At 47.6% G+C, this 57671-nt stretch carries 66 protein-coding genes and 5 pseudogenes (1 of these 71 running past the window's edge); 19 read left to right on the top strand and 52 right to left on the bottom strand.

Going from position 1 to position 57671, the window contains the following annotated elements:
* The 42 genes and pseudogenes from RS881_RS22350 to RS881_RS22145 all read right to left on the bottom strand — a co-directional run.
* Positions 1-723, bottom strand: the 5' portion of a protein-coding gene (locus RS881_RS22350) for a RagB/SusD family nutrient uptake outer membrane protein (RefSeq protein WP_315823112.1). It extends 279 nt beyond the left edge of the window; 723 of the gene's 1002 nt are visible here — the first part of the coding sequence; the start codon lies at positions 721-723; its stop codon lies beyond the left edge, outside the window.
* 11 nt (positions 724-734) lie between these two features.
* Positions 735-944, bottom strand: a complete 210-nt coding sequence (locus RS881_RS22345) for a hypothetical protein (protein ID WP_315823111.1) — start codon at positions 942-944, stop codon at positions 735-737.
* A gap of 5 nt (positions 945-949) precedes the next feature.
* Positions 950-2539, bottom strand: a complete 1590-nt coding sequence (locus RS881_RS22340; protein ID WP_315823110.1) for a TonB-dependent receptor domain-containing protein — start codon at positions 2537-2539, stop codon at positions 950-952.
* Positions 2508-3359, bottom strand: coding sequence for a TonB-dependent receptor plug domain-containing protein (locus RS881_RS22335; RefSeq protein WP_315823109.1), 852 nt, complete (start codon positions 3357-3359; stop codon positions 2508-2510). Before RS881_RS22335 ends, RS881_RS22340 begins: the two co-directional genes overlap by 32 nt.
* A gap of 8 nt (positions 3360-3367) precedes the next feature.
* A complete protein-coding gene (locus RS881_RS22330) occupies positions 3368-3604 on the bottom strand; it encodes a hypothetical protein (protein WP_315823108.1) in 237 nt (78 codons plus the stop codon).
* Positions 3561-3680: a peptidase associated/transthyretin-like domain-containing protein gene (locus RS881_RS22325; protein ID WP_315823107.1), complete on the bottom strand. Its 120-nt coding sequence runs from the start codon at positions 3678-3680 to the stop codon at positions 3561-3563. The genes RS881_RS22330 and RS881_RS22325 overlap by 44 nt, the downstream gene beginning before the upstream one ends.
* Positions 3681-4306: 626 nt before the next feature.
* Positions 4307-5662 (bottom strand): hypothetical protein, encoded by a 1356-nt coding sequence (locus tag RS881_RS22320; RefSeq protein WP_315823106.1) that lies wholly within the window; start codon positions 5660-5662, stop codon positions 4307-4309.
* Positions 5663-5700: 38 nt separating this feature from the next.
* Complete coding sequence (locus RS881_RS22315) at positions 5701-6048, bottom strand: hypothetical protein (RefSeq protein ID WP_315823105.1); 348 nt, start codon at positions 6046-6048, stop codon at positions 5701-5703.
* Between the two features lie 213 nt (positions 6049-6261).
* Positions 6262-7119, bottom strand: a complete 858-nt coding sequence (locus RS881_RS22310) for a hypothetical protein (RefSeq protein ID WP_315823104.1) — start codon at positions 7117-7119, stop codon at positions 6262-6264.
* Complete coding sequence (locus tag RS881_RS22305; protein ID WP_315823103.1) at positions 7098-7418, bottom strand: hypothetical protein; 321 nt, start codon at positions 7416-7418, stop codon at positions 7098-7100. The genes RS881_RS22310 and RS881_RS22305 overlap by 22 nt, the downstream gene beginning before the upstream one ends.
* A gap of 23 nt (positions 7419-7441) precedes the next feature.
* Positions 7442-8077 carry a hypothetical protein gene (locus RS881_RS22300; protein WP_315823102.1) on the bottom strand — a complete coding sequence of 212 codons (636 nt, stop codon included), beginning with the start codon at positions 8075-8077 and terminating at the stop codon, positions 7442-7444.
* The gene (locus RS881_RS22295; RefSeq protein ID WP_315823101.1) at positions 8026-8811 is read right to left on the bottom strand and encodes a hypothetical protein; all 786 of its coding nucleotides are present in this window, start codon (positions 8809-8811) and stop codon (positions 8026-8028) included. Before RS881_RS22295 ends, RS881_RS22300 begins: the two co-directional genes overlap by 52 nt.
* 140 nt (positions 8812-8951) lie before the next feature.
* Positions 8952-9308 (bottom strand): hypothetical protein, encoded by a 357-nt coding sequence (locus RS881_RS22290; protein ID WP_315823100.1) that lies wholly within the window; start codon positions 9306-9308, stop codon positions 8952-8954.
* Positions 9309-9319: 11 nt separating this feature from the next.
* Positions 9320-9730: a hypothetical protein gene (locus RS881_RS22285; protein WP_315823099.1), complete on the bottom strand. Its 411-nt coding sequence runs from the start codon at positions 9728-9730 to the stop codon at positions 9320-9322.
* A complete protein-coding gene (locus RS881_RS22280) occupies positions 9724-9978 on the bottom strand; it encodes a hypothetical protein (protein WP_315823098.1) in 255 nt (84 codons plus the stop codon). Before RS881_RS22280 ends, RS881_RS22285 begins: the two co-directional genes overlap by 7 nt.
* 23 nt (positions 9979-10001) lie before the next feature.
* Positions 10002-10421 carry a hypothetical protein gene (locus tag RS881_RS22275; RefSeq protein WP_315823097.1) on the bottom strand — a complete coding sequence of 140 codons (420 nt, stop codon included), beginning with the start codon at positions 10419-10421 and terminating at the stop codon, positions 10002-10004.
* Positions 10415-10615, bottom strand: coding sequence for a hypothetical protein (locus RS881_RS22270; protein WP_315823096.1), 201 nt, complete (start codon positions 10613-10615; stop codon positions 10415-10417). The genes RS881_RS22275 and RS881_RS22270 overlap by 7 nt, the downstream gene beginning before the upstream one ends.
* Complete coding sequence (locus RS881_RS22265; RefSeq protein ID WP_315823095.1) at positions 10612-11604, bottom strand: hypothetical protein; 993 nt, start codon at positions 11602-11604, stop codon at positions 10612-10614. Before RS881_RS22265 ends, RS881_RS22270 begins: the two co-directional genes overlap by 4 nt.
* Positions 11605-11615: 11 nt before the next feature.
* Positions 11616-12137 (bottom strand): hypothetical protein, encoded by a 522-nt coding sequence (locus tag RS881_RS22260; RefSeq protein ID WP_315823094.1) that lies wholly within the window; start codon positions 12135-12137, stop codon positions 11616-11618.
* The gene (locus tag RS881_RS22255) at positions 12134-13120 is read right to left on the bottom strand and encodes a DUF6603 domain-containing protein (protein ID WP_315824575.1); all 987 of its coding nucleotides are present in this window, start codon (positions 13118-13120) and stop codon (positions 12134-12136) included. The genes RS881_RS22260 and RS881_RS22255 overlap by 4 nt, the downstream gene beginning before the upstream one ends.
* A gap of 35 nt (positions 13121-13155) precedes the next feature.
* Positions 13156-13545 (bottom strand): DUF6603 domain-containing protein, encoded by a 390-nt coding sequence (locus RS881_RS22250; RefSeq protein ID WP_315823093.1) that lies wholly within the window; start codon positions 13543-13545, stop codon positions 13156-13158.
* Positions 13546-13562: 17 nt separating this feature from the next.
* The gene (locus RS881_RS22245) at positions 13563-14972 is read right to left on the bottom strand and encodes a hypothetical protein (protein WP_315823092.1); all 1410 of its coding nucleotides are present in this window, start codon (positions 14970-14972) and stop codon (positions 13563-13565) included.
* Positions 14963-15907, bottom strand: a complete 945-nt coding sequence (locus RS881_RS22240) for a hypothetical protein (protein WP_315823091.1) — start codon at positions 15905-15907, stop codon at positions 14963-14965. The genes RS881_RS22245 and RS881_RS22240 overlap by 10 nt, the downstream gene beginning before the upstream one ends.
* Positions 15908-16152: 245 nt before the next feature.
* Positions 16153-17028 (bottom strand): hypothetical protein, encoded by an 876-nt coding sequence (locus RS881_RS22235; protein ID WP_315823090.1) that lies wholly within the window; start codon positions 17026-17028, stop codon positions 16153-16155.
* A gap of 113 nt (positions 17029-17141) precedes the next feature.
* Entirely contained in the window at positions 17142-18101 is a 960-nt protein-coding gene (locus RS881_RS22230; protein WP_315823089.1) for a ComEC/Rec2 family competence protein, read from the bottom strand.
* Between the two features lie 692 nt (positions 18102-18793).
* A complete protein-coding gene (locus tag RS881_RS22225; RefSeq protein WP_315823088.1) occupies positions 18794-18997 on the bottom strand; it encodes a hypothetical protein in 204 nt (67 codons plus the stop codon).
* Positions 18998-19110: 113 nt separating this feature from the next.
* Entirely contained in the window at positions 19111-19671 is a 561-nt protein-coding gene (locus RS881_RS22220) for a hypothetical protein (RefSeq protein WP_315823087.1), read from the bottom strand.
* A gap of 152 nt (positions 19672-19823) precedes the next feature.
* Positions 19824-20230, bottom strand: a pseudogene (locus tag RS881_RS22215) (FKBP-type peptidyl-prolyl cis-trans isomerase).
* Positions 20231-20346: 116 nt separating this feature from the next.
* Positions 20347-20808 (bottom strand): T9SS type A sorting domain-containing protein, encoded by a 462-nt coding sequence (locus tag RS881_RS22210; RefSeq protein WP_425476388.1) that lies wholly within the window; start codon positions 20806-20808, stop codon positions 20347-20349.
* Between the two features lie 32 nt (positions 20809-20840).
* Positions 20841-21617 carry a CBM96 family carbohydrate-binding protein gene (locus tag RS881_RS22205; protein ID WP_315824573.1) on the bottom strand — a complete coding sequence of 259 codons (777 nt, stop codon included), beginning with the start codon at positions 21615-21617 and terminating at the stop codon, positions 20841-20843.
* 159 nt (positions 21618-21776) lie between these two features.
* Positions 21777-22438 (bottom strand): annotated as a pseudogene (locus RS881_RS22200) (glycoside hydrolase family 5 protein); the annotation flags it as partial.
* Between the two features lie 280 nt (positions 22439-22718).
* Positions 22719-24002 (bottom strand): discoidin domain-containing protein, encoded by a 1284-nt coding sequence (locus tag RS881_RS22195; protein ID WP_315823086.1) that lies wholly within the window; start codon positions 24000-24002, stop codon positions 22719-22721.
* A gap of 324 nt (positions 24003-24326) precedes the next feature.
* The gene (locus tag RS881_RS22190; RefSeq protein ID WP_315823085.1) at positions 24327-25850 is read right to left on the bottom strand and encodes a CBM96 family carbohydrate-binding protein; all 1524 of its coding nucleotides are present in this window, start codon (positions 25848-25850) and stop codon (positions 24327-24329) included.
* Positions 25832-26917 (bottom strand): polysaccharide lyase 6 family protein, encoded by a 1086-nt coding sequence (locus RS881_RS22185; RefSeq protein WP_315823084.1) that lies wholly within the window; start codon positions 26915-26917, stop codon positions 25832-25834. Before RS881_RS22185 ends, RS881_RS22190 begins: the two co-directional genes overlap by 19 nt.
* A 167-nt stretch (positions 26918-27084) precedes the next feature.
* Positions 27085-30042: a CBM96 family carbohydrate-binding protein gene (locus RS881_RS22180; RefSeq protein ID WP_315823083.1), complete on the bottom strand. Its 2958-nt coding sequence runs from the start codon at positions 30040-30042 to the stop codon at positions 27085-27087.
* A 17-nt stretch (positions 30043-30059) separates the two neighbouring features.
* Entirely contained in the window at positions 30060-30986 is a 927-nt protein-coding gene (locus tag RS881_RS22175) for a PQQ-dependent sugar dehydrogenase (RefSeq protein WP_315823082.1), read from the bottom strand.
* A 238-nt stretch (positions 30987-31224) separates the two neighbouring features.
* A complete protein-coding gene (locus RS881_RS22170) occupies positions 31225-32343 on the bottom strand; it encodes a CBM96 family carbohydrate-binding protein (RefSeq protein ID WP_315824572.1) in 1119 nt (372 codons plus the stop codon).
* Positions 32328-32879, bottom strand: coding sequence for an Ig-like domain-containing protein (locus tag RS881_RS22165; protein ID WP_315824571.1), 552 nt, complete (start codon positions 32877-32879; stop codon positions 32328-32330). The genes RS881_RS22170 and RS881_RS22165 overlap by 16 nt, the downstream gene beginning before the upstream one ends.
* A gap of 239 nt (positions 32880-33118) precedes the next feature.
* Positions 33119-33553, bottom strand: a complete 435-nt coding sequence (locus RS881_RS22160; RefSeq protein WP_315823081.1) for a hypothetical protein — start codon at positions 33551-33553, stop codon at positions 33119-33121.
* A gap of 463 nt (positions 33554-34016) precedes the next feature.
* On the bottom strand, positions 34017-34607 hold the full coding sequence (locus RS881_RS22155) for a 3-oxoacyl-ACP synthase III family protein (RefSeq protein ID WP_315823080.1): 591 nt from the start codon (positions 34605-34607) through the stop codon (positions 34017-34019).
* Positions 34604-34882, bottom strand: coding sequence for a hypothetical protein (locus RS881_RS22150; protein WP_315823079.1), 279 nt, complete (start codon positions 34880-34882; stop codon positions 34604-34606). The genes RS881_RS22155 and RS881_RS22150 overlap by 4 nt, the downstream gene beginning before the upstream one ends.
* Before the next feature lie 326 nt (positions 34883-35208).
* Complete coding sequence (locus RS881_RS22145; protein ID WP_315823078.1) at positions 35209-35478, bottom strand: short-chain dehydrogenase; 270 nt, start codon at positions 35476-35478, stop codon at positions 35209-35211.
* Between the two features lie 300 nt (positions 35479-35778).
* Between RS881_RS22145 and RS881_RS22140 the strand changes: the two genes are divergently transcribed.
* The 12 genes and pseudogenes from RS881_RS22140 to RS881_RS22080 all read left to right on the top strand — a co-directional run bounded on the left by RS881_RS22140 (position 35779) and on the right by RS881_RS22080 (position 42882).
* Positions 35779-36021 (top strand): RNA recognition motif domain-containing protein, encoded by a 243-nt coding sequence (locus tag RS881_RS22140; protein WP_315823077.1) that lies wholly within the window; start codon positions 35779-35781, stop codon positions 36019-36021.
* Between the two features lie 175 nt (positions 36022-36196).
* Positions 36197-37009, top strand: a complete 813-nt coding sequence (locus RS881_RS22135) for a response regulator (RefSeq protein ID WP_315823076.1) — start codon at positions 36197-36199, stop codon at positions 37007-37009.
* Positions 36987-37556: a sensor histidine kinase gene (locus tag RS881_RS22130; protein ID WP_315823075.1), complete on the top strand. Its 570-nt coding sequence runs from the start codon at positions 36987-36989 to the stop codon at positions 37554-37556. The genes RS881_RS22135 and RS881_RS22130 overlap by 23 nt, the downstream gene beginning before the upstream one ends.
* Complete coding sequence (locus RS881_RS22125) at positions 37540-37770, top strand: sensor histidine kinase (RefSeq protein WP_315824570.1); 231 nt, start codon at positions 37540-37542, stop codon at positions 37768-37770. The genes RS881_RS22130 and RS881_RS22125 overlap by 17 nt, the downstream gene beginning before the upstream one ends.
* Positions 37771-37860: 90 nt before the next feature.
* Entirely contained in the window at positions 37861-38376 is a 516-nt protein-coding gene (locus tag RS881_RS22120) for a CHASE3 domain-containing protein (protein ID WP_315823074.1), read from the top strand.
* A complete protein-coding gene (locus RS881_RS22115) occupies positions 38298-39515 on the top strand; it encodes a GAF domain-containing protein (protein ID WP_315823073.1) in 1218 nt (405 codons plus the stop codon). Before RS881_RS22120 ends, RS881_RS22115 begins: the two co-directional genes overlap by 79 nt.
* A pseudogene (locus tag RS881_RS22110) lies at positions 39461-39940 on the top strand (sensor histidine kinase); the annotation flags it as partial. The gene RS881_RS22115 and the pseudogene RS881_RS22110, both read left to right, overlap by 55 nt.
* A 188-nt stretch (positions 39941-40128) precedes the next feature.
* Entirely contained in the window at positions 40129-40470 is a 342-nt protein-coding gene (locus RS881_RS22105; RefSeq protein WP_315825061.1) for a hypothetical protein, read from the top strand.
* Positions 40431-41474: a response regulator gene (locus tag RS881_RS22100; protein WP_315823072.1), complete on the top strand. Its 1044-nt coding sequence runs from the start codon at positions 40431-40433 to the stop codon at positions 41472-41474. The genes RS881_RS22105 and RS881_RS22100 overlap by 40 nt, the downstream gene beginning before the upstream one ends.
* A 25-nt stretch (positions 41475-41499) precedes the next feature.
* Positions 41500-41667: a hypothetical protein gene (locus tag RS881_RS22095; RefSeq protein ID WP_315823071.1), complete on the top strand. Its 168-nt coding sequence runs from the start codon at positions 41500-41502 to the stop codon at positions 41665-41667.
* Positions 41668-41726: 59 nt separating this feature from the next.
* Positions 41727-42320: a CheR family methyltransferase gene (locus tag RS881_RS22090; protein ID WP_315823070.1), complete on the top strand. Its 594-nt coding sequence runs from the start codon at positions 41727-41729 to the stop codon at positions 42318-42320.
* Positions 42302-42882, top strand: a pseudogene (locus RS881_RS22080) (chemotaxis protein CheB). The gene RS881_RS22090 and the pseudogene RS881_RS22080 overlap by 19 nt, the downstream one beginning before the upstream one ends.
* Positions 42883-43043: 161 nt before the next feature.
* Here RS881_RS22080 and RS881_RS22075 read toward each other — a convergent pair.
* The 6 genes from RS881_RS22075 to RS881_RS22055 form a co-directional block, all read right to left on the bottom strand.
* Positions 43044-43379 (bottom strand): hypothetical protein, encoded by a 336-nt coding sequence (locus RS881_RS22075; RefSeq protein ID WP_315823068.1) that lies wholly within the window; start codon positions 43377-43379, stop codon positions 43044-43046.
* 63 nt (positions 43380-43442) lie between these two features.
* Complete coding sequence (locus RS881_RS22070) at positions 43443-43721, bottom strand: DNA alkylation repair protein (RefSeq protein WP_315823067.1); 279 nt, start codon at positions 43719-43721, stop codon at positions 43443-43445.
* A 458-nt stretch (positions 43722-44179) separates the two neighbouring features.
* On the bottom strand, positions 44180-44887 hold the full coding sequence (locus RS881_RS22065) for a response regulator transcription factor (RefSeq protein WP_315823066.1): 708 nt from the start codon (positions 44885-44887) through the stop codon (positions 44180-44182).
* A 17-nt stretch (positions 44888-44904) separates the two neighbouring features.
* On the bottom strand, positions 44905-45051 hold the full coding sequence (locus RS881_RS59840; protein ID WP_350340163.1) for an ATP-binding protein: 147 nt from the start codon (positions 45049-45051) through the stop codon (positions 44905-44907).
* Complete coding sequence (locus RS881_RS22060; protein WP_315823065.1) at positions 45024-45524, bottom strand: sensor histidine kinase; 501 nt, start codon at positions 45522-45524, stop codon at positions 45024-45026. The genes RS881_RS59840 and RS881_RS22060 overlap by 28 nt, the downstream gene beginning before the upstream one ends.
* Before the next feature lie 281 nt (positions 45525-45805).
* Positions 45806-46135: a hypothetical protein gene (locus tag RS881_RS22055; protein WP_315823064.1), complete on the bottom strand. Its 330-nt coding sequence runs from the start codon at positions 46133-46135 to the stop codon at positions 45806-45808.
* A gap of 268 nt (positions 46136-46403) precedes the next feature.
* Between RS881_RS22055 and RS881_RS22050 the strand changes: the two genes are divergently transcribed.
* Positions 46404-46619: a hypothetical protein gene (locus tag RS881_RS22050; RefSeq protein WP_315823063.1), complete on the top strand. Its 216-nt coding sequence runs from the start codon at positions 46404-46406 to the stop codon at positions 46617-46619.
* A 252-nt stretch (positions 46620-46871) separates the two neighbouring features.
* Here RS881_RS22050 and secF read toward each other — a convergent pair whose 3' ends face one another.
* The 3 genes from secF to RS881_RS22035 all read right to left on the bottom strand — a co-directional run bounded on the left by secF (position 46872) and on the right by RS881_RS22035 (position 49986).
* Entirely contained in the window at positions 46872-48752 is a 1881-nt protein-coding gene (gene secF / locus RS881_RS22045) for a protein translocase subunit SecF (RefSeq protein ID WP_315824568.1), read from the bottom strand.
* Positions 48753-48868: 116 nt separating this feature from the next.
* Entirely contained in the window at positions 48869-49048 is a 180-nt protein-coding gene (locus RS881_RS22040) for a hypothetical protein (RefSeq protein ID WP_315823062.1), read from the bottom strand.
* A gap of 50 nt (positions 49049-49098) precedes the next feature.
* Complete coding sequence (locus RS881_RS22035; RefSeq protein WP_315823061.1) at positions 49099-49986, bottom strand: hypothetical protein; 888 nt, start codon at positions 49984-49986, stop codon at positions 49099-49101.
* 680 nt (positions 49987-50666) lie between these two features.
* Here RS881_RS22035 and RS881_RS22030 point away from each other — a divergent pair.
* The 5 genes and pseudogenes from RS881_RS22030 to RS881_RS22005 all read left to right on the top strand — a co-directional run bounded on the left by RS881_RS22030 (position 50667) and on the right by RS881_RS22005 (position 55703).
* Complete coding sequence (locus tag RS881_RS22030; protein ID WP_315823060.1) at positions 50667-51098, top strand: hypothetical protein; 432 nt, start codon at positions 50667-50669, stop codon at positions 51096-51098.
* Between the two features lie 68 nt (positions 51099-51166).
* Complete coding sequence (locus RS881_RS22025) at positions 51167-51739, top strand: hypothetical protein (protein ID WP_315823059.1); 573 nt, start codon at positions 51167-51169, stop codon at positions 51737-51739.
* 242 nt (positions 51740-51981) lie between these two features.
* Positions 51982-53169, top strand: a complete 1188-nt coding sequence (locus tag RS881_RS22020; protein WP_315823058.1) for an ABC transporter permease — start codon at positions 51982-51984, stop codon at positions 53167-53169.
* Between the two features lie 71 nt (positions 53170-53240).
* Positions 53241-54329 (top strand): ABC transporter permease, encoded by a 1089-nt coding sequence (locus RS881_RS22015; protein WP_315823057.1) that lies wholly within the window; start codon positions 53241-53243, stop codon positions 54327-54329.
* A gap of 184 nt (positions 54330-54513) precedes the next feature.
* Positions 54514-55703: pseudogene (locus tag RS881_RS22005) on the top strand (pyridoxal phosphate-dependent aminotransferase).
* A gap of 144 nt (positions 55704-55847) precedes the next feature.
* Here the strand turns inward: RS881_RS22005 and RS881_RS22000 are convergent.
* Entirely contained in the window at positions 55848-56354 is a 507-nt protein-coding gene (locus RS881_RS22000) for an SRPBCC family protein (protein WP_315823054.1), read from the bottom strand.
* Between the two features lie 362 nt (positions 56355-56716).
* Here RS881_RS22000 and RS881_RS21995 point away from each other — a divergent pair, with 362 nt between their 5' ends.
* A complete protein-coding gene (locus RS881_RS21995) occupies positions 56717-57592 on the top strand; it encodes a sugar phosphate isomerase/epimerase family protein (RefSeq protein ID WP_315823053.1) in 876 nt (291 codons plus the stop codon).
* Positions 57593-57671 lie beyond the last annotated feature (79 nt).

Below are 57671 nucleotides of genomic sequence, written 5' to 3'. Positions count from 1 at the left end.
GGAACCCCAATACAATTGCACTTTACCGCGCAGCGCTACCGTAGCAGGCTTCGTAATGCGGCCCAGTGCAGCAGCTTTTGCAGGTAATTTATCAATCGCCAGGTTTAAGTCATTAAGGATCGAATCTTTCACCTGACCTATGGGAAGCCTTGTCATCCGCAGCATTTCAGCATTCGCTTCTGTTGCCACCGTACTCACCGTTTTGGTAAAATAAGGTACATCACCCCACATGCTCATCAATTTAAAATAGGCCAGCCCACGCAGTACACGCGCTTCGGCAATGATCAGGTCCAGCGTTTCCCGGTTGCCAATTTTGGAAGCGATCATCGTATTCACATTATCGATCACATAATTGGCCCGGTTTACCGCCCCATACAGGTACCGGTACATTTTATCAAAAGCACCCGCATAACCCGTAGGACCATAGTTACCGCCATTATAGGCGTCACCCAGTCGTAGGTTTCCGCTGATCGTGCTCGTACCACGGGCGCGTACATAATCTCCCTGGCCATCAAAATAATAATCCCGGTCAAAACAAGGGCGTGTAGCAGCATAAGCGCCCATCAGCGCCGTCATCGCATCACCGTCTGTTTGCCAAAATTCAGCCCCCAGCATTTCCGTCGTAGGGTCCTGCTTCAACAAGTCTTTCCGGCAGGAAGATAAAAACAGCATGCCCCCGGATAGTATTAGTAACGTAGCTATTATTAAAGTTGTCTTTTTCATATTGCAGCAATTTAGAAACCCAGTTGAACTGACAATGAATAGGATTTTATAAGCGGATACATATTGTTGGCTGCTCCCATCTTCTCAGGATCAAGCCCCCGGTAATTGGTCACTGTAGCCAGGTTCTCGGCCGAACCCGCAATACGCAAACTGTTGACGTGCATCTTGCGCAGCAAGCTACCCGGCACAGAATAACCTACCTGCAAATTTTTCAACCGCATGAAATTCATATTGTCCAACCAGAAGGTTGTTTCAGCCCGGTTATTACCACTTCCACCCAGGCGGGGCCATGCCCCTGGCGATTATCCAATGACCATGGATTGGTCCAGTGGTTCCAGGTAGCAGCATAACGCGAAGCGCTGAAGTTGGTATTGTTAAAGGCATTCAGCCAGAAGTCCTTTCGACCGGCACTCGCCTGCAATAAAAACGATACATCAAAACCTTTCCAGGTAATATACCCATTGAGCGCAGCAAAAGTGGTGGGCCTGTCCCGCTGACTTTTAGTATCCGCTTTCATATCATTGCCATCTATACGGCCGTCGCCATTCAGGTCCTTGCGCAGGATATCACCTGGCTGTGCACCTTGCGGCGTGGCATTATAGATATCCTGCCAGGTTTGCGCAATACCCATGTCCTCATAAGTATATACAAAATGGTAAGGCATATCCAGGAATACCCAGCCCCTGGTCAGAAATTCATTCCATTGTTCCAGGTTGGTCCTATTGTACGAAGCATTCAAGCTAACCCCATAGCCAATACCGCCTACCTTGTCTCTCCAGGAAAGAGTAGCTTCAATACCCCGGTTGCGCAGATCGCCAATATTCCTGCGGGGCGCATTATAAGCGCCTTCCAGCAAAATGGAAAGCTCCGAAGGGCGGTTCATACCTGTTGTCAACCGGTCGTAATAATCCAGTTCCGCCGTTAAACGATTATTCAGGAACCCTAATTCCAACCCTATATTGAGCACCGAGGTCTCTTCCCAGGTAAGGTCCCTGTTCAGTAACTTGCTATTTACCAACCCACGCACAATATCGCTGCCCAACATATATGGGTTGCCAGCCAATGTTGTTTGCTGCTCATAACGTCCTACCCCGCTGTTATTGCCCAGCGTTCCATAAGACACCCGCAGTTTACCATTCGTCAGGAAACTACCCGTTAACCTGTTCATGAAATCTTCTTCCGTAAAACGCCAGCCCAGGGCTACAGAGGGAAAGAAACCATACTGACTACCCGGCAGGAATTTGGAGGAGCCGTCCACCCTGAAGTTAGCTTCCAGCAGGTATCTATTGAAAGCCGTATAATTTACACGCCCAATATACGAGCGCAATCCCTCCGTATTGGAATAACCACTGGTGCTCTGGATATTCGTCAGTCCTGCATCAATTTCCCGCAGCCCCGGGTTCAGCCTGTCATTACGGGAAGCACCCTGAAAACGATTGTACCAATATTCTTCACTGTATACAAACATGCCACTGATATCGTGATCGGTACCAATAGTAGTATGGTAATTCAACCGCCCATTCAACATGGTTTTATATCCGGTGAACGTATTGTTTACGATCGGGGCATTGGGACCTACATATACCCGGCTGCCAAAACTGTTTGTTTGGAAGTTAAAGGCCTGGTTGGGCGTATTGGCCTGCCAGCTAAACTGGTTATAATAGTTCAACGCATAGTCAATAGTAGCAGTCAACCCTTTAATGGGCGTCCAGTCCCAATACATCATCGTATTTGCTTCCTGCCTGTTCTGGCGGTTCAGCATATTCTGATACACCGTATAAGGATTATAAGCCTGTGGGTCTTCGCCATAGGCCATTACACCCCAAACCTATTGGAAACAGGATCATAGGGCGTAATACCTGCAATAGCATACTGCATATCGTTGCCCGCTGTATTGGCCGGGTCCGAATCCGTAAATCCTTCTTCCAGCGCGTATACCAGGTTACCCAGTTGCCATTGAACTTAACACCCGTATTCATATTGTTCTTCACCTTGTAATCAAAGTTGAAACGGGCATTGTATTGCTTGTAATTATTGTTGATCTGAAGGCCCTTTTCATCGCGCATACCTACAGAAACAAAGAAATTCGATTTCTCCCCACCGCCAGAGGCCGATAGGTTATAGTTTTGGAAAGCTCCATCCTGTGTAATTACATCCCACCAGTCTGTATTGGGATAACGCAGCGGATCGATCATCCCTAATGCCATCCACTGGTCAATGGTACCCAGTTTAAACAATTGATTGCCCGGCAGGGTATTCACAGCCGTTCTTTGCCTTTGCAACTGCAGCGCCCTGGGATAATCTGCCATAAAACCATAAGCTTTCACCGGCTTATTCAGCGCCATATTACTCGTAAAATTGATCGCCGTCTTTTTGGCCCCCTTACCCGATTTGGTGGTGATCAGGATCACCCCATTAGCGGCCCGGGACCCATACACAGAAGCCGAGGTAGCATCTTTCAGAATCGAGATACTTTCAATGTCATTCACATTCACCCGGTTGATGTCTACATCCGGCATACCATCCACTACTACCAGCGGACTCGCATTGTTTACAGTACCCAAACCGCGGATCAGCAATTCAGCGCCATTACGGCCTGCCATACCGGTTGATTGAGTAGCCGCCAATCCTGGCACCAAACCACTCAGCCCTGCTGAAACGTTGGGTACTGCCCGGCCCAGCGTTTTTCATCTACCATCACCGTAGATACCGCGCCTACCAGGTTCGCCTTTTTCTGGCGGCCATAACCTACTACCACCACATCCGACATGGAAATGACTTTTTGTTTCAGCACCACTTCATACTCATTGCGCTCACTCACCGTTATTTCAAACGGTTCATGATTGGCAGAAGAGAAGGTGATGGTGCCCCCGCGAAACACCGAGGGTAAAAGCTCCTTTTTCGTCTGTTTTTGTTCCTTTGCCAGCACCCTTTACAATAATTGAGATATCAGGCAATCCGTTGCCCCATTCATCTTTTACTGTACCTGAAATCGTTTTCAGTTGTGCTTGTAAAAAACAGGGAATAATAATAAAACCAAAAGTAATTGAATAAGGGACAAAGGGATCTTCGTCCGCAGATGGGGAGTCTGTGGCATAAGCAATCAGTTTATTTGTTAGAATATAGCTGACTCAAACTTGATAAAAAAGCTGGAATCGTTTTCAGAAACAGGTAATTTATTTACTGAAACGTTTTCGGATACCGTCTCGAAAACGTTTCCGCCTGGTCGCCCGCCTGAAAACAAAAACCCCTGGCGTTCTACCAGGGGCTTCCCAACTAATTTGTCATTACCCTGCACTGAAAGAGGTGTCACCTTTCATCTGCGTCCCAAAGAAAAAGTATTACCACTTAGCTGCCGCTTAAAGGTGGGTCGCTCTGCAGCCTGGCCCATGCAGCCCTGAAGAGCGGCTCACCTTCATCAGGAAAGAGCTGATACCTTTCTCCTGAGTCTCCTACGAAAAGTGTCACTGTTGATCAGTAAAAGGTTACCTCCATGCCTTACAGGCATCCTTCTCAACTTTTCAACCTCCCTCAATCAGTATATGGCCGTATTGCTCCGTGTAATTTGTTTTAGTCTGTGTAATCAGCGATGCAGCTTCATCATAAACGCCAGCGAATAAAATGGCGGCCTGTTTTCGTGTGCCTGATTACCACCATCTGATCCTATAGGATGTCCGTGATTCTGTACTTGAATTTCGGGCAGTCCTCTGGTGGTTAACAGATTGGGGCGGTTTCCATTAGGGTCTTCAACGCCATTATTATACATGAGACCTTTGCTCACCCCCTGACTTTTATAATATACGCCGTGGTAATTGAGGTAAGGTGCACTGCCACCGGTTCCGCCACCGTGGTTGTGTGCCGGCATTTGATCCCTGGTCAGCGTTACAGTGGCTGCCCCGCCAGTTGTACCGATCGGGTAATTGCCTCCTGCTACTATAATGAAGCGGTCTCTAAGGTCGGGGGTACCATTGTAACCATTACACATTTGCCAGCCCTGGTACAAAGTACCATCAATCCCTGTACCATTATTATTGAAGCCCTTCAGGTCACCCGAATACATGATAATACCACCGGGAGGAACAATGCCAATACCACTGATAACACCTTTTACCTGGAGGTCATGATTAACGGTGGCCGAATTAAGCACCACATCGGGTGTAGCTACTTTTACTACAATAGTTTGGTATAAGTACAAGGTTTGCGGATCGCCCAATGCATCTTTCAGCAATGAGCTTTGCTGCGTGGCCTGCAATATAAATACCGTATCCTCTTTTAATGCAGGTGTTTGCCAGCTCGTATTGCCTTGCAATGGAATAGGTGCATTCTGATTATACGTGATCGTATACTGGTTATCACTTCCCTCCCAATTCAGGATCACCGCGGTATTGTAATTGGCTTCTGCCACCGCTATACCACTGCCATCCGCCCTGGTGGCCCTGAAATTCTTAACATAGAATTGGTCATACTCCGCTTTATGCAACTTGATGAAAGAATGCTTTTGGGAATACTTCACACCATCCGTTCCAGAGTTTTCTATGAGCTGGATCATAAAAGACCCCGCCACATCGTTCACCACAAAATCATCAATGGTAATGGTAATGCTATAATTGATAAGTTCATTGCCAGTTCCCTGAGTGCTTAACACGAAAGCTGCTACATCACCAGGCAGGTCCAGGTCCTTTACATTGCCCAGCCCAACCTTCCATTTAGCCGATGGGTTGATTCCAATATTGGAAGTATCCAGCGGGTTCACCGTGAGGCTACCCTCATCTGTACCATAAGGAATGCCCAATACAATACTGTTACAATAAACCGTAGTCTTGGGTATGGGAATGGTGATAATTATTTTGCCATGCGCAGGATCTATCTGTAACGGCGCAGGGTCCGTTGAAGGCAGATACGTTAATAAAGTAGGATCAACCGCTTCCAGGATTTGCATAACTAAGGTTTTTAATTGATGAATAGAATGATGTATGATTACTGTTCGGAATCGTTACCGGCAGGTTTTAATACCATCCAACCGTCGCGAAGTGAGGAGGCCACTGTCGAAAGCCGGGCGCTTTGATCGCCTCCGGCAACAGCATAATTGTTCCAGTCCTTGCCATTCGCATCTTGCTCTATCCAGCTCCAGCCTTGCCTGCTGGCTGCCGGCGGTGGATAATTGATGCCTGCCGTTACTGCAGCCCCTTTCATCGTTTGCTGTCCGGCGGCAGCTACTTCCGTGAGTACCGGCCCCGCGCGGAAGGTCATTTCCATTACCCCCATCGCATCCGCCAGGAAATGATCGGGCAAGCCGAGCGTGGTTATCGGCAGTAGGCCCGTCACCGCATGTACCGCCGCCCGGGGTCTATCAACATCGACAGGTAAGCCTTGCTATTGCCCGTGAGGTCCAGTTGAATAAAATTAGCCTTGCTGATCGGCTGTATATATCCATCAGTGATATCAGGGCTATTATTACCCCCGGTTCCTGTGCATAATAGAAGCCTTTGTAAGCATCCTTTCCCTGGCCCAGGTAATACCCGATCAATCCGTCATTACTCAATGCCTGATTACCCAGCTTGATGGGAAAGTTATCTTTACAAAGGGCGGCGCACTGGTATCAAACGTTTTCTCCCAGGAGGGATCAAGCAGGGGACCGCCATAGAGTTCAAAGTCCAGTGAACTGCGTACCAATGCCAGTGGCCGGCCAATCAACACCGAAAAATATTCATCATGCCTGCCGCCCAACGGATCAGTAGTCCATAAGGTGCTGTCAATAACCAGCATGAAGTCCGTGAATACCCTGGGGCCCTGCGCTTTCAGCGATTGGAACATATATCCCAGGTGTGGCCAGGAAGTAACCAGGTCATCAATCGTAGCGGCGGGACTATGCGGTGAAGACCAGAAGTTGAGTTCTTCCACATTATCCACATTGACCGTTACCCGCAATTCACCCAGGGCCACCCCTTCGGGCGTATAAGCCATCAGGGCCTGGTCAATATGGTTGGGCAATAGCCAGGCGCAAACCGGATTGGCGCCGGCGGCCGTATCAATGGTGAGTGCATCATTCCTGGCATCCAGGAAATCAAAGTTGAGGCGGGCAGGTTGCAGCAGCCGCGGCAACAACTGCACAAAGCGGAAAGTATTCTTTTGCTCCACAAAATGCACAGGTACCAATCCTTCTGAAATAACTGGTCTGAAGTTATCACTGCTGGCAGGGCCTGTGCTTTGCTGGTCTTCTACTATTTCAAGCGCTTGTCCAAACCGGTCAAACAACTTCAATTGTTTGATCACAAACTGGCCGCAACGCACCCCATCAAAAGGGATCACACTTGAAGGAGCTGGTACCGATGAATAGCCATCCTGGATCAGCTTGCTAATAGGACCCACCGGCGTCACATTCGACAGCGGATCCATTTTTTCAATTGCTTTGAAAAACCCGTAAGCGTTTGCGATATGAAATCCCAATGAGCTACATCTCCAATAAACTTTTTCACTGCGGCAAGGTCGGTCTGCGGAAAGTCGTTCAGGAACTGTTCCAGCCTGGAACGGAAGGAATACGTGATCTGCGGCGTCAGGAAAGTCCTTCCACTGATCATATACGGTGTAGTCGTGATCTGGCCATTACCTGTCCATTCATAATCATTCCCATCAAACTGCCATAGATAATTTACCTGGTTGAAAGGGATGGGATACCAGGCAACTTTCCATTCCATGAATATAGGCTCCCAGGGCTGACTCAATCGCCGGGAATAAATGCCGGCGGTATGCCATTCATGCCCTGATGCGTCTTTATTTGGTTGGTTATCTGGCTAATGATGTCAGCATCTGAATTCTTCCACACTGCTTTTACAATGGCCGTGGCATTGTTGGGGTCTAGTAAAAAGAACTCATCCATCAGTCCCTGTATCCCTGCCGGCAGGTTGGTGAGGTTGAGTGTTGGCAGTACGGATTGCAACATTTGCAGGCCGAAGGAGACCACGACAGGCTGTCCGTCTTTCCCTTTCCCCCTGTACAAAATACCCGTCGCCAATTGATCGGCTGTACGTATGGGCAACGTATCATTCGTTAATACTGGTGGATGATAATTAGCCCCATTAACAAGAATTACCGGGTCCGTAGCCTCCCAGTAACGGCGCGCTTCTCCCCGCTTCAGTTGCCGCAGATCGGAAATGCCATTGTTCCTGGCAAAACTGGCAATTTGCCGGGCAATGCCCGGCCCATCCGTAGCCGTGATTGGCGGCAGTTTCCCATAAGCCGTCTGTACCACCACCAGTTGTTGTGCCACCTGGTTGTATAAACTGCCCGCGTTGGTGCTATCGATCAGCTTAAATATTTCTGTTGCATCAGGTACACTGGGTGGCGGGAAATACATGTTCTTGGCCCTGTAGTATTTCCACCAGGCCGCAAAAGTGCTGCCTGCATCCGCCTTACCGCAAACAGCGCTTGTTCATAAGCTTGCTGATTAGCGTTTAACTGTGCCAGTATCCTGGCTTCCTGCTTGAAATAATCGGGTGTAAGCGTGGCATCATCGTCGGTTGAGTTATCGATGACCTCCCAGGTTATGCCACCCGGCACAGCACCAAACCAGGCTTCATGAATGCGCTGTTCCAGTCGCTCTACGCCATTCCTTTCTTCCAGGAAATGCAGCAGGTTATACTGAAAGGCTTCAATGATCCGCGGGTTAATAGGCCCGCCCTCCGGATGATCCTGCTGCAGTTTGGTGATCAACGCTGTCAAAGCATCGGCAGCCGTATTACCAATCGTTACAAATATGCCAGCGGTATTGTGTGCAGGCGTTGGACTGGGTCCATTTAGGTTCCAGGGAATGCCGAATACCATACCATGGTAGAGACTTTGTTTGGAGGAAGCCGCTACCTCGTTTGCTACCTGCCAGTTGAGGGTAGACAATAGCTTCGTAAAATCATCCGGCGTTTTCCAATCCTGCAAAATATCCTGGCTGCTATCCGAATACCAGCCACATACCAGGTAACTGAGGTTATCCGTGACGATATTATCCAGCGTATCGTGAAAAGAAAATACATTGCCGGCAATGGGTTCATAACCCGAAAAGGTAGCATCCCCGGGGCCGATAGCTGTTAAGAACAACGCTTTATCATTCGTTTCCTTCCATTGGTTGGGTGTACTTAGCGCTACACTTCGTCCAATAAGCGTTTGCCCCGCTACCGGTGTATCAGGATTATAAGGTATCCGGTAATCCAGGAAGGGATTGGTGCCTCCGGCATTTCCTAAAAATCACTTTCCACTACCCAAGCCGTAGCTATCCGTTGATCCAGGGGCCCTGAATAACGGATCACCAGCCAACGATTGGGCACCAACGGGAATTTAATATCCCCATCAGGCTGTTGCGTACCATGCCGCAGGGCTGCTGGTAATGTCCAGTGCAGGTAAATGCCCTGGTAATAATCGTGTTTGGAAAAATCCGTTACCCCGCCGCCAAATGGTTGGGGTTCCGGACTGGTAAAGGTGGCCAGGTTTTGGAAATTGTATCCAAACCGGCGAAAGTTCTCGAACTTGCGCACCTGCTCGTTTACCACCATGGCACTCAGTTCTACCGGCACCAGTAAGTTATTTACCTCATTCATGTATAAAAAGATTAAACAGGAGTTTTGAAAATCAGTTGTTCGGGTGCTTGTACCAGTTGGATAGCCATAGCAGCCGCTCCAAAATGATCAGCACTTACACTTAGCAGGGGCAGCAGGTCAGGCTCCAGTCCACTCTTGCCATCGGGTGCAACCAGGTTGATCGTCCGTGTATCCTTGCCTTGTGCATCTTTGCGCATATAATCCTTGCCGGTATCCGTACCTGCATTGCGTACCTTGATCGTTTTATTCAATGGCTTACCTACGGGACTGGTCAATTGGCGCAACTCGGTATTTCCATTGTCATCCACACCAAAACGCAAACTATGCTGCGGCTCATCCACCTGGATCGTATCGGGTACGCCCAGGAACAAACACAGCAGTACCGTGGGCGATAACCTTTCCATGCGGATATTCTTCAGCATGGCGCCTTTTGAAAAGCCTGTACCACCAGGCCCGGCCAGCCCGATACCATGGCCGACCGCATCAGGATACCCGATACCGGCAGGTCAAATACATCCGTATTGGGTGCGGGTGTCAGGTCCATGCCTGTAATGGCTTTCCACCGCGTTTGCAAAGCAGCATCAATGGCAGCCCGGATACTCCCCTTCATCATGTCAACAAATACCGTATCCCGGGTAGAATGCATACCAGGGCTCAAGGCTCCATTCACCAATAGTTCAATCCAATTATTGTCTACATAAAAAAGCGCAGCGATTCCGATGGCAGCATTCTTTCATCCGCCACCAGGTGATCAAAAGGTACTTTGCGCAGTTCATGCAGGTCTGCCAGCCAACTGCCCATATAACTCAGTTCATCGGCCAGTTCTTCAGCGATTGTACTGGGTACGGCCGGTTCCTGCATCAGCGTTTTAGCAGTAGGTGTAGCCACTACTTCATTGCCTGTTGTGGCCCTGGCGCCATTACTATTGAATAATTTTTGCACCCTGCCTGCCAGCGCCTGCTTATCGGGATTAACGGCAAAGGCGCTCAATACTTCATGTGGTTTATTTTGTAAGAACTGCGTCAGCCTGCGAACATGGGGTGACCCGTCCAGCAATTGCGATACAGGTACGCCCGGGTCCTGACGCTGGCGCTCCACCATCAGGTCTACCATTTGATTCCCTGTTTACGGAAACGGAATACAGTTTGTGCAAAAGTTTTATCGGCAAGGGCCAGCGATTGTCCCACTTGCCAGGCGGCGGCATACGACATATCAAATAAGCCCATCACCGGATCAAAAATGGTAGCCGCCGAAGAGCTCAAAAAAGCACTATTGCCCGCAAATAAAGTAGCAGGCTGTGGCGTCAATGGTCCCCGGTACCAGCTAAAAGTAGTTTCCCCTGGCGCGTTCTATAAGCCAGTGGAACAAATCCACGTACCAAGCGGGCAGATACCATCTCGCCTTCAGGCGCTCCCGTATCCACACCCAAGGGCAACTGTAAAGCCGTGATGGCAGGTTTGTTTTGATCACCCGTTACAAAGTTTTTGGCCAGCGCTGCAAAGGATTCTCCTTTGTGCGATTGACAGTTGTACGACCAACCATGCAGCGAAACCAGTTGGTAAGCCTTGGTAGCGTCAATGCTGTCTGGTGCATTCAGCAAAGCCTCCCAGCCTTCCAGCGATACCAGGTGTACCAGGTTGCGTGTGATGCCCGTAGCACTGTCGGCCGCGGGAAAACGGTTGCCGATCACCACCGAAAACCAGCCACTGTCTTTTTCATCCAACCCCTCCTTACCCGTCATAGATACCTGCCTCACATGCGACAGCAATCCTGCTTCCCGCGCATTGGGCAGTATGGCTTTCAATACCCCGCCACTTACCTGTATCACATTACACATGGTAGTGGGGTCAATATCCCCTTCCAGCGTGAAGGTTGGTTTTACGATCCCATTCTCTTGCGTGCCCAGACTTCCTGCAGTAACGGATATCGACAGGGTTTCTTTATTCACCCCATTCAGCAATTCATTTTCACTGAAGCTCAGCAAGGCCATCCAGGGTGTATTCCTTACTTCCTTCGACAACTTGCGCTCCCAGGGCATTACCCGTTTGGAGAATACGATATGTGACAGGTCGTTGGCAAACTCTCCTGTAGCATTGGCTGGCGGAAAAACACTCACTACATCACCAGCCGGCAAATCGATTTGCGGCCCTTGTACAGTAAATACCTGTTTGGATTCAAACCGCTGGGGAGCTACCGATAAACTATGGTTGAAGTAGATGGTATAATCACCTGCATCCAGGGCAGGTAAATAATCATCGTAAAAATGCAGGATCGTATCTTTTGCCGGCGCTGCCATCTTTGTATAAGTTAAATGGATGATGTTAATAAGGGTTCCTCCGTAAAATTGCTGCCCGCGTTTAACCGCGTTTCTGTAAGCGCGTCGTTACTACCTGTGTATATGCCCGCGTTCTTAAGCAACTGGTAAATATCATTCCTGTTCTTTTGTACAGCCGTATCTGTTAGTTTATTGAAAATGGTGGATACGCTGGTTTTTGAGCTAACAGGTACAGTGGGGTCTATCTTGGCTGCAGGGTTCAGTGGCAGTTGTCCTTGTGGATCCAGCGGTTCATAACTCAGGTCTTTCTCCATATCAATAGCTCCGGGCGAGCTACCCAAAGCAGGTGGAGGCGCTTGCACAGTAAGCCCTGTTTTATTATCGGGTACCAGGTTGGCCGATGGCGGAGGTGTTCCTACCAATGGTTTACCCCATAATGATTCTGGTACATTGCGTGTAATCGTATTCACTCCCCACCCTGCTTTTGATACATCTATTTCCTGCCCGTCGGGGCCTACTATGTAAAACTGCTGCTGCGAGTTGGCATTTGTCACCCCATAGGCCGTATATTATACGTGGGTAGTGCCGCCGCTTCCAGCATGGCTTCCGGGGCCGAATTGGTTTGAATAGACAAAGCAGGGATGGCCGATTCGGAGGTAAAGGCCAGTTCATCGCCCCGCACGATCCAACGGGTGCTTTTATCCTGCTCCTCCTTTGACTGCTGCAAGCCCGTACTGATCCGTATCTTACATACATCTTCCTTGGCAGGCAACATCGTTTTAAAATCATCCCAGGCCAGCGTACCACCGCCAGGCTGATCCTGGTCGCCAAACGACACGGTAAACGAAATAATGAACCAGGAGATATGCACTTTGCCGCCCGTAGGAGGTCCCCACATAGCCACCTGCGCCCCCAGTTCGATCTCAAAGGTTTTATGAATGAATAAAAAGTCAACCCTGTAGGATACGCCAATGCTCACACCAAAATCAACAGTGAAGGAGAATGGCTTCCAGTAGATGAGGAAATTGGCCGAAGCAATGAACCAGGCTTTCAGGTTGCCATCATGAAACAATACTTTTAATCCGCCGCCACCCATGATACAGGAAGGCGTCAATGCAAAATAAGCTTCGCCACTGATCGATACCAGGTCACTCACCGTCCAGCTAAAGCCCAGCCGGTCCTCGGCAGGATACCAATTCGGTTTGTTGAACTGAGGATGGTAGCCGCCCAGGGTGATCACAAAATCACCCGCATGATCATTTTTGCCAAACCAGGTATATAAAGCAAAGCCGCCGGTAAGCCGGCAGGCCGGATCGATCACAAATGAATTACGACTGATCACTGCCGATAAGCCAAAGAATCCTTCAGTAGGATTGAACCTCGCCATCAGGCCCAACTCAACCGACGCATATAATCGTTCTGCATTCTGAGGAAATTTAGCCGTCATGATACCCAATAGCGCTATCTCAAATTGTTCTCCAAACTCCGCTATCAGCAAGGCCTTGCCCTGGATCAGTTCAAAAGAGGTAAAATGAATACCTACGGCCAGCCAGTTATTGCCAATCTGCGCTTCTACCCAGGTTTTGCCCCCTTGCGTCCTTCCAGTATATCCAGCACCGACATGGGGTCGGTTTGTCCTTTCAATCCTTGCACAAAGGGGAAATTCACTACCTGGTCCTGGTTGGGTAGGTTTACACGGCTATTGTAACCAAAGCCGCCCGTAAATCCATCAACAAAAAAGTAAGGTGGTCCGCCAATGGGTGCATCCAGCTCAGCAAAGATGAACATAGAAGGCTTACCCCAGGGATTGCTCAATGATCCGATAGCGCCTATGGTAAAATCAGGGAATTGTAATATGGCATCCCCGTCATAATGGAAAGTTTCTTCTTTATCTTTCGAGGGTTCTACTTCCAGGAAAGCGCCTTCAATAGCTATTGGCCCGTTGTGGTAACCCAGCCCCATACCCGATAAGTGGAATTTCAGATCGAAGTGATCCAGCGGCGATCCGCCGCCAGTCCGCGAAGCGAAAATGTAAGGCCGCTCATTTGCGCACTTACATCCAGCAGGAACCAGATACTACCCGATTCGTACCGTACCCCGATGCGCTGGAACGATAAAGGTCCCAGCGTACGTTGTATTTGGAACCATCGTACAGAGGATTGCGCCGCATTGTTGTTATTAACCGGTGGTTGGTTGCCTCCACCCGTAGGCGTGGCTGGTGGCGGCGTGGCTGCTACCGGCAATGAAAGCGACGTAGGTGTACCACCCAGTGATAGATTGGCCGTCACCATAAAGCCCTTGGCCGTATCCTTACTAGGAAGCAAAGGTGAACTGAATTCGGCCAGTTGCGTTGCTGTAAACCTGGCCGAGGCAAAATACAATTGCAGGCCATCAAAACTCAAAGTATGATCCGCCGCCAATTTGGACCCAATCAGCGGTATACTGCCCAGGTCGGCCGATAAACCGAGACCAATACCCAGCAAGAAGATGGTGCCTGTGGCTTGTGTATTCAGGATCGCTATTTCGGCATTGTTGATGGAAATGGTAAAGCCTGTAGGGATCAGCTCGGCAATGTCAGGACTTAGTTGCGCCACCGCATCATGCACCGAAAAGGCGCTGTTCTTTTGTTCAAACGTAGCCAGGAAATGCGTGGCTGTATTGTCATTCTTAATATGGAAAGTAAAATCTTTATTACCAATCACCAGTTTGCCCATGATATCCTTGGTGTAAACATTTCCGGTGCCCTTCGTTAATTTGATATCAAATGTTATATCGGCTTTCCCACTGGAAAAGGGGATATGCCCCACAACACTAAAAGTGAAATCGCCAGATCCCGTATTGAAAGTAATGTCAAGATTACTGAGCGTAATATCTTTTAATGAATCGGGCAGGCTGATGCCAAACAGCCTGGTAAGATCATCCGCCAGTTTGCCAATGGGTATTTGTTCATCCCCTACCGTTCTTACCTCAAAGAACCAGGTACTTACCCCATTGTCTTTGGAGTTTTTGGCAGATACCGTCAGTTCTGTTTCCATCAACTGCAGCGTGGCTGTAATACTGCCTGTAACGCCTCCCGGGGCTTTTTCAATATCAACCTCCAGTTTTTCAAGGCCAAAGCCCTTACCTGGACTTATTTCATAGGTCCAATCGGAGGTGATGGTAAAATTGAACGCATATATTCCTTTACCGGGATGAATGAAGATGCCCAGCTTATCAATATCGATATCGGGGAATTTATCCGAAGCGCCAAAATGATCCTGGATAATGGTCTTGATGGATATCTTGTTACCAGGCGCCAGTGTTCCCGCCAGTTGAAAATCGGGCAGGTTAATACCAACATTCACGCGGATACCCGCAATGGTAAGATGGCTTTTAATAGCTATCGCCACCAGTTTTTTAATTCATAATCAAAAGCTACCCGTACATCATCAATACCAATCTCCTCCAGCTTCATGGATTTAATTCCCTGTTCAATGGTTTGTTGCAAGGCAGCTCCGCCAATTAAATTGCCCAGGGCATCCAGCCCGGGCAATACATTGCCATTGGCAGGCCTTACCTCCAGCGACAAGAGGGAACCGCCCTCCAGGCCTACGAGCACTGTAAAATCCTGACCTATATGAAAGGTGCCGATGATATATCCGTGAAAAGCAGGAAGCGCTTTGGCGTCGAATGGCGTTTGGTTCTCCGTACCAAATGATACCCCCACATCCTTAATAGCCAGATCACCCGCAATGGGCCAGTTGCCTGCCGGCTTGGTACTAAATTGGAAAGTATAATGAGCTGAAGTATTGAACCCAAATGCCAGTTCAAACACACCCATGGTGCCACTTTGAAAAACAGGCAAAGGAGGGATCAAATAATTAAGCTGTTTACTATTGGCAAAATCGATCACTGGCGCCAGTGATACAGTGTCAGCTGATCCATCCGGCAACATAAGGTGCAGTAAATTATCAATGCGCAATTCCCCTTTCAGGTTCACGCCCAGGTTGTTGGTGGTAAGCAGATGGCAACTGGTGATCTCCAGCGTTCCTTTAATATTGGCTGTACTAAACTGCGTGAATGCAATACGTATATGTACCTCACTCAAAGTGGCATTACGTACCGCCTGTAGGGTCCAGCCCTTCTGTACCACCCCTTCGATGACCAGGTGAAGCGGTGGGTAGCTGGAAAAGGTAAGGTTTGCCTCCTCCAGGGTAAGTGCAGCACCAGGCAGGGTGCCAATAAACTGACTGATATTCCCCTGGTCGATGAGCGCCGTATTTAACGTAAGTACCTTGTTCTGGATACTATTGTTAAGCGTTGTGTATAATGCTGATAGTTCCATGTGTTAGTGTACATTAAATTCATTTTGAGTAGGCCCTGCAAATCCAATAGGGACGGGAACAGCCACGCCAATTGGCCACTGGATACCTGGAGAGAGGGAACCTCCCAGCGGCAATCTTGTATTAACGGGCAGGGCTTGACCTGCGGGCCAGACTGTTCCGGCGGGCATTGAGATCTGTGGTAGCCCGGCTCCCAGGGGCCAAAGCGTGCCGGCCGGGAAAACAAAAAAGGGAGGCAGGGTAGCACCTACCGGAATATTGGTGCCGAAGGGGGATACCTGTTGGTAGCGGAATGCCAGCGGGCCAGGTCGTAGCAGCAGGAAATGCAGTACCAGCCAGAAATATTGTGCCGAGCGGCAACGCCACGCCATTGGGCCAGGTAACGGCTGCCGGTAATACCAGCGGCCCTGCCAAAACCGTTCCTACAACAATGCCGGGTGTATTGGGCGAAACCCAACCAAATGGGATAACCGTACCTGCAGGCAAAACACCTCCTAAAGGTAAATTGACAGCATTGGTCCACATCACGCCGGCCGGTAAGGCCGTTAGTCCCGTTAGGGTAAAGCCAGCCATATTCGACGCTCCCCTGGCATAATAACCCCGGCCCCATCGTTTGGCCATTGGGCCAGGGAAGGGCTGCTGCCAACACAAATGGCACTGCCGAATTGACTGCTCCTGTCAGTGGAGCTTGTACACCACCGGGCCACACAGATCCCAATGGTAATTGCGTATTGGGAGGCAGCGCCTGCCCGGCTGGCCAGATAACTCCGGCAGGCAGCGTTACCGCAACATTGAGTATGGGCATCGTAATCCTTGGGCGCTTTCTAACTGCTAAATAGGTGGGGGCAGTTCCTGTGTCTAAAGCTATCCGTAAATGACCATCAACCGGAACAGCTGCGCTGTCATTAGGCCATTGGCCATTACAAGTGGTGGCGCCGGCCGCTGCCCCACCCCAGTTAGCCTGTGGAGGCCCCCAGGCGCCGGCCACCCTGGCCTTCGCCGTATAGCCCATTGGCCAGATACCAACACCCTGGTTCATACGACGGCAGAAATCAATATTACTACGGTCTTGTGTCATATAATAACGTATCACCGTTCCACTGGCCTGCAGGTCTTGCAGCAAAGATTGCTGCGGATGCCCATTGGGCCAGGGCCCACTACCGCCTATTGCCGGATTGGCGCCATGGTTATTACCCGTACCACAGGATATAAATACACCATTGGGTTGAAGCTGACCTAAAAAGCATTAGAAGTACTTTCACCGCTGCCATGGTGACTGGCCTTCATGGCATGAACAGGAATGGCTGCCGGCGCCACATTCACCAGGTAATTGCCAATACCTGCAGCATGATCCTCCTGGGTGGAAAGTATATCCCCACCAATATAATAGTGGAATCCCTCGAATCGCAATAGAAAAACAAGGCTCCTGGCATTCTTTCCCCGGTTAGAGTTAGGGTTCATTCCGCTGGGAATATTAACCGTTCCACCGCCTGGCTGCAGCACCCTTTCATTGGCAGCAATACAAAGCAATGATGGCGGCCCTCCTGCAGTGCCTGGTACAGGAGCGCCCATGCCTCCCCAAAGCGCTGCAGTGGGAGCACCAGCGCCATTGGTCCACATCACTTCCCTGCCTACCAGCCAGTTAGCGGCCTGGTTAATACTACCCGGCACACCTGCCGGAACAGCAGCCGTTCCCGCATATCCTGCCAGGGCCCCTAAGGCGGGTGCTATACCCCAGCTTAATATCCTGTTGGTAACACGTGCCCGTCCGGCAGGGGCTACACCGCCAAAAACAGCGTTCAGCGCCCCATTGGGATTCCGCCCATTAATAGCCCGCACATAATTGATATAAGGATTCTCTAACCCGCCTCCAGGCCAGCCCTGATCAAAGAAGATCGTATTGTTATAAGTGCCTGCATTACTCCTGACCAATTGAGAAATACCATTAAAATGATCCTGATCATAATGCGTCACTACGATCACATCCAATGCCGCCAGGTTGGCACCGCCTGCACCCGTAATATAGTTATGTACCGTACCCGCCTGACCAGCCAATCCGCCATCTATCAATACCGATCGTACGATAGCGGCGCCCCCGATCAACGGCGGTATCTCCTGCGCAACAATAAGTGTTGAATCACCCTGACCCACATCAATATGATGTATTACAAGTCTCAAGCCATGATTAATATTCATTAATGTTTTATGAAATAATTATCCGTTCCACGGTTAATCACAGCGATTTACCGCAGGCATATCAAGTAATTCTACTACTATCAAATCTTATCCTATAATGGTGGTGGGTCAAAAAGAACATACAACAATCGTATCATTGCCAGTAGTGAAGATCCCATAGCTGATAAGGTTTAATAGGGCAGGAAAATAAACTGTCAGGAATTTAGTCAATATTATGAATGTACAATCATTCTGTATAACGCAAATGCGTATTCTTACTGAATTACTTTTGTTAATAATACCTTCACACCAGCTTCTATATAGTTACACTTATGCAACACACTTGCATGCCTGCTGGCAATTACCACCGCTTCTTAACAACTGTTAACACCAGTTCTCACACTACAGGAGTAGCGCCAGGACGCATTCGTACCAACCTTTGTACAGTCAAAATCAACCAGCGGTCAAGCCAACCACGGCTGGCTTAGCAGTTACCAGCGTTTAGTTTTCCGGTTATTACAATCCCGGACGCGTGCATGTTGGCATCCTGTGCGTACTGAAGGGTGAAATTGTGGAAGGAGATTATATCGAGTTGGCAGAAAAACTACAAGGGCCTACTAAAAGCAAGAAAACAAACCGCCTTAACCGCAAGTCATTAACAGAATACTTCCTTATTGAATTAAAACGCCCCAGCCTGGACCCTTACTATAGCATCATGGATTTAATCGCTCTTCTATTTGTGTCACCAGCCTTCTCCCGCATTCGTTAACCAATACCTCCATTTCCATTTCGGTCATATATTCATGATAAAGCTTGGTGAATATTTTATCAGGGCTCAGGGTCAAAGAGTAGGTATCTACAGGAGCTACAAAATCAAACCGTTCATTCTTATAGTTGTACAAATGGTTGGGAGCCATTCAGGTTATTGGGTCACAGGTCACCTGGTTATAGAATGGTCCGGAGCAGCAAGGCTGTCCGGACCAGTACAGAATTAAACAAAATAAAACTGACCAAATGGGCAAACCAATTACTAATCTGGCAGGTTATAAAATGCTTTTACTTTATTATAGTCATTCCAATCTGGCTTAGCTACGCGCGCGCCTGTACCGCCTGGTATCAGAATATAACGATGCTGTTGTATCTTATTACCCGACTGCGTAACAGTGCTGGCATTGAAATTTGAATAGAGATAGATACGCTTTACAAAGAAATCAACCGTAGTAAAGAGCCCATAAAAGGGGTCGGTAATGGGCATGGGCGCTACATCGGGCTGAGCAGAGCTGCCATAGTTAAAATACACTTTCATTTCACCGCCATTTAGAATTTCTACTGTCAGTTTATCAGCGGTAATATTGGCAAAATAACCAAGGGTATCGCCATTCTGGGCTTTGTCTACAGTATATGTTACATCCAACCAGGGCGAAAAGATCACATTGGCCGTACCAGCGGGACCGGCTGGCCCCGGTGCACCATTAGCCCCGGCAGGACCAGCAGGCCCGGTTGGGCCTTCTCCGCCTTTTGAACAGCGAACCAGCAGGAAAGAAACTGCTACCAATAGAGCAGCCGTACGCAGTAAAGATCTGTGTTGCATAGCTTTTGATTTTAAGATGGTAAATCGGATATCTTCTATACTAAATATATCCTATTAACCTTAGCCTGCCATGTCTAAAACAACAAATCGCATAGATTTTATGCGATTTGTACAAAAGCTATCAGGGATAGCCCAATATATAAGGTTTCCGATTAGGAAATACCCAATAGTTCAACTTCAAAAACAAGGGCACTATTGGGGCCTATATGCGTACCTACCTGCCTGTCGCCATAAGCCAGGTCGGCAGGAAGGAAGAAACGCCATTTGCTGCCCTGGGGCATTAATTGCACGCCTTCTGTCCAGCCTTTGATCACCTGGTTGAGGGGAAGGTAGCAGGTTGTCCACGCTTTACTGAGCTGTCAAACACGGTACCATCGATCAGGGTGCCATGGTAATGGCAAGTTACTTTATTGGCAGCAGTAGGCCTGGCGCCGGTACCTTCGGTAATAACCTCATACTGCAGTCCACTGGGCAGACTTACAATACCCGGTTTTTGTTTATTGGCTTCTAAAAAATCCTGCCCTGCTTTCAAGTTGGCAGCTGCTTTCTCATTCTTCATTTGGAACAATTTATCTGCAATTCCCATAATGGTATATTTCCGGCAAAGATAGCCAAAAAACAAAGCCAGGTACAGACGTACCCGGCTTGTTAATTGCTATATGAAAATAAGAACGCCTACTCTCGCACCAGCTTTTGGGTGATCACCTTGCGGTCATGCACCAGCCGGATGGTATAAATACCCGTAGCAGTACCCACTGGTTTAAACATGGCCCGGTGTTGTCCTGCCGGTAAATTGCTATTGACCAGCACAGCCACCTGTTTACCCGTCATATCATATACAGCCAGGTTGATAAAGCCCGGCTTTTCCAGGTAAAACTGAATGGTATTGCTTTCATGGAAAGGATTGGGGAAACTGCGCAGGCTTACTTGGGGCGCCCCGGCATCCTCCCCGGTTTTCCCCGTTAACAGGTTGCCCGTACGCAGGGTTTGCGTGGTGGTAACTACCAGCTGTGGTGGATTGGAACCAAACTCACTCGAATTCCAGAATACACGTGGGTCATGCGCTATCAGGCTCTTCATCACCAGGGAGATATTGGTACGGCCTGCCGTTAGCTCACTTTGTACATAACTCGTAATATCCCAGGTAACATAGGCATAAGCCGCATTGGTTACCGTAGCCGTATCAGGGCCGTACCCGAAGCGGGTTTATTATTCCAGGTGAGGGCATTTTCGGTCCAGGTGGTGTTCGACACAGCAAATACACCTACTGGCACACTGGGCACCGTTGTAAGATCTACCTTTCCATATACCTTCAACAGAACAGCTGATACCGTTCCACTTACCGCAGCCAGGTTAAAGCGCAGGTAGGCTTCCCGTGCATTGTTCAACTGTCCGGCCGGGGATAGCTTGGTGATCAGTAAAGTAGAGTCAGTAGAACCAAAGGTACCAGCAGCATTGGTGCCATCACGCACATAAGCATCGTGTACGGGCAGCAGGGTTATTTGTTGATTACCACCGCCACCGCCGGTTTGTATCTTCACTTCGGTATAACTGTTCCACAAGTTCACACTGTTGCCATGCCCTACAATGCGCACATACTTACCTTCGACAGGTGTAAACGTAAAGGTTTCGAGATTAAGAGAGGCGCCACTGCTTACACGCCCTGCAGCAGCAGTGGTCCAGTTGGTGCCATCATTGCCCACCAGCACATCGAAGGTTGATGTACGGGTATTACCACTGTAGAAGGCAATCTGCACACCGGTGACAGAAACCGTATCACTGAGGCAGAATTGTATCCACTGACCATTACCACTGGCCGACCATCTGGTACCCAGGTTATTGTCCAATACATTGGCGGGTACATTGCCATCGTTACCGCTGGCGCTCACCGGATCGCAGGTAGGTGTAACCACCCCACCCGGGAAATCATCGGCTGGGCTCAACATCCGCTCCCTGATCCAGGCGCCGGCTGGTTTGAGCCTGGCAACCGTCCATGGGCCTCCCGAACAGGTACCTGTAGTCCATACTGCACCACTTCTAAAATCATCTGAATAGTTCCAGTTGGTCCAACTGATCTTTTTCGTACGCATCAGGTCTATGTACTGTTGGCTCCTGGTAAAATTGTTGGAACCATCCCCTGATGCCGTTTGTGTACCGAACTCCGTAACAAAAACCGGCAGCCTGTCCGAACCCCAATCCAATTCATCCAGGTATTCCTGTCCATGCGAAGCGGCATAGAAATGGAACGTATACATGATATTGGAAAAGGTCAACGGATTGCTCACAATGTCCTGGGCCGAACGGCCATCCGATATACCAAAGGAACCCCAGCCATGAGTACCTACCAGGATGGGAGCATCGGCATCAATAGCACGGATCACGGGAATGATTTGGTCTGCATACGTTTTGATTCTGGCCCAGGTAACACCATTGGGTTCATTACATACATCATAAATGATGTTCACTTTGTCCTTGTGCGCATTGGCAATAGCCGTAAAAAGGTTTTGGCTTTGGCCAGGTTGGCATTGGGATCACCGGGCGTTAGCTGGTGCCAGTCTACCAGCGCATACATACCTCGTTCTGTGGCTTCATCGATCAGCCGGCTTACCTGAGCCGTAAAACCTGCCGGGTCGGTATCGTAGCCACCCTCTTGCACATAGAGCGATATGCGCAAGATATCAGACCCCCAATCATAAGCCAGTGCATCCAGGGAGGCCTCTGTTAAGCAACTACCCCAGCCATACCATTGAATGCCATGCGTACTCATACCGCGCAGTTGGATGGGATTACCATACTGATTACACAACTTCAGCCCAATTACGCGCAACTGGCCATTTTTGGCCACCGGCGTTTGTGCACCGCTATCGGGTGCAAGAAACAGGGTAAGCCATAGCAGACTTACTACTTGCAACAAGAAATGGATTCTTTTTTTCATGAGGATTCTTTTAAATGAATAATGGTTTAATGATTCCATAGAGGTAACACCTTTCACTTGCTTCGAAAAACGAAAGGTGTCACCTCTTCAAATGAAAGGGTGTCACCCCGATTTATTTCACCAATAATCGAACACTCTTTTTTTGATCACCAATCAGCATATACACGATATACAACCCTTTGGCTTTGCCGGCTGTATTCCAATCCAGCGAATAGATGCCTGCCTGTTGATGTTTATCAGCCAGTGTTTCAGCTTGTCCGCCGGCATTGTAGATGCTGATCTGTACCCGACCCGCCTGCCTAAGTGTATACCTGAGGGTGGCCTTGCCACCCGTAACCGGATTGGGAGCTACCAGCAATTCGTTTCCTGCAATTTTGGCTGCGACGTCTGCTGCCTGCTTACCCTGCCTGGCTTCCGCCGGGCCGCTCAATAAGGCAGTGGAAGTGCCAAATACCCTGAACTCCGACAAACTGGCCCAGGGCCCCGTATAACCCGAAGCACCGGTAACATTTACCCGTACATAGCGGGCGCTTACACTGCTAAGATTGTCTACAATGGGCGAAGCCACCGTACCAGGCGTTGTATTGCTGCTGCGGTTGACGATCTGTGTCCACGAACCCGAAGCGCTGCTCCTGGCTTGAATGGTGTATTGGTAAGCGCGGTCTGAATAACAGACCAATTCAGTTCTGGTAAGCGTAGCCACTTCACCCAGGTCTACTTCCAGCCATTGCGGATAGCCTGTGGCCGACCAGCGGGTACTGGTATTGCCGTCAACAGCCGATGCTGCCGGGTTTTCCGGTTGTGGTTCGGAAGAGGCCGTTACCGGTTTATTGAGCGCCAGGTTGGTTACCAATGCATTGGAAGGAGCTGTACCATCACGGAAGAAACGTGCCTTCCGCCATTTTACAATGGCTTCATCTGTAGTCAGCGTACCATAATTACCATACTTATGATAATTGGTGACCGCCTCATTGTCGGCTATCTCCGCTTTCTTAACACCGTTTACATAGATGATGATCTTATTGCCTGCATCTTCCTGCAAGTGGATCACATTGATGCGCAGCTCAACACCATAGATGCCCGTAGCCAGTGTTTGCCCGGCACCACGAATAGAACCACCATCGGCCGCATATCCCCTGATCATCATTTGCGTAGCGCCCGAAGTGCTGCCAAAGATCTGCATCAGGCTCTCATCTTCCAATGGCGCATAGATGGTAACATAACCTTCAAACTGGCGACTGCCGGTAGAATACTCATTCTGTAACCTGATCTCCGAACGGTTGGTGCGGTTATCAAACAAGCGGAAAGTTTCCGTATCATCTCCACTGGTATAGGTATAATCGGCACATACCGGACTGCATACCGATTGAAAAGCACTCCAGTTAAATGTTTGCAATCCGGCCTCATTATCAAGGTGTATCTTTTTGGTAGGAGAATAAGATACCCAGCCGCTACCAGCTGCGCTTGTAACGATAAGCAGGGAATGAGTATAAACAAGATGCCCAGTATGCCGAAATTCGTTTTAACATTCATGTGACAAGTGTTTATTTATTTGATAATGTCAGCCTGAACCTTACGGCTGTCAGTTTGTCGAAGGGTTCGAAAGAGGTGACACCTTTCGTTTTTCGAAGCATGGGAAAGGTGTCACCTCTAATGGCCAATTGCCTTACGACTTCAATGCCTTTCGCTCACAGCTCAAAGCTCGCAACTCGCAGCTTTCTTACTCCTTCACTATTTTCTGTGTTGTTACTTTACCGCCTTGCAACAGCTTCACGATGTACACACCGGCTGGTGACCCTTTACCATTAAACTGGCGTTGGTGATAACCGGCTGACAACTGACCATTGGCCAATACGGCTACCTGCCGGCCACTGATGTCAAATATCGCCAGGTGTACAAGCCCGGCTCTTTCCAGGTGAAACCGTACAGTGTGCTGATTGCTAAATGGATTGGGATAACTGCCCACAATGGTTGCCTGCACTACTTCCTTAACCGGCGGTGGAGCCAGCGTAATTGCCGTACGCAACCCGCCAGTGGTAGTAATTACCAATTGTGGCGGATTACTGCCTGTTTCTTTGGAGTTCCAGCCAATACGTGGATCGGTAGCAATACGCGCCAGCAGGGCCAGTGAAAGCGTATGACGGCCTGCGGCTTTTTCGGCCTGCACATAAGCGGTAATGTCCCAACTATAATACCCCTTCACCGAATCAGTGACTACTACCCGCTGCAACGAATCGCCGGTAGCCGGTTTATTATTCCAGGTAATGGTTGATTCCGTCCAGGTAGTATTGCTAACCCCGTATACATTCACCGGGATATTGTTGTCGCGGTTATCATCCAGTCCACCATACAGGCGTAATACAGCCGAGCTAACTGTACCACTGGCCGCCGCCGTATTGAATTGCAGGTAGGTATGCCTGTCATTACCGGCCGATGCAGTTGCATTGAGTTTGGTAAGCAGGGTATTGGGGTCAGTGGTACCATGTGTTACGGCCGCATTGGTACCATTGCGCACATAGGCATCCTGCGTTGGAGTAAGTGTGAAAGTGCCGCCACCCGGGGAGCCAGTCTGTATTTTCACCTCAGTATAACTGTTCCACAGGTTCACACTATTGCCATGGCCTACTATACGTACATATTTGGCATCAACAGCAGCAAACGAGAAGGTTTCCAACGCCAGTGAGGTACCACTGCTTACCCGTCCGGCAGCAGCCGTTGTCCAATTTATGCCGTCAGTGCCCGTCAGCACATCAAAAGTGGAAGAGCGGGTATTACCACTGTAGAAGGCGATCTGGACGCCCGTTACCGAAAGTGTATCGCCCAGGCAAAACTGTATCCATTGCCCATCACCACTGGCACTCCAGCGCGTATTGAGGTCATTGTCCAATACGTTGGCTGCGACATTGCCATCATCGCCACTGGCGCTTACAGGATCACAACCAGGTGTGGGAGGTGTATAGTTGCCAGCATGTCCCACCATGGCAGTAGTAAGGATCTGTGCTGTCACCGCTGCGCCCGATACCTCATCCGCCCCTTTATCCAGGGGCGCCGTACGCGCTTGCCCGTCCATATCAAAAGTGACAGAAGGATAAGAACCGGTACCGGCATTTATAGCCGGGCTACCAACCTGCAGGTGAAAAGTACCCGTGGCATCACGGGCCAGTAACGGATTGGCCGTTGTATAACCGGCAGCAGGCATGGAACCCGCGCCATTCGTATTGTAGATCATATTGCCGCTCCACACGCCACCCGTATAAGGGCCGGCAATGGATGCTGCCGCTCCCCACCCTGTATAACATTATTGGCTACCGTGATGGCCGTGGCGCCCAATCCATTGGTGCGTCCACTTTGCGTTATATTGGCCGGGTTATTGACCAATGTATTATAAGCGATCAATACCCGGTCGGGCCGGTCATGCGCAGTTAGCGGATCGCCATTGGCTACCTCTCCATCACCATTACCGATATTGATAGCGGGATTGCAGTTCTCAAAATGATTGCTGAAGACCTTATGGTCATCACCAAAAATGCGGATACCCGGTGTATTAATAAAGTAATTGCCATACACCACGCAGAAATTGCCATGGCGTAAAGTGAACTGCGCACCACAATCACGGATCGTATTGTAGCGAACAGTTACAGCTGATGATTTGATAGAGATCATTTCATTTTCACCCTGGCATTCTTCAAACAGGTTATACTCCATAATGCTGTTGCTGGAAGAAAGGCTATAACCACTTAACCCAAACTGAACCGTTTCGGCGCCATTGCCTGTTTGTGGTTGCTGGTCCAGAAAGTAATTGTGGTGGATATACAACCTTTGCGCAATCTGGCTACCCGAGCCACGCACTGCAATGAAGCGCCCCAGCGCATTCTTGTGTTGGAAAGTATTATAGTCTACCTCATGGTCATTGCCATTGAGCAATAGGTTTTCCCCTGCGCCAGGCGTTTCAAAAATATTCCGTGTCCACCGGCAAAAGCTGGTACCACTGGCCATGGTAGCCTGCGAAGCATTGTGCGTAAACTTAAAGCCCTGGATGATGATGTATTTGGCCGGGCTTACAATATTAAATCCCGCCGTACCCTTTATTTCTGCACCGGCAATCGTTTGTGCTTTGATCGTAATGGGCTGCGCCCCGGTACCCTGTTTGTTAACCGTAATATCCGATGAGGCCGTATATATCCCATTGGCCAGTATAATAATATCCCCGGTGCGGCATTGTTGATGGCTGTTTGCAGGGCCGATAAAGAGGTAACCGTAATGGTGGCTGCCCTTATCACCCCCATCCCGGCGATGGAAAGGAATAACCACAATAAGCTTGCTTTGAAATGTAGCGTTTTATGAATGGAAGAATAGTAAATAGAATTTTTACTCATAGTCGTTGTTTTAATGGATAAAAGGAAAAACATAAGCTCTAAGAGGTGACACCTTTCGTTCGCGTGGCAAAGGAAAGGTGTCACTTCTTAAAACAGAACTACTTATTCTTTCAGCATTTTCCTGGTTACCACTTTTCCATCCTGCACCAGTTTCAACACATATACTCCTGCTGCCAGTTTATTGACGGCAAACCTGGTTTGGTGGTTACCGGCTTGTAAACGGCCCCGTACCAGCATAGCCACCTGCCTGCCCTGCAGATCAAATACCCCCAGGGTAGTATAGCCCGCTTTCTCCAGCGAGAAAGTAATGGTACTACTGGCGCCAAATGGATTGGGGTAATTGCCCAGGCTCATACCCGTTGAAGCAGCTTTTTCTTCCTCGCCTGAAGCTCCTTTACGGAGGAAGGGCGCTTGGGTAAGCTGCGTACCGGTAGAGATCACCAACTGCGGTGCATTACTGCCTGTTTCTTTGGAGTTCCAGGTAATACGCGGATTGGTAGCTACCGTAGCCAGTAATGCCAGGGAGATATTATTCCTGCCGGCCGCTTTTTCGGCCTGTACATAGGAAGTAATATCCCAGGTATAATAGCGGCCTATGGAATCTGTTACCGTAGCACTGCCAAGCGTAGCGCCGGTAGCTGGTTTATTGTTCCAGGTAATGGCAGTTTCCGTCCAGGTGGTATTGGATACAGCCAATGCATTCACCGGCACATTGGTATTGCGGTTATCATCCAGCTTGCCATATACCCGCAGAATGGCCGAAGTAACCGTACCGGTTGCTCCACTGGCATCAAAGCGCAGGTAAGTTTGCCGGTCATTACCCGCAGCCGGGTTGGAATTAAGCTTGGAGATCAGGATCGCCGCATCGGTACTACCATGGGTGATATCTGCAAAAGTACCATTGCGTACATACGCATCATGCAAAGGCGCTAATGTGATCTGCTGACTACCTTGACTGGTTTGCACCTTCACCTCTGTATAGCTATTCCACAGGTTTACACTGTTGCCATGCCCTACTATACGTACATACTTCCCGGTTTGAGCGGCAAACGTAAAGGTTTCCAGGTTCAGCGTAGTACCACTGCTTACCCGGCCACTGGCTGCGGTAGTCCAGTTTACGCCATCATTGCCTACCAATACATCAAAGGTTGATGTACGTGTGTTGCCACTATAGAAGGCGATCTGCACCCCCGTCACCGTTAGCGTATCATCCAGGCAAAGTTGTATCCACTGACCATCCCCATTGGCACTCCAGCGCGTACTGAGGTTATTGTCCAATACATTGGCAGCTACATTACCATCATCGCCACTGGCCGTTACAGGCGTACAAGAGGGTGCTGCATTAACAGTAATAGTAACCGGCGCCGAAGTAGTAACAGCGCTACTGTCGTCCGTTGCTTTGGCAGTGATCGTATAAGAACCCACCGGCACATTGTTCCAGGTAATGGAATAAGGTGCTACATTATCAACACCCAGGCTGGTGGTGCCGTTGAAGAATTCCACACCGGTAACCGTACCATCACTATCAACAGCCGTAGCGTTGATGGTGATGGAAGCAGGCGCTGTAAAACTGGCATTATTAGCCGGTGAAGTAATGCTCACCGTGGGCGGTACATTACTGGCCGCTCCATCAACAATCAATGATAGTTGCGGCGGGTTGGAGCCAAACTCTGATGAGTTCCAGAAAATACGCGGATCATGTGCTATCATACTCTTCAACGCCAGCGATATCTTCTTGCGGCCGGCCAACAATTCACTTCTTACATAATTGGTCACATCCCAGTTTATATAAGAGTAAGCCGTATTGGTTACCGTAGCCGAACTTAGTTCAGTAGCACTGGTAGCTGGTTTATTGTTCCAGGTAAGCGTATTTTCCGTCCAGGTAGTATTGGCTACCGGATAGGCTCCTACCAGTACCGAAGGCACCGTAGTAAGGTCTACCTTGCCATATACTTTCAAGGTTACGTTGGATACATTGCCATTGACCGGAGTAAGGTCAAACAACAGGTAAGATTCCCTGGCATTATTCAATTGCCCTGCGGGTGATACCTTGGTGATCAGCAAAGTGGAATCTGTAGTACCATGGGTAATACCTGCATTGGTACCATCCCGCACATAAGCATCCTGCGTTGCCGTGAAGTTAACGGGTGCAGGCGCCACCCGGTAATGCGCTGTATAAGTAACGTCATTATCTGTAACCACAATATTCTGCGCTGCAGCACCACCCTGGGTCCAATGATCAAAGATATACGTCACCCCATTCACCGTTTGCGGCGAGATGGCTACGATGGGCCGGGTAGCCCCTGATACCGCTTCTGTGCTGTAAGGTGCGGTAAAGGGCACTGCATCCAGTCGTACCAGCAAACCAGCCGGTTGTGTGGCCAGCGTTAATGTGGATGTAACCGGGAATACCTCTACATAAGAAGTATCACGCCCATCCTGCGAATCCTGTACGGCCAGGTAAATGCGGTACCATACATCCGTTTCATTGTGTTGCGAAAGGTCCGCTACAAATGATCCACTGGCCACCCCATCCGTCAGTTGCGGCCCGGGGTGTATATGCGTGGCATGGTGAAAATCAACCCACCATTCAAACGTACTGCCATTCAGCGTTCCATCCTCGGCATCAGTGCCGGTACCACTATAGCTGATCACATCACCCGACCGGAACAAGACGCCATTGGTGGGACTGTTGACCGTAGCTACCGGCAAAGTATTGGGTTGTGTTACCGTTAGCGTGGCATTACTACTGGTTACGGTACCCGAACTATTGGTCACCACCACATTGTATTGTCCCGCATGCGAGGTTTGTACGTTGGTGATGGTATAAGTAGTACCCGTAGCGCCTGCAATATTGGTAGTGCCTTTGCGCCATTGGTAAGTAGGTGCCGGACTACCCGTAGCCGCTACCGTGAAAGTGGCTGTGCCACCAATCACCACAGACGTATTTTGCGGCTGTGTGGTAATGGTAGGCGCCTGGTTGCCTGTATATACAATGCGATAAAGGGAACTGTTATCACGGCGCAGGTAATACAGGTTGCCATCTGTGCCTTGTTTCATGTATACATTTCCACCACTCAGACCAGTGCCAAAAGACACCCGTGATGGAGAAGCAGGGTTGATATAGTCGATCCAGGAACCGCAATAATCCAGGAAGAAATACCTTCCATTATACGTTGCCGGCCAGTTACTGATGGCGCCATTGAAAAGGTACCCCCATTAATGGCACAACCTTGTCCATTTGGTGGAGGATCAGTGCGGTTGGTAGCATATACATAAATAGGATTGGTATAACCTGTGCAACCGCTGGTACACATACCTTCCTTATCGGGCCAGCCAAAATTCTTACCGCCCGTAGTGGCATCATTGATCTCCTCCCAGGTGGCATTACCCACATCATTCACAAATATTTTACCAGTTGCCGGGTCCGATGCAATAGTAAATGGATTACGTAATCCATACGCCCATACCCGGCTGCGGGCTGCACCACCGGTAAAAGGATTACCCGCAGGTACCGATCCATCGGAATTAATACGCAGCAATTTGCCCAAATAGGTATCCAGGTTTTGAGAGTTGGAACCTACCTGGTTTTCACCAATCGCTACATACAGTTTACCATCATTTCCGAAAGCAAGGCCCCCACCATTGTGGTAAATGCCGCTCAAAGTTGGAAAATCAAGTATGGTTGATTCTGATCCCGCCACATCGCCCGTCATTGTAAAACGGCTCAGCCGGTTATGTGGCCCTGTTGTATGCGTATAGTAGAGATAAATATAATTGTTGGTAGTAAAATTGGGATCTACTGCCACACCGATCAGCCCACGTTCTCCGCTGGTATTTACCGATAAGGTGATGGCGGGGGTAGTCAATAAACTACCATTCTTTACAACGCGTAATTGGCCATTCTGCTGGCATACCAGCACCCGCCCGTCGGGTGTGAAAGCCATGGCCGTGGGGCCATTAATACTTCCTGTAATCAGTACCCGTTGAAAATTGGCGGGCAATGTTTGCCCCGGGCTGGTTGTAGCAGGAATAGGAAAAGGCAGCAGTAAAGCAGTAATTGCCTTGCTTTACTCAAGCAACTGTTTTTTTCATGCTGATTGGTTTTGATAAGTGTTTATGGTATCCGTGGTATATCGTCCTGACAAACTCCGGCAGAAGGTGGGTCGCCCTGCGAACTCCTGAAGGGAAGCCGCCTTACCTGGATGCAAGGCGGCCCACCTTTATTGGATGCAGGACCCCTTATTCTTTAATTAGTTTTTGCGTAATCGTATGTCCATTATTGAAGAGGCGCAATAAGTAAACACCAGCCGGCAATGATTCGGACCGGAATGGAATACGGTGCGTACCTGCCGACAAACGGCTACTAGCCAGTACAGCCACCTGTTTACCTGTCATATCATAAGCAGCCAGGAGCGTATAACCTTCCTTCGCCAGGTTCACTACCACCGTATTACTGCTGCTGAAAGGATTGGGATAGGCTGACAGGTTCAGTTTACCGGTCTCTCCTTCAGCTTTTGCTACCAGGGACTGCCTTTGTGATTGCAGCGCCGTACTGGTAGTGATTACCAGTTCAGGTGCATTGCTGCCGGTTTCTTTGGAATTCCAGGTAATACGGGGATCGGTGGCTACCGTACTAAGCAAGGCCAGCGATATAAGCGTGCGCCCGGCAGCCAGTTCACTTTGTACATAAGCCGTAATATCCCAGGTATAGTAACGCGCTGTAGCATCTGTTACCGTAGCGGCTTGCAACGCACTGGAACCTGTAGCAGGTTTATTATTCCAGGTAATGGTCGATTCAGTCCAGGTGGTATTGGACACGCCATAAACATTGATGGGTACATTGGTGCTGCGATCGTCATCGATCTTGCCATACAGGCGCAACAGGGCGGAAGTAATGGTACTGCCCGCACTGGCTGCATCAAAGCGCAGGTAGGTATGACGGTCATTACCCGCTGAGGCCGTGGAGTTGAGTTTGGTCACCAGTATATTGGCATCAGTAGTACCATGCGTGGTGCCGGCAGCCGTACCATTGCGCACATAAGCATCATGCTGTGGTGCAAGCGTAATGGTTTGTCCGCCTCCTGCACCTGTCTGTATCTTCACTTCAGTATAACTGTTCCAGGCATTTACACTGTTGCCATGTCCTACGATACGTACATATTTACCCGTAATGGCGCTAAAGCCGAATGTTTCCAGGTTGAGTGAGGTACCACTGCTTACCCGGCCACTGGCTGCCGTAGTCCAGTTAAGGCCATCATTGCCTACCAGTACATCAAAAGTGGATGTACGCGTATTGCCATTGTAAAAAGCGATCTGCACGCCGGTTATGGAAGCAGGATTGCTTAGGCAGAACTGTATCCATTGCCCATCGCCCGTGGCACTCCACCGGGTGCTGGATTATTGTCCAGTACATTGGCCGCCACATTACCATCATCGCCACTGGCCACTACAGGTAAACAGGCAGGCGCTGCCTGTACGGTGATATTTACTGGTGAAGAAGTAGTAGCTCCACTATTGTTATCAGTGGCTTTTGCAGTAAGTGTATAAGATCCTGCCGCTACACCCGTCCACGAAAAACTATAAGGCGCTGAAGCATCTTCGCCCAGTTTGGTACTGCCATTGAAAAACTCCACCAGGCTCACCGTACCATCTGCATCCGAAGCGTTGGCATTGATCGTTACCGAAGCCGGTGCAGTGAAACTGGCATTATTAGCGGGCGATGTAATGCTCACAGCAGGCAATTGATTACTGCCAATATCACTGGGGCACAAACTGGCACTGCTTTCTGAAATACAGAAATCGGCAAAACGTACCTGCTCATCACGTAATACATCATCTTTACCCCGGTATACACCCCATTTACCGCGATTGTAACTGGCGCCAGTACGCCACATATCCAACGAGTTGTTGCTATAGGATAGCAAGGTAGCCCCATCACTGACCCTTTTGATGGTAATTTCAAAGGTGCCGGCACTGCCTTCACTGCTCTTGTATTTTACATACGCCTCTACCCAGGTGCCTTTAAAAGGCGCCAGGTCTACCTCATGTACCGTACCCAGGCTGCCGCTACCCTCCCCTGCACTGTGAATGATCTGCATCTTTTGCGGATTGCCAGCCCGGGGCGTTATCGTCATTAGCGGTGCACCAGCATCGCCATCAATGGCCTTGATCTGGAAAATATGAGTAAACCGGCTGGAAGGAATAAAGCCTGCATCCAGCTTGAACTTCCATCGGTAATAAGCCGTTTGTCCTTCCGTATGTTGCATTTCGGGGTTGAGCCATTGCCTCCCTTGATCTCCATACGTACCCGGTCAAGATTGGTACAACGGTCATTATCAGCCGTTGCATGACTGTGGAATACAAAAACATTTTTGCCCAGCGTATTATCAAATATTTCTGTCACATGCCGGCCAAAGCTGCCATGTATACATTCCGGATTTTCTATACCGAAACCTTTCGATTCAATGAGTTCATAAGTATCGCCTGGCCCATCGGCGCTTAATTTTACCTGAGCATGCAGGGTAGTAATAATCAACAGGAAGGAAAGTAGCGCATACAGTTGTTTCATAATAAGGTTTTTAACAGTGAATAAAACATGCCTATGCGGCGCCAGCCATTAACCCGGCCGGCACAGCAATAACAATCCTGGCAGGAGCATTTCAGGCTCCTGAGCCATGTAGCAATAACCATGTTGAAAGGCAATAAAATGCCTTAGTGCGTCTTATTCACTTATAGCAATGACCTTACGGGATTCCTGCAGGTAGCCGTTTAGGGGGTAAACAGTAAGAAGTAAATGGAGTGGAGAGTTTGTACAGTATACAGCAGGAATGCGTAATTAAACAATGACCGGTAAAAGGGCAATCCTAAGAATAGTCAATTGGACATTTCTTCATAATACAAGCAGTTTTGTTAGAAAAAAGTTAAGACCATGAAGTAACGTTTTTCCCTGATCGATCGAATTACCTCAATTAACCGAATACTAAGCTATATTAGCTTAATCTGGTATAACAGTAAGGTGTAATAGTTTCTACTTAGTAGCGGTAACAAACTGCATTGATATTCATGCCGGCGCCTACTGATGCGAACAGGATCACATCGCCGGGCTGCAGGGAATGCTCCATTAGCTGATTACGGCGCACCAGGTCATATAAGGTGGGAATGGTAGCTACGGAACTATTGCCCAGCCAATGAATGCACATGGGCATAATATCGGCGGGAGGTTGTGCTCCATATAATTGGTAAAAAGCGCGGACAATACTTTCATCCATTTTCTCATTGGCCTGGTGGATGAAGATCTTTTTCAATTCCTGTAGGCCGATACCACTTTTATCCAGGCATTCTTTCATGGCTGCCGGCACGTATTTCACAGCATACTCATATACCTTGCGGCCTTTCATTTTGATATAGCGGGTATGCGCTTCGGCATCAGGGGCATTGGAAGTACCAAAATAAATATAACCTGCTTCCTCTACACTGTCCGACCTGGTACTGGTACTTTGGATGCCAGCCTGCGGACCAGCTTCCTTGTATTCCAGCACACAGGCCCCGGCTCCATCGGAAAAGATCATACTGTCGCGGTCAAAACCATCTACTACCCGTGACAGCGTTTCCGTACCGATCACCAGGCATTTTTGGCAGCGCCTGCCCGGCAAAACAAGTCGGCTTGTATAAGCCCCTGCAGCCAGCCCGGGCAGCCAAATAAAATATCATAAGGTATACAGGAAGGATTCCTGATGCCTAGCCCTTGTTTGATGCGGGAGGCCAGGGAAGGCACCGCATCCATTTGGGTGGTATGGGCCAGCACATCCCCATAGTTATGGGCCACAATGAGTTGGTCGAGCGTTTCGGGGTCTATGCCACTGTCCTGGATAGCCAGGATGCTGGCCTGGATAGCCATATCGGAGGCAGTGATATTTTCGGGCGCATAACGCCTTTCCTCAATGCCGGTGATCTGCTTGAATTTGTCTACAATTTCCCGCTGGGGGCGGTCAATGGCATGCCTGTCTTCCGTAAAAAAGCGGTTGGAAATAAAATCACTGTTCTTTTGATAACAGAAGGAATGTAGCTTCCGGTACCCGTAATAATTGATCTTTGCATTATTGCAACAGCATGGTTAAATATAAACGACAAAAAAACACGCCACTAATTAATACACCATATTCAACATTACTGAGATATGATCTACAATTATTGTTTACCGGAACCGCCAAAAAGATAAAGCCCCTATTCTTCGCTTCCCTTTTTGAAAGGCGATAACTTGGTTATCTCCGAGCCGTTGAATATACGGGATAATTTGGCATCTTTTGATTTTTGGTAGGTCTCAATATTCGACTCCCAAACAATCGCCCAGAAATTCTTTGATTTTAACTCAGCATAATCTGGCGTTTTAATAAAAATGCCAATAAAAGGCTTGCGGGTTTTAAACCCAATCCTTACTGGAGCATTGTCAGGATTCTTATCCTGGAGGAACTTTTCAATCTGATCGTTTGTCATCTGCAATTAAAGATTTAAAGAACATAATAACCGGCTGACGATGCCGGAAAACCTTAACCAAGTCATACTTCCTGCCAGGTCAAAAGAACTACCATTCGGGCACCGGGAGGATTTTTAACGGTGCAAAGGTACGATTTTTAATTTTAATAGTTAACTGATTAATTATCAGTGTCAATTGCCCCACCAGGTCTATTTTTGCTCCAAAACAAATTAGGCGGTTGAATACTATTTGGTTATCTTCAGTTTACCATCCCCAAAATCCTCCTTCCGTACCATTATCCACGTTCAAAAACCACTCTTATGAACATCTTTGTTGGCAACCTCAACAGAAAAACCACCGCTCAACACCTCATCCAACTCTTTATTCCTTTCGGCAAAATAACTTCAGTTCGTATCCTTTCAGATCATCAAACAGGTCACTCCCTGGGTTGTGGGTATGTTGAAATGGACAACCAGGCCGGCGCCATAGCCATTCAAAACCTGCATGAACGCTTCTTCATGAATACCTATATGGAAGTAAATGAAGTACCCAACGGCTGGTAGTCAACCCGCCTCTCCTATCCCTACTCTTTTTACCCGCATCCCCTGCAACTCTGTTCACAACTGCTGGCACGATTTTTTTATCAGCAGCCATCCTCTTTTGTGTAGACAAGAATCTACAGTGTGTATTTTATTTTTGCTGTCATAATCTGGCCAAATTATTCTTACTTAGCTGTTTATGATACTGATCGTTGATGACCGGCCAGAAAACCTTTTCTCTTTACAAAAACTCCTTGGGCTGCACCATTTCCGGGTAGATACCGCAGCATCGGGTGAAGAAGCCTTGCGCAAAGTATTGAAGAACGCTTATTTCCTCATTATACTGGACGTACAAATGCCCGGCATGGACGGCTTTGAGGTCGCAGAAGCTATAAGCGGTTATAGCAAATCGAAAGACATCCCCATTCTCTTCCTCTCAGCAGTTAATACCGACAAACGATTCATCACCAAAGGATATACTTCCGGCGCCATCGACTACATCACCAAGCCTTTTGATCCCGATATCCTGCTACTGAAAGTAAAGACCTTTTACCGGCTGCACTTGCAAAACAGGGAACTGAATGAGGTACAGAAAACCTTACGTGATGAAATAGAAGTACGCAAACATGCCCAGGCAGCCTTGCACCAAAGTGTAGAAGAACTAAGGTCGGTTTTGGAATCCATCCCTCAAATAGCCTTTACTTCCAATGCTACCGGCACCATTGAATTTGTGAACAGCTATTGGCACCAATATTCCTTTGGCAAAGACATGTTTCCCCAAACACCATCCGAAGGTTTGTCTATAACCCACTGTATCCAACGGGCAGTAAATTCCGGCCAGCAGGAAGCAATTGAGGTCAGCATCAGGCCCTTGAAATCACCCGAATACCGCTTTCACCTCCTCACCCTTACTCCCGTAAAAAGGACAACGAGATCCTTAAATGGGTTGGTATATTTACCGATATCCATGAACAAAAATGGTGAATCAGTTGTTGGAACAACGGGTAAATGAACGCACCCAGGAATTATTGCAAGCCAATCAGGAACTGGAGATCAGCAACCATGAATTACAGCAATTTGCTTACGTAGCCTCTCATGACCTCAAAGAGCCTTTGCGAAAGATCCAGGTATTCAGCCACCTGATCAAAGACAAGTTCCTGGCCAATAACCCAGACGCAGTAAACTACATCAACCGGTTGATCCATTCCTCCGAACGCATGAATAAACTCATCACCGATGTACTCAATTATTCAAGGTTGTCCATCTCTGGTGTTTTTGAACCCACCAATATCAACCTGGTCATACAGGAAATACTGGTCGATATGGAATTACTGATCCAGGAAAAACAAGCTATTATCCATTCCGATCCGATTCCTCTGCTGGCCGTGATCCCTGCACAGATCAGACAGGTATTCCAAAATATCCTCAGCAACGCACTCAAGTTTTCAATCAACAGGAAAAACCCATTATCCATATCCGCACCACGTTCATTAATGACAAAGATCCCGACGCTTCCCCCATTCAACCGGAACATATTGCCGCATCACTGTAACCGATAATGGCATCGGTTTTAATGAGGTTTACCTGGGCAAGATATTTTCTATTTTCCAGCGTCTGCATTCTAAAGAAGAGTATGAAGGCACAGGTATCGGACTGGCCATTGTTAAAAAGATCATGGAAACCCACAATGGTCTTATCACCGCCCGAAGTGAAGAAGGACGCGGCAGCACCTTCATTATGATATTGCCAGTGCAACAGGGGAATAATAGTTGACCACCATAAGCGGAGACGAAGAATACAATCTTCGCTGGTACAGGATAATGTAAACACAGGAATTGTAACAGGCATTTAATAAGACATTCCATGAAATCGACCTTTAAACGGAACCTCATCATTGGCTTTGGCATTTCTTTATTGCTATTGGTCATTAGCTCCGTAGCCTCTTTCCTTAGCATCCGTAACCTGACCAAAAGCGCCCGGGAGGTAGAACATACCAACCAGGTGAAACAATTGGTAGAAAAGATCATGTCTACCCTCAAAGATACCGAAACCGGACAGCGGGGTTACCTGCTTACCGGCGATGACCGGTTTCTCGCTCCTTATACTGGCTCCATTGATAGCGCTAAAGCCTTTGTGGATGATCTCAAAACCCTCACAGCCGATAACCGGGAACAACAAATGCAGGCCAATAAGTTGCAAGAGATCGTGGTACTGCGCTTATCGAGCCTGGAGCGTCGCATTCTTCAAAAGCGGGCTGGCGAAACAGTCGCTACCGAACAGTTACTGGACGGCAAAAGCATATGGATGCTGCCAGGGCTGTGGTCAATGGCATGGTGGCCAATGAAGAGCAGGTACTGGCCCAACGAACTGCTCAAATGAACCGCTTTGCCAGTTATACCCCCATCCTCATAGTGATCGCTGCCCTACTCTCGCTCTTCATCACCGTAATATCCTTTTTGCGGGTCAGCAGCGATTTTGAGAAAACAACCCAGTTACAACGGGAACTGGAAGCGAAAGACCAGGACATTAGCCGCCGCATCCATATCATCCAGGAAGTAGCCAATAAAATATCGGCTGGCGATTATACCGTGCGGGTGCAGGATAAAGGAGCAGATGGATTGGGTAGCCTGAGCCTGGCACTCAATAAAATGGGCAGCTCCCTGGAATATTCTTTTAATTTACTGGCCGATAAAGAATGGCTGCAAACCGGAATTGCTACCCTCAATGAAAAGATGCTTGGCGAATATGAGCTGCCCTCGCTTTCAAAGAGCCTGCTCCACTTCATGGCTCAATATACCAATAGCCTGGCAGGCGCTTTTTACCGGGCAACAGACAATACCAGCCTCCGCTTTATCAAGGGTTATGCGTTTGATGAACAGTTGGCAAAACAACATATCGCCTGGGGTGAAGGTATTGCCGGACAATGTGCAGCCAACGCCTCAACAATTTACCTGCAGGAAGTGCCGGCCAGGTTGATCACCATTAGCCATGCCACCGGAAATATTAAACCGCAAAGCATCATTGCCATCCCTCTTTTCTATGAAAAGAAGATCATGGGTGTAATAGAACTGGCCAGCATTAAAGCCTATACACCAGTGGAGATAAACTTCCTGGAAACGGCAGCCCATAATATCGGCACTGCCATCAACAGCATCGAAAACCGCCGCCGCCTGCAGGAACTGCTGGAAGAGACCCAGTCACAGGCCGAGGAATTGCAGGCCCAGCACAATGAAATGGAAAACATTAACAGTGAACTGGAAGCACAAACGGAAAAACTGCAAGCATCGGAAGAAGAACTAAAAGTACAACAGGAAGAACTGATAGAAGCCAATGGCGAATTGGAAGAAAGGGCGCGCCTGCTGGAAGAAAAGAATCAACTGGTACTTGAAAGGAACCTGGAGATACAGAAAAGGCGGAAGAGCTGGAACAAAGCACCCGTTACAAGTCGGAGTTCCTGGCCAATATGTCGCACGAGCTGCGCACCCCGCTCAATTCCATCCTGCTATTATCGAGGCTGATGTCGGAAAACAACCAAAACAATTTAAGTAATGAGCAAATAGAATATGCGCGGGTAATACAAAGTTCGGGGCATGGATTATTGTCCTTAATTGATGAGATCCTCGATCTTTCTAAAATTGAAGCCGGTAAAATGGAGCTGCAGTATGCCGATGTGGCCGTGCAGGATATTGCCCAGGACATGACAGCTTTATTTGATCCCATTGCCCGGGAGAAAGGGATTATTTTCAAAACAGCCATTGACAAGGAGGTGCAGGGTATAATAGAAACCGACCGCCTGCGGCTGGAACAGATCATCAAAAACCTGGTAGCAAATGCCTTAAAGTTCACCTCAAAAGGATATGTGGAATTAAAGATCTCCACTGCCGGACCCGAAAGCCATACACTGATCTTCACAGTAAAAGATACCGGCATTGGCATTTCACCCGATAAGCAAGCCATCATCTTTGAAGCCTTTCAGCAGGCCGACGGTTCCACCCGGCGTAAATATGGGGTACGGGCCTGGGATTATCCATCAGCCGGGAGCTGGCCAAACTATTGGGCGGTGAAATACGCCTCCATAGTGAACCAGGGCAAGGAAGTGAGTTTGCTGTATGGATGCCCGTATCCAAAACCATGGCCACGCTTACCGGTAGCATGGAAATAACCCACCCATCACCACCTGGAGAAGCAGGCATCCCTATGCCGGCCCCACTACCCATCCCCGTACAGGAATTACGTCAACGCTATATCAGCGATATTATCCCGGAGAATATTCCCGACGACCGGCACAAGATCAACCACCGCGATAAGGTGATCCTCATTGTGGAAGACGATACCAATTTTGCCAAATCCTTACTCGACTATACGCGCCATAAAGGATATAAGGGAGTAGTAAGCGTACGGGGTGATGAAGCCCTGGCGCTGGCTATCAATTTATGCCGGCCGGCATCCTGCTCGATATACAATTACCGGTAAAAGATGGCTGGGAAGTGATGGAAGAATTAAAAAACAATGCACAAACCAAACATATACCGGTGCACATGATGAGCGCTTACGATGCCAAATACAAGAGTATTTCCAAAGGAGCCGTCGATTTCATCAACAAACCGGTGGCCTATGAACAGATGCAGGATGTTTTTGCCCGCATTGAATACATGCTTACCAACAATCCACGCAAAGTACTTATTGTGGAAGAGAATATGAAGCATGCCAAGGCCCTGGCTTATTACCTGGAAAATTTCAAGGTCAATACCGAGATCAAGAATACAGTGATTGGCAGTGTGCAGGCCCTCCTGCAAAAGGAAGTGAATTGTGTAATACTCGATATGGGTATCCCCAACCAAAAATCGTATGATACCCTGGATGAAGTAAAGAAAACACCAGGCCTGGAAAATATCCCCATCATCATTTTTACAGGTAAGAACCTGTCCAGGGCCGAAGAGATGAAGATCAAACAGTATGCCGATTCGATCGTGATCAAAACGGCCCACTCCTACCAACGCATACTGGATGAAGTATCGCTCTTCCTGCACCTGGTAGAAGAAAAAGGCGCTTCCACCGGCCGGCCCAATAATATGGGCATACTGCAGGAAGTATTAAAAGGTAAAACAGTATTGATAGCTGATGATGATATCCGTAATATTTATTCCCTCACCAAGGCGCTGGAAACCTACCAAATGAGCGTGGTTTCGGCAGTGGATGGCAAGGATGCCCTCAAACAATTACAGGAACACCCGGAAGTGGATATTGTATTGATGGATATGATGATGCCCGAAATGGATGGTTATGAATCCACCCGTCGTATCAAGGCCAACCCGGCCTGCAGGAAATTACCCGTAATAGCCGTAACCGCCAAAGCCATGACAGGCGACCGGGAAAAATGTATTGAAGCCGGCGCTTCTGACTATATTAGCAAACCGGTTGACATTGACCAGTTATTGTCCCTGCTGAGGGTATGGTTGTATGATGCCGGTAAATGAAATTGATCTTTAAAAAACAATTGCTGTGGAATTTGAAGTACAGGATCCCGAAATAGAAATACTGCTGCAGGACCTGCTGGAAACCTATGGCTATGACTTTACTGATTATTCCAAAGCATCGCTAAAGCGAAGGATCAACCGTTTATATTCACTGGATAAATTCCCTCCTTTGCTTTCTTCCGGAAGCAAATAAAAACAGACAGTACTTATTTCAGGCGTTTCGTAGAAGAGATCACGGTCAATGTAACTGAAATGTTCCGTGACCCCACCTTCTACAAAACCATCCGTGAAGAAGTACTGCCTGTGCTGGCTACCCATCCCTTCATACGCATTTGGCATGCCGGCTGTTCAACCGGCGAAGAAGTGTATTCCATGGCTATGCTGCTGCAGGAAGCCGGGCTGCTTAAGAAATCCCTGCTCTATGCTACTGATATTAATCCAGGGGTACTGGACCGTTTACGAAAGGGTATCTTTCCTTTGCGTTTCATCAAGCAATACTCGGAGAATTATATCCAATCAGGCGGCAAGCAGGACTTTTCCCAATACTATACCGCCAAATACGACTGGGCCAAGTTTGATGATAAGCTGGCTGCTAAAATGGTGGTGGCCACGCACAACCTGGTTTCAGACCGCTCATTCAATGAGTTTCAGCTTATCTTTTGCCGGAATGTATTGATCTATTTCGACAGGAACCTACAAAACAATGCCCTGCAGTTGTTTGATGAAAGCCTGGATACACTTGGCTTCCTGGCACTGGGCGCTAAAGAGAACTTAAAATACGCTCCCATCTACCACAAGTACAAACAACTGGATAATAAAGAAAGGATATGGCGCAAAATAGCATGAGCCCTTCCATTCAACTCATTGTTATCGGTGGTTCTGCCGGTAGCCTGGACGTTATACTGAAACTGATCCCAGGCCTGCTGCCTCATCTGTCAGTGACCATCATTATTGTTACCCATCGCAAGCCCAACAATGATGAAATACTGGTTGAACTGCTCAGTGCCAAAACTACCTGGCCGGTAAAAGAAGCCGAAGAAAAAGAACCCATTGCCCCCATACGATTTACATAGCACCTACGGATTATCATTTACTACTGGAAAAAGACCGCAGCTTTTCACTCGATGTATCGGAAAAGGTCAACTATAGCCGTCCCAGTATTGACACCACCTTTGAATCGGCAGCCGAAGTATATGGCCCCTCGCTGTTAGGTATCCTGTTGTCGGGCGCCAATGCCGATGGCGTAGAAGGCATGAAGCGCATCAAAAGCCTGGGCGGCACCTGCCTGGTACAGGATCCCGAAACAGCCGATGTGGACTATATGCCCCGGAAGGCACTGCAACAAGTAAAAGTGGATATAATACTGCCCGCTCACGAAATAGCAGATTACATTAATAGTTTGTTTTAGACTAGTCGGAAAGTCAGTAAAGTCCGAAGTCGGTAAGTAATACAGTAGCTGCCTGGTTTTCTTCCAGATCTTCCGACTTCCGTTCTTTCAGTCCCCTTTCTTTCGGTCTCCCGGTCTTTCCGACTTACGGACTTCTTCAGCACCTGATCGTTTTACGCTTCTTACCGATATAACCCTTGTCCTTCATTTTTTGGATATAGTCCGGTGAATATGGTACCCGACAGGCTGTGCCCCCATATCCACTTCCACCAGACCAATCTTTTTCCGGTAGCAATGGCCTGAGCCGTCAAGGCCGGCATATACCCTCCCACGGCAATAACAAACGCATTCATTGTATGCCTGGTACGATTAGTGGCTTTGTGAATGGTCTTCTCTACCCTTTCCAGCAATTGTTTTATTTCCTTCAGATCGATCTCATGATCGGGTTTGATGGCCAGTAAACCAGCCAGGGTGCTCCATCCACTGGCCGAAATAGGGTCCTTTTGGATTCGATCCATTCAGGGCTAGCTGATGCCCATCAGGATTTTCCGAAGCTACCCAGGGTACGGTGTATTCACTGATCATGTACCAGGGGCTTTTTCAACCCATGCCTGAAGTTGTTTGCTCGTCATCTTAGCCCCATCGGCTACCAATCCGGCCAGGTACATGGCATCCGAATTACCTGTATCATACAACTCCATGGCCAACTGCTGATCGTTTTTGATCTTTTTTACCACCTTCTTCAAGTCGCCCACCAATACACCAAAAAAGGGCTCCCGGGCGCCATGTTTTATCCACCGGGCTTTGACATCCTCACTACCCATGGATTGTAACTCTTTCATTACTTCGGTTTTTGTCATGCAAATCGTTTTAAATGGTTTAGATCCGCCGCCGCGCCAGGTATCATTGTCCAGTATTCCATTCCTCCCCGGCATTATGACAGCTGTTACTACAAAAGTAGGCCTCAACAGCCCCTATCTGTATCACCTATAAGTATGAATTATACCCACGTGGCCTCCGGGGCATACCAGAACAGTAGTAGAATCCCGGTTCATTGGTAGTCAGATATTCCGTATACATTACGTATACTATCCGTACACAATCCGTATATATTACGTTCTTTATAGAGACGTAATATGTACGGATTGTCTTGCTATTGTATAGGATATATATAGGTATTATGTTAGTACATGGCATGAAGCACCTATACCTGTGCAATGGTGCTTCCCTGGACCTTCAGAGAATAAGAAAAGCCTTCCCTTCGGAAGGCTTTCAGTATGAATAAGTTAGAAAAGCTAGTTTTTTACTGTGTGAGGCATCAGGCGGGTACCTGCACAGCGGCATTGAAGCGAAATCCTACCCCATGGATGGTCTCCAACAGTACATTGGGATCGGTTTTGAAGTATTTGCGCAGCTTGGTCATGAACACATCCATGCTCCTGCCCAGGAAATAGTCATCTTTCCCCCACACGTTCAGGAGCACTTCTTCCCTTTTCAGGATATGGTTGGCATGTTCGCAAAGGAATTTCAGGAGGTCGGCTTCCTTTTGGGTAAGGGTAAAGCTTTCTTCCGGCGCATTTAGCTTTAGGTCGGTGTAAGAGAAGGTAAGTTTACCGATGAAGAACTGTTGTACCTGTTCGGCGGCCAGTTTACGGGTACGGCGCATAAATACGTCCATCCTCAGCAGCAGTTCCTGCATGCTGAAGGGTTTGGTAATATAATCGTCGGCACCAGATAAAAAGCCCTTGATCCTGTCTTCCTCCATAGAGCGGGCCGTAAGGAACAGGATGGGGATCACATCACTGTGTTGACGGATCTTTTTGGATACACTGAAGCCGTCTTTATTGGGCATCATCACATCGAGGAGGCAGATATCAAAGCGTCCCTTTTCAAATTGATCGATGGCAGTTTGCCCATCCGGGCAAACGGTTACTTCATACCCGGCATCTACCAGGTTGTCTTTGATTACATAGCTTAAGGCAAGGTCATCTTCTGCCAGTAAAACTTTCCCTTTTCTTGTTAACATGGCATGTATAGTTTTTATTAGAGGGGAAACAGCATTTTGAACTCCGTCCCAATCCCCGGCAGGCTATTAACCTTAATACTTCCGTGGTGGGCATCTATGATACGTTTAACAAAATTCAGTCCAAGACCGAATCCCTTTACATTATGTACGTCGCCAGTGGGCACGCGGTAAAATTTTTGAATAAATTCTTTTGGTATTTCTTTTCAATTCCGATGCCATTGTCTTTTACCGAAATGAAAAGATGCCCGTCTTCCTGCCCGGTACTGATGATCACATGCGGCTTGGTAGAATATTTAAGCGCATTTTCCAGCAAGTTTACCACGGCCAGTTCCAGGTGTACCCGGTCGGCCAATAGTTCATAACCTGGTTCCCCGGGGCTTTGTATCTCTATCAGCGCCTCTTTATCGTCTACCAGGGGCTGTACTTTGGCAACGGCTTGTTCAATGATCTCTTTCACCGGCACACGCACTTTTTCAATGGGGAGTTCGCGGCGGTCGGTAGAGGCAATATGCAATAATCTTTCTACCTGACTTTGCAAATGTTCCGTTTGGTGTTGGATGATATTGGCATATTTATACAGGCGGTCGGGCTGGTTCGCAATCTTATCTTGTAGCAATACCTCGGCTGATATTTTCATGACGGCCAGGGGGTCTTGAACTCATGGGTAAAATTGTTCACAAAGTCCTTTTGCACCTCTACCAGGAACTTCTGCTGGTAGAAGTAAAAGGATGACCGCCAATCCGATCAATACGATGAAAAGGATGGCAGTACTGATGAACCAGAAATTCATCTGGGCCAATACGTATTTATTGCGATGCGGAAAGAATAATAATACGTAGTCATGATCCCGTTGGTAAGCGGGTAATATGCTATTAGAAGGGTCATAACGGGCAGCGGCGGCGGGGATATACTGCTCGGCTATGTATTTCCCTTTTGGTTATCATAGAGCCCGATATGTGCATCGGTAAGTACATCAAAATCATTCAGTTCATGTTTCAGGTAATATACCAGGGAATCATAAGGCAGGTCGGTGCCTTCGATCCGGAACAGGAAATAATCGGGTGCGGGATGCTCGATCAGGTCTTGCAGGTGATTGGCTGGGGTATCGGCAATATCCATGTCCTCGTATAGACCCCGGATGCTTTTTACCACATTTGTATTGAAGGTTTTGTGTTCAAAAGAATACACTTTATTGAGCCAAAATAACTGGACACCAGTAATGAGGGCAATCAGACAAGTTGCCAACAAAATAATCCATCTGAGGGTTGAGGAACGCATGCCGTTTAGATAAATACCTCCGGCAAATTTGCTATGCATTATCTATCAATTATTTTTTATCTGGTTAAGCGATCGTTAAGGAAAGTTACAACTAGTTATCCTGCTCATCAACAATTCATTAACACAAGTTAATCGGCGGTTAAGCATGCCCAGAAACAGTGTGCGGGCAAAATATTTGGATAGCTTTATTGTGTAAACATTCTTCACTACAAAATTCACATACAATGAAAAAGTACTTTTGTTAGCCACCTTGGTAATAGCATTAACCGGCTTAACAATGGCACAAACCAGCCCCAAACAAGCTGCTAAGCCTGCCAAAAAAGAGGCTGCTGCGGCTACTGCTGCACCGGCACCTGCCAAAGATGCCATGGCAAAAGAGGCAAAGAAAGCTGGTCACCATCATAAAAACATCATAAAGCAGCTGCTTCTACCAAGCCTGCTACTAAATAATTAGATAAAGCAAGGTCGGTTTTGTTAGGGTTTATGAACGTCGTCCGTGGGTGGACGACGTTTCTTTACAGTCCGCCCTTCGGCGGGTTGAATCATTTGCTCCAATAGCAACATGCTCTACGATCAAAATGACCGGGAAGGGTAAATAGCTGAGGGAGGCGGCCCAAGTGGATTAACGATTGACGAACCATCACCTCCCTAAAACAACAAAGCCTGTGGATGATCCACAGGCTTTGCATTATAATCAAGTCTTTATTTATGCTTTCTTACCGGCTGGCGCTGCAGGTGTTTTGGCTTTTACTGCCGGAGCAGTAGTAGCACCGGGCCTGGCATCGGCTTCACCCAGGGGTTTGCTCTTGGCCAGGTCAACCAGCATGGGAGCAGCCACAAAGATGGATGAATAGGTACCGGTAACCACACCGATCAACATAGCGAAGGCAAATCCTTTGGTTACTTCACCACCTACCAGGAACAGGATCAGGATGGTGAGGAACACCGTTAGCGAGGTCATAATGGTACGGCTCAGGGTATCATTGATGGCCTTATTGATCAAGGTTGGCTTATCAATGTTCCGCATGTTATGGCTGTATTCACGAACACGGTCGAAAACGATCACAGTATCGTTCATCGAAAAACCAATTACGGTCAGGATGGCCGCAATGAAGTGCTGATCGATTTCCAATGGGAAAGGCACCACTCCTTTCAGGAAAGAGAATACTGCCAGGGTAACCAATACGTCGTGCAACAGGGCAACAATGGTACCCAGAGAATATCGCCAGTCACGGAAACGGATAAAGATATAGATGGAAATGATGAGCAGTGACCAGAAGGTTGCCCACTGTGCACCGCTTTTCAGGTCATCAGAGATGGTAGGATCTACTTTCTTGGTTCCCTCTACCCATTTGGTAGTGGCAAACTCTTCTGCCGTCAGGTTAGCAGGCAGGAAAGATTTCAGGCCGCCAAATAAGGTATTGCGTACAGCAGAGTCAATAGACAAACCAGCTTCATTAATGCGGTAGTCGGTAGTAATTTCCAGTTTGTTGGGAGAACCATAGGTTTTGATCAAAGGAGCCTTATGGAATGTATTATCCAGTGCTTCCCGTACCTTCTCTTCCTCAACAGGTTTACCAAAGTTTACTACATAGCTTCTTCCGCCTTTAAACTCTACGCCTTCATCAAAGCCGTTGAAGATGGCAGCCACACCCAGTATCAAAACCAGGATGGAGATACCGTAAGCTACTTTACGGAACTCGATGAATTTATAAGCGGCATGTTTGAAGATACGTTTGGATAAGCCGGTAAAGTATTTAAAGTGACGGTTCTTGTTGGTATAGAAGTCGGTGATCAGGCGTGAAACCAGGATACCGCAGAACAGGGACAGCAGGATACCGATGATCTGTGTAGTGGCAAAACCCAATACAGGACCCAGACCATAGATAGCCAGGATGATGGCTGTTAATAAGGTAGTAATGTGCGCATCCAGTACGGGCGGTAATGAACGTCGGTAACCGTCTTTTACAGCCTGTTCATGTGATTTGCCATGCGCCAGTTCGTCTTTGATACGTTCAAATATAATTACATTGGTATCTACCGCCATACCGATGGTCAGTACCAGACCGGCAATACCAGGAGCGGTAAGGGTAGCGCCCAAAGCACTTAATACGCCTATTGTAAATAGCAGGTTTAAGATGAGGGCGATATTGGCTACAATACCAGCGGTATTATAATATACGATCATGAGCAGGAAGATCACCACGAAGGAGATACCAAATGACATGATACCACCATTTACGGCTTCTTCACCGAGGGTAGGTCCTACTACTTGTTCCTGTACGATCTTGGCAGCGGCTTCTACTTTACCCGATTTCAGGATATTGGCAATATCCTGGGCTTCTTCTACCACCAGTTGCCTGTTCTTGGCATTGCCGGCGCCCATGGTGATACGGGAACGGCCACCATCAATTTTAGAGTTTACATTGGGAGCAGTATAAACAATATCATCCAATACAATGGCAATGGGTTTACCAATGTTACGCTCCGTCATATTGGCCCAGATACGGCCACCGGCATCGTTCATATCCATGGTAACGAGCACTTCGTTGGTCGTTTGGTCAAACTCCTGACGGGCATCCTCAATGGCACCACCTTCCAGTTGAGCGCCTTCTTTACCAGGAATGGTTTTTATAGCATAAAGCGTAAGCGCCTGGCTTAATCCGCCTTTGTCATCACGCTCTTGTTTGCTCCACAGGAATTTTACGTTGCCGGGGAAATTGTTTTTACAGCAGGTATGCTGAGGTATTGATTTACTTTACCGGTATCTTTTAAGGCAGCAATGCCCACATATCCGGGATAGCCACCGCCCTGGTAGGGACGGGCAGGATTGAGCACACGGAACAGCGGGTTTTGACGACTGGCTGCAGCAGCGCTGTCCAATGCTTTGCGGGCTGAATCCTTCGCAGCACCCTGCAGGGTATCGATGGCTTTCAGTGCATTACTGTCAACAGTGGGGTACCATATAAATAAGCTTCCAATGCCTTATCAGCATTTACAAAGCCATTTTGCATGATGGCATCGTTCATGGTATATACTTCCCAGAACTGGAGGTTGGCAGTAGACTGCAGGTATTTCCGCACACGCTCAGGATCGCTGGCACCAGCCAGTTCAACGGTGATGATACCTTTATTTTCGTCCAGGCTGATATTGGGTTGAGCAACACCAAATTTATCAATACGCTTTCTCAATACCTGGTAGGTTTGAGCCATGGCCGCATTAGCCCTATCGTTGATATAAGCGACTACCTGGTTATCGCTTGAAGTAGCATTCAGTTTATTGCCCTGTTTTGCAAAATGAGGAGCCAGTTTGGCACCGGGATTCACATTCCTGAAGGCAGTAACAAAGAGGTTGATAAAATTTTGATCACTGTTCAACTTCAATTTTTGTGCTTCTTCAATGGCATTTTTGATCTGGGGATCTTTGGGATTATTAGCCAATCCTTTGATCAATCCATCCAATGCAATATCCATGGTTACGTTGATACCGCCCTGCAGGTCGAGGCCCAATAACAATTCACTTTCTTTGGCTTTCTGATAAGATTGACCCCACCAGGTAATTTTGGTATCTTTTGTGGCGATACGCAAGCTATCGAGGTAAGTGGCTTTGTAAGTATCCAGAGAATCCTGGTAAGCAGCCCGGGCTTCTTTACTATTATCGCCAGGGTATTTTGTGGCAGCGGGTGAATAAGCTCTTTTGATGTAAGCAGTCGCTTTGGCCTCCAAACTTTTCTCATGTTTGTTCACGAACCAGGTAAAGGATAGCTGGTAAAGGGATATAAGGATCAATAATCCAGCAAATATGCTAACCAGTGCTCTCATTGCAATGTTGTTTATTTTTAGGAGTTGGCAAAGATAGGGTTTTCGGACAGAAAAGGAAATAGCAAAATAAGCCTGAAAATGAGGCTTATAGAAGGTTTCGGCAAGCGCATACGGATAGCCGGGTCAGTCATTTTAGTCAGGTGAAGATCTGTGGGCTAGAGCTGGAACTGACGAACTGTGCACAAAACCAGCGGCGGCAAGGGCTGTCAATCATCAAAACAATCATAAAGTGTTACTAGTTAATTATTTGTGGTTTATGTTATTGGCTACAATTTAACATCTTTTCAGCAATACTTCTGTGTATTTTTTTTCGTTAAAGCATCTTCTCCTAAACCAATTACACTGCCATGAATAAACTATTATTCTGCTGGCTAATGCTGCCTGCGATGGGAGTTTTTCCCAATCTCTCCAGGAAAGGAATGAATTTTCCGTTCATACCAACGGGCTTATCTATGGCGATACTACCATCCGCCAGTTAAGGGTCATTGTTGACTCCCTGCACCTGAAATTCAAAACTTGTGAGCTAAACAGGGTGTACCAAGCGGTATCCCAGGGAAGAGCGCATTATATTGAAATGGAAAAGGGAGCCATAAAAAGGCACTGGCAGACCTCCGGGACAATATACCTTTCGACAGTTTTGTGAAAAATACCCTTCCTGTACAGTCCAGAAAGACTTATTGGTGATCAAACGCCATGACCGGGAAGATGGCAAAGTAGTGACTGAATTCAATACTTTCACCCTGGGTGACGAAAGCGATCAGCGATTTACCTTTTCCGGTGAAACCGCCCACTATGAAGGGCCATTGCAAGGGAAATGGGTATTTGAGTATCACCCCCGATCTGATTATAGTAACGAATCGGTGGAGGCTTTTTACTTTGTGACAAATCTGGAGCAAGCTCCATTGGCTGAAAAGTATGCACGCCTGGTTCAATATTCAGATTGTATGATAGATACCAGCACCAGTATATTTAAATTAAGGGAAAAAAGCAGCAACAAGTCCAGAGATAAAATTCCCCCAGGCTTGCGGCTTTTAGGGAATATATTAATCGGGAAGCTGGTCCCCGCCCACTATATGACCCCAATAACACCAATGGCTATTACGAAAAAATAGAGGCATGGGAAGCGCAAAAGGACTCGATCATTGAAAATACCCTGTCAAAAACCTCCACCTTTAATAGTTTGCTCCAGGAAGCTGCCAATGAAGTGTTGGAAGAGGGGTGGTCTAATGATGAATTTGAAAACTATGTAGCAACGTATTATTCAAAGAAGACAAGCCTGGAATTAAAAAGGGGCCGCCGGGTAGTGGGTATGTGTAGCCAGGATCAAAGGCCCCGTGTTCATGCGTTGAACATTGCCATCCTATCGGCCGAAACGGTGAATTGGGAAACTTTTCTGCGAGCGCACCTCGATATCATGAATGACCGGTTCGACAGGGCCAGTGATGGCAGTTATGCCTGGGCAGCCCGCAAAACCTATATCAAAGAACTGGAAGTGCTGGACATTAATTTATCCGATCTCATGCTGGGCATCAGTCTGCGTATCAACAATCCCTCCGCCAATCATTATTTTGGCAGCATTGGGCGGCTTGGCCGGGCTTTGGCAGAATCAGCCAATTCAGCAGGAATAGAAGAAAGGATGCTGACTATGATCGCTGACAAAAACCTTGACACTTACAACCGGTTAATTACTTACTACCTGTTCCTCAATTACAATTACAACCTGGAAGACAAGGTAAAACGAAAACCAATATAGATCGACTGAATGCAACTGTAAGGACTTTACCTGCTTATCTGGCTGACAAAGCGATTGTAAAACCAAAATTGGAAAATCAATAAACCCCTAAAAGACAAGTATTCCTTCATAAATGAACACCCGATGTATCAAAAAAGGACAGTTTGGGCTGGCCAATCCAGTCCTATATTACTGATTTACAATCAATTATAATTCTGGCATTCTCTTAGCTCACCGAAGCTAACCCTGACAATATTTAATTTATGCTAAAAAATTACCTGAAGATCGCCTGGCGCAGCCTGATCAAGAACAAAACCTCCTCTTTTATTAATATTAGCGGGCTGGCAGTAGGGCTGGCTATCGGCATCCTGGTGATGATTGTAATCCTGGATCTGACCGGATACAATAAGTTTCACACGCATTTACCCAATATTCATCAATTGTTTGGGACCAATAAGATGTCTGAAGACATCCATACGGGCAAATCTGTGCCAGGCCCTGTAGCAGAGATATTACGGGTCAACTTGCCTGAAGTTAAGTACGTAACCCGGTATGGCAATGGCGGGAAAGGCTTGTTCAACGTTAGGGAAAAATCGTTGTATGAAAATACTGTTTACCTGGAACCTGATTATTTCCGGATGATGACCTTTCCGGCCATCACAGGCGATCCTGTCAAGGTATTGGAACAATCAGGATCGGTCGTGATCACGGAAAGGACAGCTAAAAAATTGTTTGGACAGGAAGATCCCATGGGCAAAATGATCAGGTATAATAACCAACATCTTTTGCAGGTGGGTGCTGTGATCCGGGATCTGCCGGTAAACAGCAGTGAACAGTTTGATGTGATCCTTCCTTTCGCTCTATACGAACAGGAAAACAGTACCTGGATCAATAAATGGGACAATAGCCGTATTGCTACCTGGGTGGAATTACAGCCAGGTATTGACCTTACTGCATTCAATGCCAAACTGGATAAATTATTCAAAGAGAAATCGGGCAGTGAAAATGGAGGATTGTTTGCCTATCCGTTTAGTAAAATGTGGTTGTATGGGGAATTTAAGAATGGTAAACCTGCTGGCGGGCGTATCTATGCAGTGATACTGATGGCGGTAACTGGCCTGTTTGTATTGCTGATTGCCTGCATCAATTTCATGAATCTTTCCACAGCCCGCTCGGAACGACGTGCCCGTGAAGTGGGGGTACGTAAGGTGATGGGGGCTTTTCGCAAGCAGGTAATTTTTCAGTTCCTGTGTGAAGCGATGCTACTTACCTTCCTATCCTTATTGCTTGGCATTTTCCTGGCTGTGATCGCTTTACCTGGCCTCAATCATTATACAGGAAAGAGTATGACCCTTGATCTTTCCAACTGGCAAATGTGGCTTTCCCTGTTGGGCATGGTACTCTTTACGGGCCTGGTAGCGGGCAGCTATCCAGCTTTTTTTTCTCAGTAGCTTTAAGCCGGTATTGGTTTTAAAAGGTATTATTGCCAACCGCAAGGGGGCTCCTTTTACGTAAAGGGCTGGTGACATTCCAATTCGTGGTGTCTATTTTCCTCATTTTAGCCACAATTGTTGTTTTTAAACAATTGCAACATGCCGAGAACCGGCCTATCGGATATGAACAGGAAAACCTGGTGGAAATACCCCTACGGGGCGATATGGCGCCGAAATTCCAATTACTGAAAAATGCGTTATCACAAATACCAGGGGTGGTAAGTATTTCCGGTGGCACCAATGACCTTATCGCTTTTGGTGGGGCTACAGATGGCATTGACTGGCCGGGCAAAACAGCTGACCAGCGCTTCTGGATGACGGTAACGGATGTGCAATATGATTGGGTAAAAACAGCCGGTTTGAAAATGGCGGAAGGACGTGATTTTAGCCCGGCATTTGGTACTGATTCAAATGCCTGCCTTATCAATCAGGCTGCGGCACTGAGGATGGGACTCAAATCGCCCATTGTGGGCACTAAACTCGGTGGGTCTATAGTTATCGGAGTGGTTCAGGATTTTGTTTTCAATAGCCCATTGTCTACGCCCGGTCCCATGTTTATTAAACTGAACCGGGGCGGGATGAATCACCTCTTCCTGCGGCTCCGCAATGATAACATCTGGCGCGAAACGATGGCCCAGGTAGAGCTGGCCGTGAAAAAGGCTAGCCCCGGCGCCCCATTTGAATATCATTTCACCAGTGAAGTGAACCAACAACGTTTAGAAGGCATGCGCTATACAAGTCAATTGACTAATATGACCGGTATTTTGGCCATTTTTATTTCCTGTCTGGGTTTGTTTGGCCTGTCGGCTTTCCTGGCCGAGCGACGCAACAAAGAAATTGGTGTACGTAAAGTACTGGGAGCGAGTGTATCGCAGGTGTGGCTCATTTTGTCGAAAGACTTTCTGAAACCCGTATTGATTGCCTTCCTGCTGGCCGCACCGCTGGGCGGATGGGTACTGAATAAGATGCTGCAGAATTGGGACTACCGTATCAGCTTATCCTGGTGGATGTTTGCGGTGGCTGGTCTGCTGGCATTATTCATTGCGCTTGCTACGGTGAGCTTCCATGGTATCAAAGCGGCACTGACCAACCCGGTAAAATCACTCCGGACTGAGTAAAAACCGGGCAGTTCTTTCTACTTTTCCATAGTAGCCCTGTTTATTTTACGTAACAGGGCTTTTTTATGTTTCCCGGATTGAATAGTCCACCAAAAACGGTACTAAAAACAATCCCCCAAAAACCACAAACTGTATTATTTTTGCGCCATTCGTTTAAAAAAGCAAGCACAGACACTTATTTATTATGCAACTATCAACCAGATTACAATTATTCAACGAGCCTGAAACGTTGAAAATGGCCAAGCTCGGCCGTGAGCTCAGAGCTAAAGGCGTCGATGTTATTGACCTTAGTTTGGGAGAGCCCGATTTCGATACCCCTCAGCACATTAAGGATGCCGCCAAGAAAGCAATTGATGACAATTACAGTCACTACACGCCTGTAGCCGGTTATCCCGATCTGCGCGAAGCGGTATGCGTGAAATTGAAGCGCGACAATAACCTCGACTATAAAGCAGAGAACATTATTGTTTCTACCGGCGCTAAGCAAAGCCTTGCCAATACAGTATGGGCTGTTGTAAGTAAAGGCGACGAAGTAGTGATCCCTACCCCTACTGGGTTACTTATTCTGAAATTGTGAAACTGGGAGAAGGCGTAGTGAAATTGGTTTCTACTTCTATTGACAACAAATACAAGATCACTCCTGCCGAACTGGAAGCAGCCTTGACCGAAAAGACAAGGCTGTTCATGTTCTCCTCCCCTTGCAACCCCAGCGGTTCTGTATACAGTAAGCAAGAGCTGGAAGCACTGGCCGTAGTTTTCCGCAAATACCCCAATGTTTACATCCTTTCTGATGAGATCTATGAGTACATCAACTTTGTAGGTAAACATGAAAGTATTGCCCAATTTGAAGATCTGAAAGACCGTGTGATCATCATCAATGGTTTGAGCAAAGGTTTTGCCATGACGGGTTACCGCCTTGGTATTGTTGCTGCTCACCCCGATGTGGTAAAAGCTTGTGAGAAATTACAAGGCCAGTTGACCAGCGGTACCAATAGCATCACTCAGCGGGCAGCCATTGTGGCCTTTACCGGCGACCTGCGCCCTTCCCAGGAAATGAATAAAGAATTTGAGCGTCGTAAGAAAAGGGTACTGGAAATCATGAACGGAATTGAAGGCTTTAAGTTTGCTGAACCCGATGGCGCCTTTTACGTATTCCCTACTGTGAGCCAGTATTTTGGCAAGACTGATGGAGAAGAGGTGATAAAAGATGCTGATGACCTGTGTATGTATTTACTGAATAAAGCACATGTAAGTACCGTAACTGGTCGCGCTTTTGGTGAGCCTACTGCCATCCGTATTTCTTTTGCCAACAGCATGGAGAAAATTGAAGAAGCCTGGAAAAGGATCGTTGCTGCTTTGGGAAAATTGAAATAAGGAAGACAGGTGGAGAATATAGAATACAGCATTTGAGAGGCGGTTGTTGAAACGGGTGACTAAATTCTGTTGTCGATAATATTGTTAAAAAGCCGGGCTCTCACCCGGCTTTTTAGTTTTTATCATGTTGATTTGAAGCCATTACTATTTAAGAGCGGCAGTCATCTTATCGAGGCATTGCAGGAGACCTGCTTTGGACATTTCTACTATTTCAGCTACGGTATAGCCATATTCAGTAACCGTCATTTCAGTTTTATTATCTCCTACAGACCTGAAGGTGATCACATGACGTACATCGGCTGGAATTCCAGGAGGCATCCCTATTTTAGCAGGATCCAGCTTATTGCCATCTTTATCGGAAAAGTTCAGCACAAATTCAATCCTTTCGTTGGGTACGATCTTGCTATAGGTCCAGGTATTGTACATGTCGTGACCATCGGGTGAACGCATACAAACCAGTGACTTCCCGCCTTCCTTGAAATCCATATTGGCAATAGGTGTGGTAAAGCCATTAGGTTGCCACCATTTTCTTACCAGGTCAGATTCTGACCAGGCTTTGAAGACCTTTTCCACCGGCGCATCAAAAGTGCGGGTTACAATTAAATCTTTAGTACCGGACTGCTGTGCAGACGTTGATGCTGAAATACTCATAATTAAGCAGATTAAAGTGATGGGCAGTAGCCATGTTTTGCCCGTTGTTTTGTTATACATAAGTCATGTGTTGGGTTTTAAAGCAAGGCAGGGCAAACTTACCTTTAGCAACTCATTCTACAAGGGGTGTCTGCGACATTATAGAGGGGTAATCGCACCTGGTAATAAGCCCTGATGACAAGCCTAATTAGGCAATCAAACGCAGTTAATTGCATTTCATACCAGGCAATAAGTTTTTGGTACGTTCATTTTTGATAAAATTGGTGAAGCGTTTTGTAAAAGACTGGCAAACTCATTTATTCTCCCAATTTCTTGTTACTTTCCCTTTCTAATCAATTAAGTACCACTTCAACCCCGATTTCATGACAAACCGTAGAACCTTTATCCGGCAAACAGGTGTATTGGCATCTGCCTTTATGATGGGATCATCCTTTGTAGTAAAACCCAAATACAAACTAGGTCTACAGCTATTTACTATCCGTGAAGCGCTTTCCAAAGATGTACGGGGAACCCTGAAAAAGATCGCGTCGTTTGGATACCAGGAAGTGGAAACATATGGTTTCAACCGGCAATATTATCGCTTTACACCTGCCGAGTTCAAAATGTTGTTACAGGAAAATGGGCTAACCAGCCCCAGTGGCCACTATGACCTGAACCTGTATGTAATGCCCGGCAAAACAACTGACGACCTTCTAAAATATGTGGATGAATGTATTGAAGGAGCGCATATCCTGAAACAACAATATATAGTTTGGCCCTGGTTGGATGAAAGCCACCGATCTATAGAAGCCTTCAAAGAAATTGTGGCTACCTTAAACAAAATAGGTGAAAGGATCAATAAAGCCGGTTTACAGTTGGCCTACCATAACCATAATTTCGAGTTCATAGAATACAATGGCGATACAGGTTATGCCATGCTACTGCGGGAAAGTGATCCCAATTATGTGAAACTGGAACTGGACCTTTACTGGTCTACCTATATGAAGCAAGACCTTCCGGCGTTGTTTAAAAAGCATCCTGACCGTTTTCCGCTTTGGCATTTAAAAGATAAGGACAAAACCAATCCCGAGCTGCATACCACCATGGGAGACGGAGATATTGATTTTACCAAACTACTACCCCATGCCAGCCTGGCCGGGGCGCAACACTTATATGTAGAACAGGGTAATAATTATGTTCCCAATGATCTGGCCTGTGTGGAAAAAAGTGCAGGATTTACCAAGAAGTTATTGAGGTAAATACCCTCAAGGTACCTGGGAAGGGAACCCAGTCGAACACTGGGGGAATTCTCTTTCCGAATCGGGCGCGAATATAGTG

Source organism: Paraflavitalea speifideaquila, assembly GCF_032395985.1.
GTDB lineage: Bacteria > Bacteroidota > Bacteroidia > Chitinophagales > Chitinophagaceae > Paraflavitalea > Paraflavitalea speifideaquila.
This window is presented reverse-complemented; position numbering and strand designations above follow the sequence as displayed.

Excerpts from the sequence above, each read along its gene's own strand:
- RS881_RS22345 (WP_315823111.1), bottom strand. The coding sequence starts at position 944 with ATGCGGTTGAAAAATTTGCAGGTAGGTTATTCTGTGCCGGGTAGCTTG.
- RS881_RS22340 (WP_315823110.1), bottom strand. The coding sequence starts at position 2,539 with ATGGCCTATGGCGAAGACCCACAGGCTTATAATCCTTATACGGTGTAT.
- RS881_RS22320 (WP_315823106.1), bottom strand. The coding sequence starts at position 5,662 with ATGCAAATCCTGGAAGCGGTTGATCCTACTTTATTAACGTATCTGCCT.
- RS881_RS22310 (WP_315823104.1), bottom strand. The coding sequence starts at position 7,119 with ATGGATCCGCTGTCGAATGTGACGCCGGTGGGTCCTATTAGCAAGCTG.
- RS881_RS22305 (WP_315823103.1), bottom strand. The coding sequence starts at position 7,418 with ATGGAATGGAAAGTTGCCTGGTATCCCATCCCTTTCAACCAGGTAAAT.
- RS881_RS22300 (WP_315823102.1), bottom strand. The coding sequence starts at position 8,077 with ATGTATTTCCCGCCACCCAGTGTACCTGATGCAACAGAAATATTTAAG.
- RS881_RS22290 (WP_315823100.1), bottom strand. The coding sequence starts at position 9,308 with ATGAATGAGGTAAATAACTTACTGGTGCCGGTAGAACTGAGTGCCATG.
- RS881_RS22285 (WP_315823099.1), bottom strand. The coding sequence starts at position 9,730 with ATGCTGAAGAATATCCGCATGGAAAGGTTATCGCCCACGGTACTGCTG.
- RS881_RS22275 (WP_315823097.1), bottom strand. The coding sequence starts at position 10,421 with ATGGTAGACCTGATGGTGGAGCGCCAGCGTCAGGACCCGGGCGTACCT.
- RS881_RS22265 (WP_315823095.1), bottom strand. The coding sequence starts at position 11,604 with ATGGCAGCGCCGGCAAAAGATACGATCCTGCATTTTTACGATGATTAT.
- RS881_RS22250 (WP_315823093.1), bottom strand. The coding sequence starts at position 13,545 with ATGGGGCTGGGTTACCACAACGGGCCAATAGCTATTGAAGGCGCTTTC.
- RS881_RS22240 (WP_315823091.1), bottom strand. The coding sequence starts at position 15,907 with ATGGAACTATCAGCATTATACACAACGCTTAACAATAGTATCCAGAAC.
- RS881_RS22230 (WP_315823089.1), bottom strand. The coding sequence starts at position 18,101 with ATGAATATTAATCATGGCTTGAGACTTGTAATACATCATATTGATGTG.
- RS881_RS22225 (WP_315823088.1), bottom strand. The coding sequence starts at position 18,997 with ATGGCTCCCAACCATTTGTACAACTATAAGAATGAACGGTTTGATTTT.
- RS881_RS22220 (WP_315823087.1), bottom strand. The coding sequence starts at position 19,671 with ATGCAACACAGATCTTTACTGCGTACGGCTGCTCTATTGGTAGCAGTT.
- RS881_RS22205 (WP_315824573.1), bottom strand. The coding sequence starts at position 21,617 with ATGTTGAGCCCAGCCGATGATTTCCCGGGTGGGGTGGTTACACCTACC.
- RS881_RS22180 (WP_315823083.1), bottom strand. The coding sequence starts at position 30,042 with ATGAAACAAGGCACAGATGGCAACCTGTATTACCTGCGCCGTGATAAC.
- RS881_RS22165 (WP_315824571.1), bottom strand. The coding sequence starts at position 32,879 with ATGTGGCGTACTGGCGCCAGTTACAATCGCGGTAAATGGGGTGTATAC.
- RS881_RS22160 (WP_315823081.1), bottom strand. The coding sequence starts at position 33,553 with ATGAAACAACTGTATGCGCTACTTTCCTTCCTGTTGATTATTACTACC.
- RS881_RS22150 (WP_315823079.1), bottom strand. The coding sequence starts at position 34,882 with ATGGCTATCCAGGCCAGCATCCTGGCTATCCAGGACAGTGGCATAGAC.
- RS881_RS22145 (WP_315823078.1), bottom strand. The coding sequence starts at position 35,478 with ATGACAAACGATCAGATTGAAAAGTTCCTCCAGGATAAGAATCCTGAC.
- RS881_RS22140 (WP_315823077.1), top strand. The coding sequence starts at position 35,779 with ATGAACATCTTTGTTGGCAACCTCAACAGAAAAACCACCGCTCAACAC.
- RS881_RS22135 (WP_315823076.1), top strand. The coding sequence starts at position 36,197 with ATGATACTGATCGTTGATGACCGGCCAGAAAACCTTTTCTCTTTACAA.
- RS881_RS22120 (WP_315823074.1), top strand. The coding sequence starts at position 37,861 with ATGAAATCGACCTTTAAACGGAACCTCATCATTGGCTTTGGCATTTCT.
- RS881_RS22115 (WP_315823073.1), top strand. The coding sequence starts at position 38,298 with ATGGATGCTGCCAGGGCTGTGGTCAATGGCATGGTGGCCAATGAAGAG.
- RS881_RS22105 (WP_315825061.1), top strand. The coding sequence starts at position 40,129 with ATGGCCACGCTTACCGGTAGCATGGAAATAACCCACCCATCACCACCT.
- RS881_RS22100 (WP_315823072.1), top strand. The coding sequence starts at position 40,431 with ATGCCGGCCGGCATCCTGCTCGATATACAATTACCGGTAAAAGATGGC.
- RS881_RS22090 (WP_315823070.1), top strand. The coding sequence starts at position 41,727 with ATGTTCCGTGACCCCACCTTCTACAAAACCATCCGTGAAGAAGTACTG.
- RS881_RS22075 (WP_315823068.1), bottom strand. The coding sequence starts at position 43,379 with ATGGATCGAATCCAAAAGGACCCTATTTCGGCCAGTGGATGGAGCACC.
- RS881_RS22070 (WP_315823067.1), bottom strand. The coding sequence starts at position 43,721 with ATGACAAAAACCGAAGTAATGAAAGAGTTACAATCCATGGGTAGTGAG.
- RS881_RS22065 (WP_315823066.1), bottom strand. The coding sequence starts at position 44,887 with ATGTTAACAAGAAAAGGGAAAGTTTTACTGGCAGAAGATGACCTTGCC.
- RS881_RS22060 (WP_315823065.1), bottom strand. The coding sequence starts at position 45,524 with ATGAAAATATCAGCCGAGGTATTGCTACAAGATAAGATTGCGAACCAG.
- RS881_RS22035 (WP_315823061.1), bottom strand. The coding sequence starts at position 49,986 with ATGAGAGCACTGGTTAGCATATTTGCTGGATTATTGATCCTTATATCC.
- RS881_RS22020 (WP_315823058.1), top strand. The coding sequence starts at position 51,982 with ATGCTAAAAAATTACCTGAAGATCGCCTGGCGCAGCCTGATCAAGAAC.
- RS881_RS22000 (WP_315823054.1), bottom strand. The coding sequence starts at position 56,354 with ATGAGTATTTCAGCATCAACGTCTGCACAGCAGTCCGGTACTAAAGAT.
- RS881_RS21995 (WP_315823053.1), top strand. The coding sequence starts at position 56,717 with ATGACAAACCGTAGAACCTTTATCCGGCAAACAGGTGTATTGGCATCT.